This is a genomic window from Derxia gummosa DSM 723, from assembly GCF_000482785.1.
GTDB classification, from domain to species: Bacteria; Pseudomonadota; Gammaproteobacteria; order Burkholderiales; family Burkholderiaceae_E; genus Derxia; species Derxia gummosa.
Map to the genome: position 1 here is coordinate 116,669 of NZ_KI519500.1, position 56,442 is coordinate 173,110.

Below are 56,442 nucleotides of genomic sequence, written 5' to 3' on the forward strand. Positions count from 1 at the left end.
ACACGGTGCGCGACAGCGACGGCCTGGCGCTGTCGTCGCGCAACCGCTACCTGAGCCCGGAGGAGCGCGCCGAGGCGCCGCGCCTGTACCGCGTGCTCAACGACGTGCGCGAGAAGGCCCTCGCGAGCCGCGACGATCCGGCCTCGCTGCCGCGCATCGAAGCCTCGGCGATGCAGCATCTCGCCTGGGCCGGCTGGAAGCCCGACTACGTGGCGATCCGCAAGCGCGGCAACCTGCTGCCGCCCACTCCCGAGGAAAACGCGGCCGGAGAGCCGCTGGTCGTGCTGGCCGCCGCCCGCCTGGGCGCGACGCGCCTGATCGACAACCTCGAAATCTGACCTTCATCAGCGAAGAGGCACGCCCATGCTGCGCACCCTGCTCACCGGCAAGATCCACCGCGCCACCGTCACCCAGTGCGAGCTGCACTACGAAGGCTCCTGCGCGATCGACGACGACCTGCTCGAAGCCTCGGGCATCCGCGAATTCGAGCGCATCGACATCTGGAACATCGACAACGGCGAGCGCTTCAGCACCTACGCGATCCGCGCCGAACGCGGGTCGGGCACGATCAGCATCAACGGCTCGGCGGCGCGCCGCGCCTGCGTGGGCGATCTGGTGATCATCGCGGCGTTCGGGCAGCTCGACGAGGCGGAGCTGGCGGCGGGGTTCGAGCCGAAGCTGGTGTTCGTGGACGAGAACAACCGGATCAAGAACACGCGCGGGCACATCCCGGTTCAGCTGGCGCCGGCGGCCTGAGCCGGCTTGCCGGGCCAGGTGACACGCCTGCTCCGGCTCACCAGATCGTCACCCGCTGCTCCGGCGCCCGCCACAGCCTGTCGCCCGGCTGCACGCCGTAGGCCGCGTAGAACCCAGGCTGGTTCGACAGCGTCGCGTTGCAGCGCAGGTCGGCCGGCGAGTGCGGGTCGGTCTTGAGCCGCCGCAGCGCCTCGGCCTCGCGCACCTTGCCGCGCCACACCTGCGCCCAGCCGGCGTAGAAGCGCTGCTCGCCGGTCATGCCGTCGATGACGGGCGGCTCGATGCCGCCGAGCGCGCGCCGCCAGGCGCGGTAGGCGACCGACAGGCCGGCGTTGTCGGCGATGTTCTCGCCGAGCGTGAGCCGGCCGTCGAGGTGGAAGCCGGGCACCGGCTCGTAGGCGCCGTACTGCTCGACCAGCATCGCGGTGCGTTCCTCGTAGCGCTTGCGGTCCTCGGGCGTCCACCACACGCGCAGATTGCCGTCGCCGTCGTACTGGCTGCCCTGGTCGTCGAAGCCGTGGCTGATCTCGTGGCCGATGACGGCGCCGATGCCGCCGTAGTTGGCGGCGTCGTCGGCATTGGCGTCGAAGAACGGCGGCTGGAGGATCGCCGCCGGAAAGACGATCTCGTTCATGCGCGGGTTGTAGTAGGCGTTGACCGTCTGCGGGTTCATGAACCATTCGTCGCGATCGACCGGCTGGCCGAGCCGGGCGAGCTGGCGCGCGGCCTCGAAGCGCGTCGCGCGCAGCAGGTTGCCGACGAGATCGTCGCGGCGGATGTCGAGCCCGTCGTAGCCGCGCCAGCGCGCCGGATAGCCGATCTTGGGCCGGAAGCTGGCGAGCTTGCGGCGCGCCTCGGCGCGCGTGGCGTCGCCCATCCAGTCGAGGCTGTCGATGCTGCTGGCGTAGGTGGCGAGCAGGTTGGCGACGAGGGCCTCCATGCGCGCCTTCTGCTCGGGCCGGAAGTGGCGCGCGACGTAGAGCTTGCCGAGCGCCTCGCCGAGGTTGGCATCGACCACGCGCACGCCGCGCTTCCAGCGCGCCGCCTGCTCGGGCGTGCCGCTGACGCGCCGGCCGTGGAAGTCGAAGGAAGCATCGGCGAGCGGGCGCGCGAGGTAAGGCGCGAGGCTGTCGAGCGTCTTCCAGCGCAGGTAGTCGCGCCAGTCGGCGAGCGGCACCTCGCCCGCCAGCGCGGCGAAGGCCGCGAGATAGCTCGGCTGGGCGGCATTCACCTCGTTGATGCCCGCCGGCACGCCGGACGCGGCAAGGAAGCCGGCCCAGTCGTGACCGGGCGCGGCGGCGGCGAGCTGGGCGACGGTCATGCGGTTGTAGCCCTTGACCGGATCGCGCCGCTCGACGCGACTCCATTGCGCGCGGGCGAGCTTCGTTTCGAGGGCGAGGATGCGTCGGGCTGCGTCGGTGGCCTGCGGTGTCGGGGCGGCGGCGCCGGGCTTGCCGGCGGCGCGGGCCGCGTCGGCCTCACCACCGCTGGAGGCCGCGCCGGATTTGCCGGCGTCGCCGCCCTGCCCGGCCAGCGTGAACATCCGCGCGATGTGAGCCTCGTAGTCGGCGCGGATCGCCGCGAACTGCGGCGCGTCGGACAGGTAGTAGTCGCGGTCGGGCAGGCCGAGGCCGGTCTGCTGGAGCGCGAGCAGGTAGCGCGTCGAATCGCGCGCGTCCTGGTCCACCGAGAAGGCATACGGCCCGTTGACGCCGGCGAGGCCCAGTTCGCCGATCAGCGCGGGCAGGTCGCGTGGGTCGCGCAGCGCATCGATGCGCGCAAGCAGCGGCGCGAGCGGCGCGGCGCCGAGGCGGTCGATGCGCGCCTCGTCGAGGAAGCTCGCGTACAGGTCGGCGACACGGCGGCTGTCGGCGTCGGCCGTGGCCGGGTCGATGCCGTCGAGGATGGCGTGGAGCTGGTCGAGGCTGCGGTCGGCCAGTTCGTGGAAGCTGCCCCAGGCCGACTTGTCGGCCGGGATCGGCGTGGTGTCGAGCCACTTGCCGTTGATGTGGCGGAACAGATCGTCGGCCGGGCGCACGGCGGGGTCGCGCCAGGCGAGGTCGATGCCGCTGGCGATCGGGCCGGACTTGCCGAGCGTCGAGGGCGGTGTGGCGAGGGCCGCGCCGCCGCCCGCGTCATAGGCCGGCAGGTGGGCACAGCCGGCGGCCATGCAGGCGGACAGGGTGATGCAGCAGGCGGCGGCGAACTTCATGCGGGGGCTCCGGTGCGGTGGCGATCCGGCGCGGGCGGACGCCCGGCGGATCGGCGCAAGCATGCCGTGAAGCGTCAGCGATCGCCCGACAAACGCTATTTGCGCACTTGCGCAAATACAATCGCCCACCGCGACGCTTTCGCCGGGCTTTCCGACTGACCGGGCACCGCGCCGCTTACCCCCATCCCGCCAGGAATCGCCATGAACCGAATCGCCCCGCCCCGCTCCGCGTCCGCCACTCGACCCATTACGCGCCTCATTCCCGGCGCCCGCCTGCGCCCCGCGCTCGCCGCCATCGCCGCGCTGCTCGCGCTCGGCACCGCCCTGCCCGCCGCCGCCGAACCCGACGCCACCGCCCGCGCCGCGATCGAAACCAGCACCCGCGAACGCGTCGCCCCGCTGCCGAAGAAGCTGCTCGACCTGCTCCAGACCACGATCGCCGAGCACGGCGCGGCCGAGGCGGTGAGCGCGTGTTCCGAAAAGGCGCCGGCCGCCGCGCGCAAGGCGAGCGAGGACACGGGCTGGCAGATCCGTCGCGTGAGCCAGCGCAACCGCAATCCCGGCGGCGTGCCGGATGCGTGGGAAGCGAAGGCGCTCGCCGACTTCGACACGGCGGTCGCGGCCGGCGCGGATCCGGCCACGCTGGAGCGCTCGGAATTCGTGACCGAGGGCGGCCGCACCGTCTTCCGCTACGCGAAGGCGCTGGCGACCCAGCCGATGTGCGTCACCTGCCACGGCGCGCCGGACGGCATTCCGTCGGACGTGCGGGCGCGCATCGCGAGCGTCTATCCGGACGACCGCGCGACGGGCTTCGCGCCGGGGCAGATCCGTGGCGCGCTGGTGGTGAAACGGGTGGTGGAGTGAGCCGGACGAGGGCCGTCGCAGCAGTGGTGCCCGGAGTCGGACTCGAACCGACAAGCCTTGCGGCGGGGGATTTTGAATCCCCTGCGTCTACCGATTTCGCCATCCGGGCATGGATGCGGGCCTGCGCTAGACTTGCCGGCCCGTGAAGGAAGGGGCCGGATTATCACCGCGCCCGCCGATTTCGCCAAACAAAGCCGGGTTGTCAGCCTGGCGACTGTCGCATGCCTCAAGACTCGAAGCCCTCCCCGGCCGCCTCTGGCCACCAGCTTTCCGATTTCGAATTCCACCTGCCGCCCGAGCTGATCGCCCAGCATCCGGCGGCCGAGCGCCGGGACAGCCGGCTGCTGCATGTGCCGGCCGGCCCGGCCGCGACGCCCTCGGGCGCCGCCGACGACGCGCCCGCGATCGCCGACACGGCCGCTGCCGGCGCTCCGCCCGCCCCCGACCTGCAAGACCTCCGCTTCCCCGACCTGCGCGGCCTGCTGCGCCCGGGCGATCTGCTCGTCTTCAACGACACGCGCGTGATCAAGGCGCGGCTGTTCGGCCGCAAGCCCACGGGCGGGCGCATCGAGCTGCTGGTCGAGCGCGTGCTCGACAACAACTGCGCCCTCGCCCAGGTGCGCGCCAGCCATGCGCCCGCGCCGGGCAGCCGGCTGCAATTCGGCGACGGCGCCGACACCGCGAGCGCCCAGGTGCTCGACCGCGACGGCCGCTTCTACCTGCTGGAGTTCGACACCGACGTCTGGGCGCTGCTCGACCGCCTCGGCAAGCTGCCGCTGCCGCCCTACATCGAGCACGCCGCCGAACAGGCCGACGACGAGCGCTACCAGACCGTCTATGCCGCAAACCCTGGCGCGGTTGCCGCGCCCACGGCCGGCCTGCATTTCGACGAAGCCATGCTCGCCGCGCTGCGCGAAGACGGCATCCGCCTCGCCTTCGTGACGCTGCACGTGGGCGCCGGCACCTTTCTGCCGGTGCAGGTCGACAACATCGCCGAGCACCGCATGCACAGCGAGCTCTATTCGATCAGCGCCGAGACCGCCGCCGAGATCGCCGTCGCCAAGGCCGAGGGCCGCCGCGTCATCGCCGTGGGCACCACCTCGCTGCGCGCGCTCGAAGCCGCCTCGCAGAAGGGCCCGATCGTGGCCGGCCGCGGCGAGACCGACATCTTCATCACGCCGGGCTACCGCTTCCGCACGGTGGATGCGCTCGTCACCAACTTCCACCTGCCGCGCTCGACGCTGCTGATGCTGGTGTCGGCCTTCGCGGGCTACGAACGCATCCGCGCCGCCTACGCGCATGCCGTGGCGCAGCAGTACCGCTTCTTCAGCTACGGCGACGCGATGTTCCTCGAACGCGCCGACGCGTCCGCCGGCACCGTCGCTTCGGACTGCGCCGCCACCACGTCCGGCGCCGCCGCGACAGCCACCGCCACCCCGGCCGCGACGGCCGCCACTCCCGGAGCCGCCGCATGAGCGCCCTCGACTTCACCCTCCACAAGGGCACGGCCAGCGGCCCGCGCCGCGGCACGCTCAAGCTCAACCACGGCACGATCGAGACGCCGATCTTCATGCCCGTCGGCACCTACGGCAGCGTCAAGGCCGTCGGCCCCGACGAGCTCGAAAACGACATCCAGGCAAAGATCATCCTCGGCAACACCTTCCACCTCTGGCTGCGGCCGGGGCTGGACGTCATCAAGGCCCATGGCGGCCTGCACCGCTTCATGGGCTGGAACCGGCCCATCCTCACCGACAGCGGCGGCTTCCAGGTCTGGAGCCTCGGCGCCCTGCGCAAGATCAGCGAGCAGGGCGTGAAGTTCGCGTCGCCGGTCAATGGCGACAAGCTCTTCATGGGGCCGGAAGAGTCGATGCAGATCCAGCGCGTGCTCAACAGCGACGTGGCGATGATCTTCGACGAATGCACGCCCTATCTCGTCGACGACAAGCCCTGCCCCGAGCAGTACGCGGCCGACTCGATGCGCCTGAGCCTGCGCTGGGCGAAGCGCTCGCGCGACGAGTTCGACCGGCTGGAGAACCCCAACGCGCTGTTCGGCATCGTGCAGGGCGGCATGTTCGAGCACCTGCGCGCCGAATCGGCCGCCGGCCTGCGCGACATCGGCTTCCACGGCTACGCGATCGGCGGCCTCAGCGTTGGCGAGCCGAAGGAAGAGATGCTGCGCATCCTCGACCACACGCCCGGCCTGCTGCCGGTCGAGAAGCCGCGCTACCTCATGGGCGTCGGCACGCCGGAGGATCTGGTGGACGGCGTCGCGCGCGGCATCGACATGTTCGACTGCGTGATGCCGACGCGGAACGCGCGCAACGGCCATCTGTTCACGCGCTTCGGCGACCTGCGGCTGCGCAACGCCCGCTACAAGAACGACATGCGCCCGGTCGATCCGAGCTGCTCCTGCTACACCTGCCGCAACTTCACGCGCGCCTATCTGCACCATCTCGACCGCACCACCGAGATCCTCGGCAGCCGGCTCAACAGCATCCACAACCTGCACTACTACCTCCAGCTGATGCAGGACATGCGCGACGCGATCGACGCCGACGACTTCGAGGGCTTCCGCGCGCGTTTCGCCGCCGACCGCGCGACCGGCGTCGATGCGATGGGCGATCCGGCCACCGGCGCGACATGACGGGACGGCGCAAGTAACAAACGGGAATTCCGCACCGCACAAAAGCACCGGACTGCGGGGGCAAACCCCGCTTATTCGGGCTTTGAAGCGCACCGGCGACCGGTAACTTCCATTCCGTCGCCGAACCACATCCCTCGCCGAAGCCCGCTTCCATTGCGTTCGAGGTGGTTCAACCCCGCAAGCCGCGACCTTGCTTTTCGCCGGATGCGAAACATGAACACCCTCACCCTGGATGTTCTGAGCCCCAGCGCTCAGACCGCCGAGCCGCTCGCGCTCGTCCACATGGCCCGTCAGGCCGTCCTCGAACAGCTCCAAGCCTTTGAAATCGCGCCGGAAGTCGTGCGTCTCGCGAACAGCGACATCGCCGAAAGCCATCTGCTGCGCGACGCCCGCACGCTGATCGCCGAACAAGGCAGCAACATCCTGCGCGGCACCGCCCTCGGCCAGTACACCCTCGCCTGCAAGCTCGCGCGCGGCCTCTTCCATTTCCTGGAAGAACGCCAGCACAGCACCGTGCGCCGCCAGCTCATCCGCGTGATGGGTGCGCGCTTCGCCTACGACGTGGGCCTGCGCGAGGACTGAGCCGGCTGCCCGCCGCGCCGTCATCGGCCGCGCCGGGCATCGCGCGATACCGCCAGCCATGCCTTCGGGCCGTCGCATCGCGCGATGGCCGCCATTGGCGCGCGCGCCGCGCTGTGGTTGACAGTTCCGCTCGGGCTTGGGAATGCTTTCCCGGTCGGGCGGAATCGGCTGCCTGCATTTCCCGCCGCCCTTTCGATTGCCCGACGAATGCCCGCGTCGCCCTGACGCGGGCATTTCCCACAACACCGGCAATCAGAAGGAGCAAACCATGGCAGACCACGACGTCAAGATCGAGCAACTTCCCAGCGGCAAATGGGCGTGCTTTCTCCATATCCCGGGAAAGGACCCGATCAGCCTCGGCAAGGAATTCAAGGATGAGGAACGCGCCGAGAACTGGCTTGGCGTTTCCGAAGCCGTGACCGCGATCGAGATGATGTTGCAGAAGCACAAGCAGTAATCCCGGCCCTCCGGGCATTGGCGTTCGACGCTCGGGAAGCGCAAGAAGAAGAGCACAAGCTTCCACACTCCCCTCTCCCCGCCTCGGCGGCCCGTCCAGGGCAGGCCTCGCAGGCAATACCGCCCGCGCCGACATCTGTCCGGCGATTCGCGGCGAATCGAATTCCCCGTCAATTGCGTTTCAGGTCGGCTGCGTTTCGGGCGGCGGCGTTTCATGTCGCGCGCGTCAGGCCACGCATTCCGCGCCTTGCCGTTTCACGCCGCGCCGATTCCCGCGCGCTTGCAGGCATTGGCCAATTCGGCGTCCATCGTCATGAGATGGGTGTGCAGCCAGCCCGGCAATACCTCGTTGACATAGCCGCGCACGAAGGCGACCCGGCCCTTCACGGCACGCGCGCGCATCTGGTCCATTTCGCCGAGGACGCGGGCGTGATCGCCTTCGTGCTCCTTGCGCGACGAAAGCGCGGTGGCGGTCATCAATTCGGTTTCGCGCGCGAAATGCGATTGCGTGTGCGAATAGAGCGCTTCCATCGCGGCGCCGAGTTCGGCGTCGGCGGCGGATTGGGCGCGGGCCAGCAATTCGACGAATCCTTGGTGGATGGAATCCATTTCGGCTTGGCCGAGGGCGTGGCTGTCCTGCCAGGTGATGGGCGTGGTCATGGTGGCTGCGGGCGGGTTCTTGGAAGGAGGAGCGCCCACGCAACGGCGGGCGGCCAAGAATAGCCCTGCGCCGTGCCGGACAATGGCCGGGCCGCAGCACTGCGCAATCCGCCGGTTTCCCCTGCCGGGCAATCGGCCGGTCCGGCCTGCCGGGCAATCGGCCGGCAGCGTCGTCAGTTCGCCGCGCGCAGCAGGCTCGCGAGAGCGCCGAAGTTGGGCGTGCCGAGACCGGTCGGATAGTCGAAGCCGGAGCCGGCCTTGCACGGCGCGCAACTGCCGTTGGCGCCGGTCTTCACGTCGAGGAAAGCGCTCGCGTAATTGCCGGCCACGGCCGCGATGCCGTAGAGCGCCGCCTGCGGCTTGCCGAGCGTGGCCTTGCCGTCGAGCGCGCGCAAGCCGTTGATGCTGGCGAGCATGCCGGCGACGGCCGGGGTGCCGGCGCTGGTGCCGCCCATCGACAGCCAGCTGCGCGTGCCGCCGTTCGGCGTGTAGCCGACGTAGACGCCGCTGTAGGGATCGGCGACGAGCGCGACATCGGCATCGAGCCGGCGCGGGCCGGCCGGGATCGCGGGCAGTCCGGCGAGCTTCTGGTAGGCCGGCCGCGCGAACACGTTCGACGCCGCGCCACCCGACTTGCTCCAGGCCTTTTCGGTGCGCGGGCCGCTGCCGCTCCAGGCGAGCGTGGTGCCGCCCACGGCGAGGACCGAGGGCGAGGTGGCCGGCCAGTTGGCCTGGCTGCCGTTGTCGCCGGCGGCGGCCACATAGCTCATGCCGGCCCCGTTGAAGACCGTGCCGTCATAGCCCGTGGCCCAGCTGCCCTCGATGCTGCCGAAGCTCATGCTGACCACGCCGGCACCGAAGCGGTTGGCAAGCAGCACGGCGCCATTGAGCGCCGTCACCGCCGCCGACGGCGCCTCGACCAGCACCAGCCGCGCGAGCGGCGCGAGCGCATGCGCCCATTGCACGTCGAGCGCGATTTCCTGCGCCCAGCTGGCGTTGTAGGCCGGCACGGTCGCGCTCATGCCGCCGGCGGCGGTGGCGGTGACGCGGATGAAGCTGCATCCGTCGGCATTGCCGATGGCGGGCAAGGCAGGCGTGGCGCTGGCGGCGACGCTGACCGTCGCGCAATCGGGCAGACCGAAGCGGGTGCTGAAGGCAGCCAGATCGGCGACCACATTCGGATGGTGGTAGGCGGCGACGAGGTAGAGGGTCTGGCCGGCGCCGAGGGCCGCGCGGCCGGCGACGTCGAGCGCGGCGAGGTCGGTGGCGGCGGGCACCATGGGCAGGCCGTAGGCGGCGCGCACCTGGGCCGGCGTGTAGGTGACGGCCGTGGTGGCGACGGCCGCGACGGCGGCGCGACCGGGCAGCGCGGCCAGCCTGGCGCGCGCTGCGTCGAGGGTGAGGTTGCGCGTGTCGATGCCGGCGGCGCCGGCGGGCAGCGCGGTGGCGCGGCCGGAGCGCGTGGCCGACGCGGCGGAGCCGTCGGCGTCGGAATCGGGCGGCTCGACGGTGACGGGGAGCATGTCGAACACCGGCGTCGCGATGACGCTGGCAGCGCCGGCGCTCACCGGGTTGCCGTCGCCACCCGCGCCTCCGCAGGCAGCGAGCGCCAGCGCGACTGCCGCCGGCAGCAGGACGGCGGAGCCGGATCGGGGGAGGCGGTTCATGGCGATCTCCTGCGTTGTTCTTGGTGTGCGCGCGCGCTCGGCAGGACTTGATGACGGCAGGTTTCGCGCCGGCTTGAGGCTGGCATTCCCGCAGGCGCGGGGCGGGCCTAGCGCGCCGGGGCGCGGCTGAAGGCGAGGCTGGCGTAGCGGCCTTCGGCGTCGATGGCGACCAGACGGTGCGGACCGACGGCGTCGACGCGGGCGGCGATGCCGTTGCCGGCCGGCGCGCCAGGGATGACGCGGTCGTCGAGCAGCCAAATGACATTGCCGCGCGCGCCGATCGCGCGCAGCGGCAGCACGACGCTGTCGCTGCCGGGCGCCGGGCGGACGGTGGCACCGGCGTCGAGGCCTTCGATGCGCAGGGCGCGCGCGGGCGCGTCGGGCGCGCAGCCGTCGGCCCAGGGCCAGGCGGCTTCGGGCGCGCGGCGTTCGGGCGCGATCCAGGGGTCGAGCAGCGTGGGCCAGCGCGGGATGTCGAGGCGTTCGGGGGCGGTGGCGGGGAGTCGCGTGGCCGACGCGGCGGCGCAGTCCGGTCGCGTGCGGCGCTGGCGGGCGCGGTCGATCCAGAGGGTTTCGCTCCAGCCGCCGGCGCGCAGCCGGTCGGGCAGCGTGGGCGGCGTGGCGCCGTCGAGCGTCCAGGCGCGGCGGCGCTCGCGGCACAGCGCCGGGTCGGTGAGCGCGACCGACTGGCCGCCGGGCCAGCAGATGTCGGCGGCGACGACGCCGGGCGGTGGGCCGGACGGGCGGGCCGACGTGGCGGCTTCAGGCGTGGCCCGACGGTCACCCGCCTGCGCCCCGCCCACCGCCGCGGCCTCGCCTGCCGGTCGCGGCAGTTCGCGCGGCAGTGCGAGGATCAGATCGCGCACCAGCGGCGCCGAAGTGTTCGCGCCGAAATACCCCGGATTGGGCGTGCCGTCGGGCCGGCCGACCCACACGCCCACCGTCCACGCATCGGTCACGCCCACGGCCCAGGCGTCGCGGAAGCCGAAGCTCGTGCCCGTCTTCCAGGCGATGCCGGCGGTGTCGAGGTTGAAGGGCCGGTCGGGCCGGCCGCCGTTTTCGAGGATCTCGCGCACGATGAAGGCGGCGCCGGGGCTCATCAGCCGCGCCTCGGTCAGGGGCGCGTCGGGCACGAAGCGCGGCCGGCCGGCGATGCCGCCGCGCGCGAAGGCGGTGTAGGCACCGACCAGTTCCTCCAGCGTCGTGCCGCCGCCGCCGAGCACGAGGCTCAGGTTGGGCTCGGCGCCGCCGGGCATGCGCAGGCGCAGCCCGGCGTTGCGCAGCAGACCGGCGAAGCGCGCCGGCCCGAGCCGGTCGAGCAGATCGACCGCCGGCAGGTTGAGCGAGCGTTGCAGCGCCTCGCTCACGCTCACCGGCCCGCTGAACGCGGCCTGGAAGTTGCCCGGCGCATAGCCGCCGAAGTCCTGCGGCGCATCGACGAGCAGACTTTCGGAATGGATCAGCCCCTCGTCCAGCGCGAGCGCGTAGAGGAAGGGCTTGAGCGTGGAGCCGGGCGAGCGCACGGCGCGGACCATGTCCACCTGTGAGGCGCGCGTCTCGTCGCCGAAATCGGCCGAGCCGGCATAGCCGCGCACCGCGAGCGTCGCGTTCTCGACCACCAGCGCGGCGATCGACACATGCGCCGGCAGGCTGCCGAGGCGGTCGAGCAGCACCTGCTCGACCTGGCGCTGGATGCCGGCGTCGAGCGTGGAGCGCAGGACTTCGGCGCCGCTGGCGTCGTGCTCGGGCGCATGCGCGCGCCGCAGCCGCTCGGCCGCGAGCGGCGCGAGCCAGTGGGCGCGGATCGGCTGGGCGATGATCGGCTCCAGCCGCGCGTCGGCCACGGTGGCCGCGTCCCACGCGCCGGTCGAGGCCATGCGCGCGAGCAGCTTGTCGCGGGCGGCGCGGGCGGCGTCGGGATTGCGGTCGGGCCGCAGCCGCGATGGCGCCTGGGGCAGCACCGCGAGCAGCGCCGCCTCGCCCGCGCTCAGCTCGCGCGCCGGCTTGCCGAGATAGGCGCGGCTCGCCATCTCGACGCCCTGCACCATGCCGCCCATCGGCGCGCGGTCGAGGTAGAGCCGCAGGATGTCGCGCTTGGACAGGCGCAGTTCGATCTGCACCGCGCGCAGCGCCTGCTTCAGCTTGGTCGAGAGCGCGCGCCGCGCGGCCGGCTCGGGCGGCTCCAGCAGCCGCGCGACCTGCATCGTGAGCGTCGAGCCGCCCGACACCACGCGGCCGTTGCGCAGCCATTGCCAGCCGGCGCGCGCGAGCGCGAACGGGTTGACGCCGGGGTGATGCCAGAAGGCGCGGTCCTCGTAGCCGACGAGCGCCTGCACGTACAGCGGCGACACGTCGTCGAGCGCGACCGGCACGCGCCAGAAGCCGTCGCGGCTCGGCCAGGTGCGCAGCGGCGTGCCGTCGGCCGCGAGCACGACGAGCGCGCCGTCGGCACCCGCGCGCGGCAGCGGCGGCGGGAACAGCCGGTCGAGCGCGAACAGCAGCAGCGCGGCGCCGGCCGCGATCGCCGCGCGCCGGCGCCAGCGCGAAGGCGGCCGCGCGAGCGCCGGCCCGGGCGATGACGCGGGCGCCGGCACGACGGGCGCATCGGCCGCCTGCGCCTGCGACGCCGCCTCGGGCCTGCCGCCGTCGCTCACCGCCGCGCCGGATCGACCACCGTCACCTCCGCCTCCGGCTTGCCGATGCCGCGCAGCGCGGGCCGGTACATGTCCTCGGCGTAGCTCGCGGGCGCGGCGTAGCGCCCGGGCGTGACGACGCGCAGCACGTAGTAGAGGTCGAGCTTGTCGTAGCCGAGCCGCGCCGCCGCGACGAAGCGGTCGTCGCGGTACTCGACATGGCGGATCGCCTCGTTGGCGAGCGCGCCCGCGATCGGCACGCCCTCGACCGTGTAGGCGGCGGCGCCCTGCCCGTCCACAAGGTTGAGGTTCTCGATCTCCATGCCGGCCGGGATGCGGTCCACCACGAGGCCCTGCGCGACCGGCTGCTTCGCGGTCACGCGCAGGCGCACCAGCACCACCTCGCCGGTGCGGAACTCGCGGCCCGCGACCGGCTTGCCGTCGACGGTCCACCAGCTGCGCTCGATGGCGATGCGCGGCTCGGCGATGACCGGCGCCTTGAGCGGGAAGCCTTCGGTGGCGACTTCGAGCCAGACCGGCGTGTCGCCACGGTTCTTCACCGTCACGCCGCGCCTGGCGACCGGGCCGGTCCAGCCGCGCGACAGCGTGCCGCGCGTGACGCTGCTGTCGGTGGCGCCGTCGGCCTCGATGTCGAGCCTGATTTCCGGCCGGGGCTCGGTCTTGTCGTCCGCCGGGCCGTAACCGGCCGCGCGCGCGGCGAGGAAGATCGCCGCCTGCTCCTGCGTGGAATGCCAGTCGCCGAGCGAGTGGCGCGCGTCGAAGGCATCGACCAGCTCGGCGATCAGGTTGTCACGCTTGTCGGGCAGCGCCTTGTGGCGCACCAGCAGCGCATAGGCGAGCGCCACGTCGCGCTCGCGCGAGCCGTAGTGGGTGAGCCAGTCGTCCCACCAGCCGCTGCTCGCGGGCACGAGGCCCCAGGGCTTGGCGACCGCCTCGTCGAGCGCGACGCGGGCGCGCGCCTCGTCACCCATGAGCCTGAGCGCGAGACCGAGCTGCACCAGCGGCAGCGGCGAGCGGGCGTTGCCGCGCGCCTCGTCATGCAGGCGGCGCAGCGTGGCGAGCGGCGCGCGCGCCTCGCGGGCGAGCACATAGCCCTGATACACGGCGATCTCGAAGCGCTCGTGGGCGTTGCGCAGCAGCTCGCGGTCGGTCCACACGGGGCGGCCACGGTCGTCGGTGCGGAGGTCGGCGGGCAGCTTCACCTGCCGGCCCGGCTGCTGCTGGAACTCGGTCAGTTGCAGGTCGAGCGCGCGCTTGAGCATCGCCTCGGGCGGCGCGAAGCCGGCCTCGCGCGCATCGAGCAGGAAGGCGACGGCATAGGTGCTGAGCCATTCCTCGTAGGGGCTGCTGCTGCCCCAGAGGCCGAAGCCGCCGCGCGCCTGCTGCATGCCACCGAGGCGGGCGAAGGCCGAGTCGAGGCGCTTGCGGCGCTCGTCGAGCGAGGCGGGGTCGAGCGCCCAGGCGCGCGCGGTCGGCTCGTCGATGAAGACGTTGGGATAGGCCGAGCTGACCGTCTGCTCCAGGCAGCCGTAGGGATAGCGCAGCAGGCCGCGCACGGCCGAGCGGGCGTCGATCGGCGGGCGCGCCGAGGCGCTGAGGCCGACGGTGGCGCTGCCGGCCCAGAGGCCGTCGAGCGCGGCGGTGTCGAGCTTCACGCTCGCGCCCGCGTCGATGCGCAGGCGCTTCACGTCGCGCTGGAGCGGCGTGGTCGGGCGCACGTCGAGCGCGGCCTCGCGCTTGAGCGCGAGCTTGCCGGCATTGAGCGTGAGCCGCAGCGCGGCGAGGCCGGCGGCGTCGGTGGCCTCGGCGGTGAAGCGCAGGGTCTGGCGCTCGCCGTTGGCGAGCTTGAGCGTGCGCTCGCCGCCGTTGATGCGCACCGGGCCGTCGGCCGCGAGCCTGAGCGTGACGTCCTGCGGCGCGCCGCTGAGATTGGTTAGGTCGAGCCCGATGCCGGCGGTGTCGCCGGGCGAGATGAAGCGCGGCAGGTTCAGCTCGGCCACGATGGGCGCGGCGACGGTCATCTCGGCCTCGGCGCTGCCGAAGCGGTCGGCGCCGCTCGCCACGACCATGAGCCGCAGCGTGCCGTTGAAGTCGGGCAGGTCGAGCGGGATGCTGGCCTCGCCGTTGGCGTCGATGGCGACCGGGCCGCTGAACAGGTCCACGAGCTTGACCTTCTGCGGCGGGCTGCGCGTGTCGCGCATGCCGCTGTCGCCGCCGAAGCGCTGCTTGGCCAGATTGCCGTCGAGCTTCTCGATGAGCTTGCCGTAGAAGTCGAGCTGGTCGGCGTCGTAGCGGTGCTTGCCGAAGAAGAAGTCGAAGGGGTCGGGCGTGCGGTAGCGCGTGATGTCGAGGATGCCGGTATCGACCGCCGAGACGGTGACGATGACGGGGCGGGTGGCGGCGGGCGCGGCGGCATCGGCGGGCTTGCCATCGGCGCTGCCGGCCGGCTTGGCGGCGTTGACCACGCCCGCGCCATACGGCTTCCCGTCCGCGCCCGCGAGCTTCACCTTGAGGTTCACGCGCGTCTCGGGCAGCACCTTGGCCGGCGCGTCGAGCGTGACCTTGAGCCGGCGGTCCTCGCGCGCGAGCGGCAGCCAGGTCAGGCCGATGGCGCGCGCGGGCGTGACGCGCTCGCCCTGCGAGCCGGGCCGGAAGGCGACGACCGTCAGATACAGGTCGTGCCGCTTCCAGTCGGCCGACACCGGCACGTCGATGGTCGTGCCGCTGGCCTTGACCTTGACGCGGCTGCTCCACAGCACGCGGTCGCCCTCGACGGTGACGAGCGCCTCGCCGTCATGCGGCGGCGTGACCGTCACGCGCGCCTTGCCGCCGTCGGCATAGGGCGCGCCTTCGAGCCTGAGCTGCACGCGGTCGGGCCGGTTGCCGGCGTCGTCGGCGTCGAGCGCGCCCCAGCCGGCGTAGAAGCGGTAGCGGGCGACGAGGCCGTTGTCGGGATCGGCGACCTCCAGACGGTAGCGGCCCCAGGTCACGGGCAGCGCGAGTTTCGCGCGCTTGTCGATCGCGAGGCTGCGCGTCTCGATCAGCTCTTCGTCGGTGTCGTAGCCCGACTGCCAGCCGCCGCTGTCGCTGAAGCGCCAGTACCAGCGCCGGTTCTCGCGCACGAGGCGGATCGCCACCGGCTTGCCGGCCACGGCCTTGCCGTCGCGACCCACGCGCGCCAGCTCGAACTCGGCCAGCTGGCCCTCGGCGGCGATGTCGCGGTCGAACAGCGGGCGGATGCCGACCATCGCGTCGGCCGGCCACCACGCGCGCTCGATCGAGCGCACGACCGGCCGCCCGCCCGTCTCCAGCAGGCTGAAGCTCGCGCGCACGGTCATCGGCGACTTGCGCTCGTCCAGCTCCAGCGGCACCTCGACGCTGCCCTTGCCGGCGGAGTCGAGTTCCTGCTCGGGCAGGTCGGCACGCTTGCGCGCCGCGTCGTCGTCGAAGTCGCCGAAGACGAAGCCCGGCCATTGCTGCGGCAGCGCGACGCGGCGGCGCTCGACCAGCAGGCTGCCGAGCAGGCGGTTGCCGGCGGCCGGCGCGCCGTAGCGGTAGTCGCCCTTCACGTCCACGGTGAAGGCGGCGCCGGGCGCGAGCGATTCGGCGTCGGATTGCAGGTCGAGCTTGAGCCGCTCGGGCAGGAACTCCTCGACCTGGAAGCTCCATTGCGCGTCGGCGCGCTTCGCGCCCGGATCGGTGCGGGCCTCGATCAGCCAGCGGCCGGTCGCGGCGTCGGGCGGCAGGGTGATGCGCTGACGGTAGTAGCCGGTGCCGAGAGTGATCGCGGGGGCGGCTTGCCCGGCTTGCGCGGGCTGTGCGGCCGGCGCGGCGGCGGCGCGCGCCGTCGCCGGGCGCAGCAGTGTCTCGCTCACCTTTTCGCCGTCGGGCCGCTTGAGCCGCAGCGTCACGGGGGTAGCCGCATCGACCGCGCGGCCGTCGGCATCGCGCGCGAGCACCGACACGTCGAAGCCCTCGCCCGGCCGGTACAGGTCGCGCCCCGCGTACACGAACAGCTTGCTGCGCGCCGGCAGATGGCCGCCGGTGTCGAACTCCGACAGATCCAGCGCCGGATCGCGCAGCGCGAGCAGCGAATGCTCCTCGCCGCGCTTGGCGAGCAGGACGGTCGCGGCCGCCGCGCCGCCGTTGAACACCGCATGCCCGTCGCGGTCGGTGCTGGCGCGCGCGAGCGTCTTGCCGTTGGCATCGAGCAGCTGCACGTCCACATTGCGGATCGCCTCGCCCGACTTGAGTGAGGTGGCGAACACGTCGGTCTGCTCGTCGTGGCGGCGCGCATGCAGGCCGATGTCGGTGACGTAGAAGTAGGTCACCTGGTAGTCGTAGCCGAAGCGCCCCGGCACGTTCATGACCGCGAGGTAGATGCCCGGCTCGCGCAGCTCCTTGATGCGCTCGACCGGCAGGAAGCTGGTGTTGCGGCGGTTCTCCCGCTTGTCGGTGGCAAAGCGGCCGAGATACACGCTCGTCGCCATGTCCTTCAGCTCGTCCAGCTCGTAGTACGACACCAGGCCCTTGTAGCGCGTGCGGTTCTGCCAGCCGCCGTAGCGGTAGCCGTCGTCGTCCTCTTCGGCCACGTCGCCTTCGTCGGCGGTGTTCTCGCGCTCGCGCCGGCCCGCGACCATGTCGAGAAAGCGCGGCAGCTGGGCCGGCGCGATGCGCAGGAACTGCACATCCACCTCGGGCGTGTTGATCGTCACGACCGGCAGGCCGCCGCTCTCGCCGGCCGGCAGCACGATGCCCCGGCTCGCGAAGTAGAACGACGGCGGCATGGCCTCGCTCTTCGCGGTGCAGTCGGCCGCCGCGCCGAGCTTGTCGCCGGCGCGCGAGGCGAGGGTCGCGTCGAGCTTCACCGCGTATTCATGGTCGGGCTTGGCGAAGGGCAGCCAGAGCACGCGCGGGTTATCGCCGACGACCCAGCGCGCGGCGATGTCCTTGCCGTCCTCGCTCGCGTGCAGGAGCTTGCCGAAGTCCTGCTTCGGGTCGAGCGGCCGGGTGAAGTCGAGCGCGATCGCGGGCGCGCCGTCGAGCAGGCGCGGCTTGCAGCCGGCCAGCGCGAAGGGCTCGGCATCGCCGATGGTGGCGCTCGCCGGGGTCTTGTCGGCACCGCAGCCGGCGAGCGCGCCGAGCAGTGCAAGCGCTGTCAGCGCGTGGCGGGTGAGGCGTCTGGCAAACGCGATGCGCATTCCTGGTCTCCGCGATGGGCCGTGTGCTCCGGCCGGTCGCGGGCAGTCTAGCCACGGCATGCGGTGCGCGAGGGGCGGACCGATCGGGCCGTCGTTGCGGGCCGACAGCCGCCGACGGCCGGCTCACGGCGGCCGCGTGCCCACCCTCGCCCCGTCGCGCCCGCACAGGGGTGGCGGCTGAAGCCGTCACCCCGCCCGGCTATAATGCGAGGCTTGGCTTAACGCCTTGATTCGTCGAAAAAACTTGGAGTTCGCATGATTTCTGTCGCCTACGCGCAGACCGCTGGCGGGGCCGCCGCCGGGCCCGAAGCCCTGTTGTTCCAGTTCGGGCCCTTCGTCCTGATCTTCGCGGTCATGTACTTCCTCATGATCCGGCCGCAGATGAAGCGCCAGAAGGAAATGAAGACGATGCTCGACGCGCTCCAGAAGGGCGACGAGGTCATCACCATCGGCGGCGTGCTCGGCAAGATCGCCAAGGTCTCCGACCACTACCTCACCATCGAGGTCGCCTCCGCCAAGGACGGCGCCATCGAACTGCTGGTGCAACGCCAGGCAGTGCAGTCCGTTCTCCCCAAGGGCACGATCAAGAGCCTATGAACCGCTACCCGCTCTGGAAGTACCTGCTGATCGCCTTCGCGCTGCTGTTCGGCCTGCTGTATTCGGTGCCGAACTTTTTCGGGCAGAGCCCGGCGGTGCAGGTATCGAGCGGGAAAGCCACCATCAAGGTCGAGCCCGCGCTGCTCGACCGCGTCAACAAGCTGCTGGCCGATGCCGGCCTCCAGCCCGAGGCCACCGTGTACGAGGCGACGCAGACCGGCGGCACCGTCCGCGTCCGCTTCCACGACACCGATACCCAGCTCAAGGCCAAGGACGCGATCCAGAAGGCGCTCGCGCCCGACGCCGATGACGCCGACTACGTGGTCGCGCTCAACCTCGTGACCGACACGCCAGTCTGGATGCAGTCGATCCACGCGCTGCCGATGTACCTCGGCCTCGACCTGCGCGGCGGCGTCCACTTCCTGATGCAGGTCGACACCAAGGCCGCGCTCGCCAAGAAGCTCGAAGCCCTGCAATCCGACCTGCGCCTGCAACTGCGCGAGAAGAACATCCGTCACGCCGGCATCGCCCGCAGCGGCGACGGCGTGACGATCGCCTTCACCACCGACGAGCAGCGCCAGCGCGCCCGCGACCTGCTGCTGGGCAACTTCAAGGACTTCACGATTACCGAGGCCGGCGAAGGCAGCGAACTCAAGCTCGTCGCCACGCTCGGCGAGAAGGCGCTGCGCGCCGCGCAGGACGCCGCCGTCAAGCAGAACATGACGACGCTGCACAACCGCGTGAACGAACTCGGCGTGGCCGAGCCCGTGGTGCAGCAGCAGGGCGCCGACCGCATCGTGGTCGAACTGCCGGGCGTGCAGGACGTGGCCCAGGCCAAGAAGATCCTCGGCCGCACCGCCACGCTCGAAGTGCGCCTCGTCGATGATTCGCCCGAAGCCCAGCAAGCGCTTGCAAGCGGCAGCGTGCCCTTCGGCCTCGAACGCTATGTCGAGCGCGGCGGCCGTCCGCTGCTGCTCAAGAAGGAAGTCGTCCTCACCGGCGACAACCTCCAGGACGCGCAGGCGGGCTTCAGCTCCGAGCAGCAGATTCCGGCCGTGCACCTCACGCTCGACGGCAAGGGCGCCAACATCTTCCGCACCGTCACGCGCGAGAACCTCAAGAAGCGCATGGCGATCGTGCTGATCGAGAAGGGCCGCGGCGAAGTCATCACCGCGCCGGTCATCCAATCCGAAATCTCGGGCGGCCGCGTGCAGATCAGCGGCGCGATGACCACGCAGGAAGCCAACGAACTCGCGCTGCTGCTGCGCTCGGGCTCGCTCGCCGCGCCGATGGAAATCGTGGAAGAACGCACCATCGGCCCGAGCCTCGGCGCCGACAACATCGCCAAGGGCTTCCATTCGGTGCTCTGGGGCTTCGTGGCGATCGCCGTGTTCATGGCGGTGTACTACGCGATGTTCGGCCTGTTCTCGGTCGCGGCGCTGGTCTGCAACCTGATGCTGCTGGTGGCGCTGCTGTCGATCATGCAGGCCACGCTCACCCTGCCCGGCATCGCGGCCATCGCGCTCACGCTCGGCATGGCCATCGACGCCAACGTGCTCATCAACGAGCGCGTGCGCGAGGAGCTGCGTCAGGGCCTGCATCCGCAGCAGGCGATCAAGGCCGGCTACGACAACGCCTGGGCCACCATCCTCGACTCGAACGTGACCACGCTCATCGCCGGCGTCGCGCTGCTGATCTTCGGCTCCGGCCCGATCCGCGGCTTCGCCGTCGTCCACTGCCTGGGCATCCTCACCTCGATGTTCTCGGCCATCCTGGTCAGCCGCGCGCTGGTCAATCTCGTGTACGGACGCCAGCGCAAGCTGCAGACGGTTGCCATCGGCACCCTGTGGAAGTCCGAATCGGGCGCCAAGGCCTGACCCCGCCCGGAGCAGAAAGCACATGGAATTCTTCCGAATCCGGCGCGACATCCCGTTCATGCGCCATGCGCTCGTGTTCAACGCGATCAGCGCCCTCACCTTCGTGCTCGCGGTGGTCTTCATCGCGGTGCGCGGCTTCCATTTCTCGATCGAGTTCACCGGCGGCACGCTGATGGAAGTGAACTATGCGCAGGCGGCCGACATCGCCAAGGTGCGCGAGATCGTCGAGGACCAAGGCTATGCCGATGCCCAGGTCCAGGCCTTCGGCACGCCGAGCGACGTGCTCATCCGCCTGCCGGTGCGCAAGGGCGAGACCAGCGCCCAGCAGAGCGAAACGCTGCTGACGGCGCTCAAGGCCGATCCGGCCGCCGCCGGGCTGGAACTGCGCCGCGTCGAGTTCGTCGGTCCGCAGGTGGGCGAGGAGCTGTTCGAGCAGGGCTCGATGGCGCTGCTGGTCGTGGTGATCGGCATCGTCATCTATCTGGCGCTGCGCTTCGAATGGAAGTTCGCCGTCGCCGCCGTCATCGCCAACCTGCATGACGTGGTGATCATCCTCGGCTTCTTCGCGCTGTTTCAGTGGGAGTTCTCGCTGTCGGTGCTGGCGGCCGTGCTGGCCATCCTCGGCTACTCGGTCAACGAGTCGGTCATCATCGCCGACCGCATCCGCGAGAACTTCCGCAAGATGCGCAAGGCGAGCGTCGACCATGTGATCGACAACGCGATCACCTCGACCATCAGCCGCACGATCATCACCCATGGCCTGACGCAGGTGATGGTGCTGACGATGCTCATCTTCGGCGGCCCGACGCTGCACTACTTCGCGGTGGCGCTGACGATCGGCATCTGCTTTGGCATCTATTCGTCGGTGCTGGTGATGGCGCCGCTCACGCGCTGGCTGGGCGTGTCGCGCGAGGATCTGGTCAAGCCGGTCCGCAAGGATGACGGCGGCACGGTCGTCGAGCCCTGAGCGCCATGCTTCCCTCACGGGCCGGTTCGCCGGCCCGTTTTCATTTGGGCGCCGCGCTCCGGCGCCGTTCACCGGCCCGGTACGTACCGGATCGCTGCCCTCCCCTCTCGACATCGCGTCATCGCCATGAAACTTCGCGTCTGGGATCTGCCGACCCGCGCCTTCCACTGGAGCCTCGCGCTGCTGGTGGGCGCGGCCTTCGTGACCGCCAAGCTCGATGCCTACGACTGGCATTTCCGCATCGGTTATGCGCTGCTCGCGCTCGTGGCCTTCCGGCTGGTGTGGGGCATCGTCGGGCCGAGGTATGCGCGCTTCGCGAGCTTCGTGTCGGCGCCGTCGCGGGCGCTGGCCTATCTGCGCGGCGCGCCGCATCCGGCACCGGGGCACAACCCGGCGGGCGCGTGGTCGGTGCTCGCGCTGCTCGCGCTGGTGGGCGCGCAGGCCGTGACCGGGCTGTTCACGAGCGATGACGTGATGGCCTCCGGCCCGCTTTACGACGCGGTCGCGAGCGGCACGGCCGAGTGGCTCGGCCGGCTGCACCGGCTGAACGAAAAGCTCATCCTTGCCGTGGTGCTGCTGCATCTCGCGGCGGTCACCTTCTACGGCCGCGTGAAGCGCCAGCCCATCCTCGAGGCGATGGTCACGGGCGACGCCGAAGTGGCCGCCGCCGCGCCGCCCGCGCGCGACGACTGGCTCGTGCGCCTCGGTGCGCTGGTCCTGCTGACGGGCTGCGGCCTGGGCGTGTGGTGGCTGGTCGAGATCTGGGCGCCGACGCTCGGCTGAACACGCGGTCGGCCGACGCGACGTCGCCCGATCCGCCGCCCGACCGGGCGGCACGTCACCCCGCGTCCGCCCCCCGCGATCAGCGCACCGCGGGCTCGCCGCCCTGGCGCGACAGCTCGACCCGATCGAGGTCGAAGCCCTGCGTGGCCAGCGTCTCGCGCACATGCGCCCAGGCGGCGGGATCGATCGTCGGCGTGCGCGACAGCACCCACAGATAGTCACGATGCGGCTCGCTCACGATCGCGAGCCGGTAGTCGTCATCGAGCGCGACGATCCAGTAGTCGCCCCAAACGAAGGGCAGGAAGCCGAGCCAGGCCGGCGCGAAGCGCACCTCCAGCTTCGGCGAGTCGGCCGCGCCGATCTGCCGCGCCTCGCCCACGGCCTCGTCGAACGAGCCATCGGCGCGGCGGCAGCGGTTCACCACCGTCACGCGTCCGGGCGCGGCCGCCGAGTAATCGGCGCTCGTGTCGCCGGCGCATTGCTTCTGGAAGCGGTTGGGATACTTCGCGATCTCGTGCCACCGACCGAGATAGCGCGGCAGATCGAGCGAAGGAATGGTGGCGAGCGGCGCGGCCTCGCCGGCCCGCGCGGACGGCAGGGCACCGGCGAGCAGCAGGCCCGCCAGCAGGAGACGGATCGGGAACATGAAAGCGCTTGCAGGATCGGACGCGGCGAAGGCTGCGCCATCCCCATGCAGACCCGCGCGCCCCGCCTCGGGTTCCCGGCGAGGCAGACCCGGTGCGCTGGCCTACTTGCGGTAGGACTCGTGACAGCTCTTGCAGGCCGCGCCCACGGTGTTGAGCTGGCCGCGCAGCGTGCCGATCGAGCCGGCCGACGCGGGCAGCTGCTTCGCCGCCTGCTCGAACTTGTCGGCGAGCTGGCGGAAGTTGTCGGCGTTCCGAATCGGGTCGGACTTGAGATCGCCCACGGTGCCAGGAATGAAGGCTTCCCACGGCAGCGTCGAGAGCGTGGCGATGAGCTGGGCCGAGGACTCTGCCCTGGCGGCGTCGTAGGGCGCGTCGCCCTTGGCCATCGCCGCCAGGCGCTTCATGTGCACGCTCATGATGTTGAACGCGCCTTCGCGGTACTCGACCGCTTCCTTCGGCTTGGCGAAGGCGTCGGCGGCATGGACCGGGAGAGCGGCGCAACCGAGCGCGCACAGCGCCGCGGCGATCAGCGACTTCATGACGAATCCCTTGGAGGTGTTGGAAGGAGCCCCGGATTCTAGGACCCCTTCCCTGCTGCGATACGGCTTACTCGGCCTTCACGCCTTCGACCTGGATGCGCAGGGTCACGTCCATCTTGAAGCCGTAGCCCTTGCCGTAGTCGATGCCGAAGTCGGCGCGGTTAAAGCTGCCGATCGCGTCGGCGCCGCAGGCTTCGCGCTTGAGCATCGGATGCGGCTTGCACAGGAACTGGTTGATCTTGAGCGTCACGGGCTTGGTCACGCCGTGCAGCGTCAGATCACCCTGGACTTCGGTCGGCGCGCCGTTCACGAAGTTGACGAGCTTGCCCTTGTAGGTCGCGGTCGGGAACTTGGCCACGTCGAACATGTCGGGGCCCTTGGCGTGTTCGTTCATCTTGGCGTGGCCGAAGTCGATCGACGACGCGTCGATGGTCACGTCCACCGTGCCGGTGCCGGCTTCCTTGTCGAGCACGACGGTGCCGCTGTTCTTGGTGAACTTGCCGCGCCAGGTCGACAGGCCGCCCATGTGGTCGGCTTCGAAGCTCGGGTAGGTGTGGGCCGGATCGAGGTTGTAGGTGGCCGGGGCGGCGACGGCGGCGGCCGAGGAGAGCGCGAGCGCGGCGGCGATGACGAGCGATTTCATGGTGACTCCTGGTGGGATGAGCGCGGGGGGATGTTGCCGGGCCGGGCGGTCGGCCTCGGGGGTAGCGTCGACGGGAGTCCGGGCGATGGCTCGCCGCGGCCCCCGCCGCCTTGCCGGGCGCGCGCGGCCTTGTCGGCCGGGCGCGCCCCGGCGATCACTTGCCGGCCGGCACGGCCAGCTTGAACTTGATGACGACTTCGTCGGCCACCATGCCGGTGTCCTTCCAGTCGCCTTCGCCGATGTCGTAGGCGAGCCGCTTGATCGGCAGCGCACCGCTGAAGACGTTGGCGCCGGCGGCCGGCGCGACGGTGACGGGCACCGTCAGCGTCTGGGTCTTGCCCTTGATGGTGAGCGTGCCGGTCGCGTCGAACTTGCCGGCGCCGGCCGGCTTGACGGCCGTGGTCACGAAGCTCGCCTTCGGATACTGGGCGGCGTTGAACCACTCCTTCTTGAGCACTTCCTTGTTGTACTCGGGGTCGCCGATGTCGAAGCCGCTGATGTCGATGTCGATGCGCGCCTTGGCCTCGGCCGGCTTGGCCGGGTCGTAGCTCACGTCACCCGTGAACTTGCGGAAGGCGCCGTCCACAGGCACGCCCATCTGCTTGAACGTGGCGCTGACACTGCTCTTGGCCGCATCGACCGGCGTGGCGCCGGCCGGCTGCACGAAGGCGAAGGCGGGGATCGCGAAGGCGAGCGCAACCGCGCCGCGTGCGATGACGGACTTGTTCATGACCAACCTTTCGAGGGATGTCGTTGGCTTGCTGGCACCGGCCGCGACGACGGGCGCGGCGCCTGATCGGGATGCCGGGTCAGCGATTGCCGCCGGGCAGCATGCGACGCAGCACGTCGTCGCGATCGATGAAGTGATGCTTGAGCGCGGCGGCCGCATGGCCGGCCACGACGAAGGCCATCGCCCAGGCGATCAGCTCGTGTGCCTCCTTCAGCACCGGCTTGAGCGCCGGGTCCGGTCCGATGATCACGGGCAGCGGCAGCACGCCCAGGTACACCACCGGAAAGCCCGCCGCGAGGCTGTACAGATAGCCCACGAAGGGCACGGCAAAGATGAAGAAGTACAGCGCCAGATGCCCGCCATGCGCCACCAGCTTCTCCCACGGCTTCATGTGCGCGGGCAGCGCCGGCGGCTCGTTGAACAGGCGCCAGATCAGCCGCAGGCAGGCCAGCCCGAACACGGTCACGCCCAGCCACTTGTGCCAGTTGAAGTACTTGAGCTTGGTGGGCGTGATGCCGGGGATGTCGGTCATCACCAGCGCCAGGCCGAAGGCCAGCACGATCAGCAGCGCGACCAGCCAGTGCAGCAGCTTGGCGATCGCGGTGTAGCCGCGGTTGTCATTCATCGTTTTCTCCGTTGGGGGCGGCGGACTGCGATCCGTCGAAGGCTTCGAGGCTCGCGAGCAGACGCGCGAGCCTGTCGTTCAGATCGGCCAGCTCTTCGCAGCCATGGGCGTCGAAGGCTGACGAGCAATGCGCGAGCTGCTCCGGAAACACGCGCTCGAACAGCGCCTGCCCCTCGGCCGTCAGCTTCACGCGCGTGCTGCGGCCGTCCGATTCATTGGCGCAGCGGCTCACCAGTGCGCGCGCTTCCAGCCGATCGACCACGCCCGTGAGCGTGCCCTTGGTGATGAGCGTGCGCTCGCCCAGTTCGCGGAAGGTCATGCCGTCGGTGTTGCCAAGCGTGGCCAGGATGTCGAACTGCGGCCCCGTGAGGCCCAGCCTGCGAACGTTTGCATTGGAGATGCGCTCGAAGGCCTGGAAGCAGCGCGTGAGCAGCCGCATGGTCGGCAGCGCGCGCTTGTAGTTGACGGGATCGGTCGGGTTCATTTGGTTCGCATTAGAACTAAATTGCCGCAGACTGTCCATCGCTGAAGACCCGCGAGCGTGTAACAAAGGCTCGGTCTTCTGAAACAGGCGTGCGGCGACAGGATGTTGCCGGCCATTCATGAAAAAAGCCGCCGCGCCCCGAAGGACTGCGGCGGCCTTGTCGGCACCGGAGGCAGCGCGGATCAGGCGCGGCGCGCCAACTCCACCGCCTTGCCGATATAGCTGCCCGGCGTCATCGCGAGCAGCGGCTGCTTGGCTTCTTCCGGAATGGCGAGGCCCTGGATGAAGGCGCGCAGCGTCTCGGCCGTGATGGCCTTGCCGCGCGTGAGTTCCTTGAGCTGCTCGTAGGGGTTGGCGACGCCGTAGCGGCGCATCACGGTCTGGATCGGCTCGGCCAGCACTTCCCACGAGGCGTCGAGGTCTTCGGCGAGGCGGGCGGGGTTGGTTTCGAGCTTGTTCAGGCCGCGCAGGCAGCTGTCCCAGGCCAGCACCGAATAGCCGAAGGCCACGCCGATGTTGCGCAGCACAGTCGAGTCGGTCAGGTCGCGCTGCCAGCGCGAGACGGGCAGCTTCTCGGCCAGATGGCGCAGCACCGCGTTGGCGAGGCCGAGGTTGCCCTCGCTGTTCTCGAAGTCGATCGGGTTGACCTTGTGCGGCATCGTGCTGGAGCCGATCTCGCCGGCCTTGAGCTTCTGCTTGAAGTAGCCGAGCGAGATGTAGCCCCAGACGTCGCGGTTCAGGTCGAGCAGGATGGTGTTGGCGCGCGCCACGGCGTCGAACAGCTCGGCCATGTAGTCGTGCGGCTCGATCTGGATCGTGTGCGGGTTGAAGGTGAGGCCGAGCGCGTTCTCGACCACGTTCTTCGAGAAGGCTTCCCAGTCGGTGTCGGGATAGGCGGCGAGGTGGGCGTTGTAGTTGCCGACCGCGCCGTTCATCTTGCCGAGGATCTGCACCGCCTCGATGCGGGCGACGGCGCGCTTCAGTCGCTCGGCGACGTTGGCGAATTCCTTGCCGAGCGTGGTGGGCGAGGCGGTCTGGCCGTGGGTGCGCGACAGCATCGGCGTCTCGGCCTCGGCGTGGGCGATCTCCACCAGTCGCGCGAGCACCTTGTTCAGCGCGGGCAGCACCACCTCGGCGCGCGAGGCGCTGAGCATCAGGCCGTGCGAGGTGTTGTTGATGTCCTCGCTCGTGCAGGCGAAGTGGATGAACTCCGACGCGGCTTCAAGCTCGGCGTCGCCCTTCACCTTTTCCTTCAGGAAGTACTCGACGGCCTTGACGTCGTGGTTGGTGACGGTCTCGATCGCCTTGATGCGCGCAGCGTCGTCGAGCGAGAACTCGCGGCCGATAGTGGCCAGGCGCTCGCGCGCGGCGGCGCTGAAGGGCTTGAGCTCGGGCAGGCCGGCGTCGGACAGCGCCACGAGCCAGGCCAGCTCGACGCGCACCCGCGCGCGCATGAAGCCCGCTTCGGAAAGATGGTCGCGCAGCGGCGCGGTCTTGCCGGCATAGCGGCCGTCGAGCGGCGACAGGGCGAGCAGCGCGTTCGCGGTTTGCGGCTCGATGGCCGTGGAAGCTGCGGAAAAGGAGTCGTTTGCCATGGGTCCGGGTCTTGAAATCAGGCGCGGATTCTACCTTTCGGCGCCTGTGCGCCGGACGTCACCGCTGGCCCGCAATCCCATCAAATCAGGCACTTGCGACGAACGGCGCGGCTATACTCGGGCGAACTTTCTCCGCTTCATCCCAGAACATGAAACTCATCGGGTCCCTCACTTCTCCCTACGTGCGCAAGGTGCGCATCGTCCTCGCCGAGAAGAAGCTCGACTACAAGTTCGAACTCGACAACGTCTGGGGCCCCGACACCCGCATCCTCGACAGCAATCCGCTCGGCAAGATCCCCTGCCTCGTCATGGAAGACGGCAGCACGGTGTTCGATTCGCGCGTCATCGTCGAATACCTCGACGGGCTCAGTCCCAACGCCAAGCTCATCCCGCCCAACGGCCGCTCGCGGCTCGAAGTGCGCGTGCTCGAAGCCCTCGGCGACGGCATCTGCGACGCGGCGGTCGCCATCCGGCTCGAATCGCTGCGCGATCCGGCCAGGCAGGACGAGGCGGTATTCGCGCGCAACCAGGCCAAGCTGGAGCACGGTGTCGCCGCGTTCGCGAAGTCGCTCGGCGACAAGCCGTGGTTTAGCGGCGTCGCGCTCACGCTCGGCGACATCGCGGCGGGCGTCGCGCTCGGCTATCTCGATTTCCGCGTGCCGGGCTTTGACTGGCGCACGCCGCATCCGACGCTCGCTGTCTGGTTCGACAAGTTCGCCAGGCGCCAGAGCTTCATCGACACGACACCGGTCGCCTGACCGGCCGACGGATCGGGCGGCACCCCGACCGCCCGTCATTTCATCGGCACCCCTCGTGTCGATTCCGTATCGGGCTTTCCCTGCAACGCGCGAACTGCCCGCCGCCTTCCCCGCTGTTCCTGCCCATGCGCGCGTCCCGCGCACCGTAACTTGGCTCGCCTGAACCGCCGGTGCGTCACATCCGCGCGCCGCGTCATTCCCCAAGACACGAAGAAGGAGCAGCCGCCGTGCGTCTCGAAACCCTGTTCAAGCAGCCCCATGCGCTGCCGGCCATCCCGAAGGTTGTCCATGAACTGATCGCGAGCTTCGACCAGGAAGACATCCCGGTCGATGCGATCACCGCCAAGCTCGCGGCCGACGCGGCGCTCACCGCCAAGCTGCTGCGCATGGCCAACTCGACGCACTTCCATGTGTCGAAGACGATCGGCACGGTACAGGACGCGGTGCTCATGCTCGGCTTCATGAACGTGCGCACGCTGGTCATCAGTTCGGGCCTCACGGCCGCGAAGAAGCCGTTGCCCGGCATCGACATGCAGCACTTCTGGCGCTACAGCCTGCACACCGCCGTGGTGGCGCGCTGGCTCGCCGGCCCGGCGGGCGTGAACGCCGAGATCGCCTTTACCGCCGGCCTCATGAACGCGATCGGCGAACTGGTCATGCATTCGGGCATGCCGGCCGAGATGCTCGAGGTCGCCAAGCATGCCGACGCGCTCGACGCGCGCCGCCCCGACATCGAACGCACTTCCTTCGGCTACGACCATTCGGCCGTGAGCGCCGAGCTGGCGCGGCAGTGGAAGTTCCCGCACGAGCTGGTCGAGGCGCTGCGCGGCTGCGTCGATCCGCTCGGCGTTACACCGGCCTCGCGGCTCGCGGCGGTCGTCCATATCGCGGCTTGGCGCGCGCGCTGCGACGAGAAGCAGATGTCGCAGGAGGAGATCGACGCCACCTTCCCCGCCACCGTCGCCGAGTCGGTCGGCCTGTCGCCCGATCTGGTGCTGCGTCGGATGCCTGCGCTGGCGACGCTGGCCGAGGGACTGGAAGCGCTGGTCAACTGAAAGCATTTGCATGGCGCCCGGTGGGCGCCTGAGCGAAGGCCGCGGCGGGCAACCGGCGCGGCCTTTCCTGCTGGTGCTGGCGGCCGGCCCACGCCACGCATCGCCACCCGGTCGGCGCGGGAGCAACGACCGATCACGCTTGCGCCGGCTCAGCCGGCCTCATTCACCGGCGCGAAGCTCTCCGCCGTCGCGCGCGGCCACCAGGCGCGATAGACATGCTGGTTCACGCAGCTCGCGTCACCCGAGCCTTCCAGCAGCTCGCCCGGCTCCAGCCAGGGCAGCAGGTGCAGCAGCTGCCTCACCTCGGCTTCCGACACGCGCCGCACCACATGCTGCGGCCCGAGCTGTTCCGGATGCGTGAGCCCTGCCGCCGCGAGCAGCTCGGCCAGCGCCTTGAGCGTATTGCGATGGAAGTTGGCGACGCGTGTCGCCTTGTCCTCCACCACCAGCGCGCGCTGACGCCACGGGTCCTGCGTGGCCACCCCGGTCGGGCAGCGGCCGGTGTGGCAGGTCTGCGCTTGGAGGCAGCCGAGCGCGAACATGAAGCCGCGTGCCGCGTTGACCCAGTCGGCGCCGAGCGCGAGCGTGCGCGCCACGTCGAAGGCCGTCACGATCTTGCCCGCAGCACCGATGCGGATGCGGTCGCGCAGGCCTACGCCGACCAGCGTGTTGTGCACCAGAAGCAGCCCGTCCTGCATCGGCGTGCCGACATGGTCGGTGAACTCGACCGGCGCCGCGCCGGTGCCGCCCTCACCGCCATCCACCACGATGAAGTCCGGCACGATGCCCGTCGCGAGCATCGCCTTCACGATCGCGAACCACTCCCAGGGATGGCCGACGCAGAGCTTGAAGCCCGTCGGCTTGCCGCCTGCAAGCGTTCGCAAGTGGTCGATGAATTGCAGCAGCTCGACCGGCGTCGAAAAGGCCGAATGCGCGGCCGGCGAGTTGCAGTCTTCCCAGGCCGGCACGCCGCGCGCCTCGGCGATTTCGGGCGTCACCTTGGGGCCGGGCAGCACGCCGCCGTGGCCGGGCTTGGCGCCTTGGCTCAGCTTCAGCTCGATCATCTTCACCTGCGGATCGGCCGCGTTCTTCGCGAAGCGCTCGGCGCTGAAACCGCCGTCATCGGCGCGGCAGCCGAAGTAGCCCGAGCCGATTTCCCAGATCAGGTCTCCGCCATGCTCGCGGTGGTGGCGGCTGATGCTGCCCTCGCCCGTGTCATGCGCGAAGCCGCCCATCGCCGCGCCCTTGTTGAGCGCGAGGATGGCGTTGGCCGACAGCGCGCCGAAGCTCATCGCGCTGATGTTGAAGATGCTGAGCGAATACGGCTTATCTCGGCCCGCGCCGACGGCGATGCGGAAGTCGCTGCTGTCGATGTGCGCCGGCGCGATCGAATGCGCGATCCATTCATAGCCGCGCTGGTGCACGTCGAACTGCGTGCCGAAAGGGCGCTTGTCGAGTTCCTGCTTGGCGCGCTGGTACACGATGCTGCGCTGGTTGCGCGAGAACGGCCGTTCCTCGGTGTCGTCCTCGACGAAGTACTGGCGGATCTCCGGCCGGATCTTCTCGAACAGAAAGCGCAGATGCGCGAGCACCGGGTAGTTGCGGCGGATGCTGTGCTTGGTCTGGATGAAGTCCCATAGCCCCACCAGGCTCAGCGCGCCGAAGCCGAGCGCCGCGAGCGGCACCCAATCGCGCCAGCCGAGCAGCAGCAGGCTGATGACAAGCCCGAGCATGGCCATGATCGGAGCGAGATAGCGCAATGGCATAGCGACCTTCTTCTCGTTGATGCGCCGCCTTGCCACGAACGGCGGCCGGCCCTGACGCAGGCCGATTCTCGGTCCCGACACCCGCAGCGCGATGACGCGAGGAGGCCCGCGAACACGGCCCAGATCGGCCTCGTTCACGGGATCGGGACGGTGCTCGTGACGGCCCACGGGGTTTTCCCTCAACCGCTGCGTACGGTGCGTTTCCGTCAGCAATTGGTCAGCACGGCCAAAGAGAGTGCGCGCCATGGGAGCGGCGAAACTCGCCTGTCCCATGCATAAATCCAAAGCGAGGAGTGAGACATGAGTGACCCCGTGGTGGCCAGAATCCAGGCCAACCCGAAGTACCGGGAATTGAAGTCGAAGCGGAACAGCTTCGGCACGATCCTGCTGATCCTGATGCTGGTCGTGTACTACGGCTACATCGCCCTGATCGCGTTCAACAAGGAGTTCCTGGGCACCCCGCTGGGCCAGGGCGTGACCACGATCGGCGTGCCGATCGGCTTCGGCGTCATCATCTTCACCATTGCCATCACCGGCTTCTATGTGCAGCGCGCGAACAAGGAGTTCGACCGCCTGACCGCCGAGATCCTCGCGGAGGAAGTCAAGTGAATCGCACCCTCGTCAGGACTCTCGCGGCGCTCGCCGCCCTCGGCCTCGCGGGCGCGGCCTTCGCGGCCGGCGGCGATGTCGGCCAGGCCGCCAAGCAGGAAACCAACTGGACCGCGATCAGCATGTTCGCGGTGTTCGTCGTCGCGACGCTGTGGATCACGAAGTGGGCCGCCGCCAAGACGCGCTCGGCCGCCGACTTCTACACGGCGGGTGGTGGCATCACCGGCTTCCAGAACGGCCTCGCGATCGCCGGCGACTACATGTCGGCCGCGTCCTTCCTCGGCATTTCGGCCGCGGTCATGGCCAACGGCTATGACGGCCTGATCTACTCGATCGGCTTCCTGGTCGGCTGGCCCGTCATCACCTTCCTGATGGCCGAACGCCTGCGCAACCTCGGCAAGTTCACCTTCGCCGACGTGGCCGGCTACCGCTTCAAGCAGACGCCGATCCGCGCCTTCGCGGCCTCGGGCACGCTCGTCGTCGTGGCCTTCTATCTCATCGCGCAGATGGTCGGCGCTGGCCAGCTCATCAAGCTGCTGTTCGGCCTGGAGTACTGGATGGCGGTCGTCATCGTCGGCGGCCTGATGATGGTGTACGTGCTGTTCGGCGGCATGACCGCCACGACCTGGGTGCAGATCATCAAGGCCTGCCTGCTGCTGGCCGGCGTGACCTTCATGGCCGTCATGGTGCTGGCGCAGTTCGGCTTCAGCCCCGAGGCGCTGTTCGCCAAGGCCGTCGAGGTGAAGACCGCGATCGCCGTCAATGCCGGCAAGACGCCCGAAGAAGCCGCCATTGCCGGCGGCGCGATCATGAAGCCGGGCGGCTTCGTGAAGGATCCGATCTCGGCCATCAGCTTCGGCATGGCGCTCATGTTCGGCACCGCCGGCCTGCCCCACATCCTCATGCGCTTCTTCACCGTTCCGGACGCGAAGGAAGCCCGCAAGTCGGTGTTCTGGGCCACGACCTGGATCGGCTACTTCTACGTGCTGATCTTCTTCATCGGCTTCGGCGCGATCACCCTGGTGCTCACGAACCCGGACATGGCCGATACCGCCAAAGGCATCATCAAGGGCGGCGCGGGCACGGCCAACATGGCGGCGGTTCTCGTGGCCAAGACGGTCGGCGGCAACGTGTTCTTCGGCTTCATCTCGGCCGTGGCCTTCGCGACCATCCTGGCGGTGGTGGCCGGCCTGACGCTGTCGGGCGCCTCGGCGGTTTCGCATGACCTCTACGCCACCGTCTTCAAGGGCGGCAAGGCCGACAGCGCGTCGGAACTCAAGGTGTCGCGCATCACCACCGTCGCGCTCGGCGTGCTCGCCGTGCTGCTCGGCATCGCGTTCGAGAAGGAAAACATCGCCTTCATGGTGTCGCTGGCCTTCGCGATCGCCGCCTCGGCCAACTTCCCCGTGCTCTTCATGAGCGTGCTGTGGAAGGACTGCACGACGCGCGGCGCCGTCATCGGCGGCTTCCTGGGCCTGATCGCCTCGGTGGGCCTGACGGTCGTGTCGCCGTCGGTGTGGGAAGCCACGCTCGGCAACCCGAAGGGCTCGGCTTGGTTCCCCTACACCTCGCCGGCGCTGTTCTCGATGACCATCGGCTTCCTCGGCATCTGGATCTTCTCGCTGCTCGACCGCAGCGCCCAGGCCACCAAGGAACGCGCCGACTTCGAAGCCCAGCAGGTACGTTCGGAAACCGGCCTCGGTGCCTCGGGTGCCTCGGGTCACTGATCCGCGCGCCCTCCCCGGCCGGCACCCTCGCGGCGCCGGCAACAAAAAAGCCCGGCGTGCCGGGCTTTTCTTCGTTCTGCCACCGGACGGGATGTCGGGCCGGGGCGACCTGGCATTGCAAGGCTTTGCATCGTGGCGTCGATTGCCTTGCGCGATGCGGCCCAAACGACGAGGCAGGTGGCGTTCAGTGCTCGCGCGCGAGCGGGCCGAGGGCCAGCTTTTCCATCTGCACGAGCTTGCGCTCGAACTCGCGCCAGCCAAGCATCGACCGGGCGATCACGCCGGCACGCACGCTCGCGGCGTACTGGGCGCGCATCGCGTCGAAGGGCGCGGACAGCGCGGTACTCAGGCAGGCGCGCGCGGCGTCGGCGGCGTCCTGCATGTGATCGATGGTGGGCTCGGCGGTCAGGGCGAGGGTCTTCTCGCACAGATCGGCCTGCTGCTCGAAGTTCGAACGTGCGGCGCTGACGGGCCAGTTGGCGAGGCTCGCGGTGTATTCGACGAGGGGAGTGAAAGGTGAGGAGTTGGTGCTCATGGCGCTCTCTACGGGTTTTCCCGAAGGCTAGCATGCTGCACCGCATGGTCATTCCATTTAGAAGGGGTGCCTTTCCGTCCTGCGGGATTGGTTACACCAATTTTCCAGACTGTCAGGCTGGTCGGCCGAGATCGACCGTCTGTCGTTCGGCTTGCGCGGCGAATGGCGGCAGGCATGTTGTCGACACCGGAAACGGCGGCTTCGTCTGCCCATCGCGGCGCAAGCCGCCACCGACGTTCAGCGTGCCAGCAGCTCGCGCAGCTTGATGAAAGCCAGCCCCGCCATGATCGCGTCGTTGACCGCGTTATGCGCCGGCCACATCGGCAAATCCAGTTCGTTCATGAGGGTGGCAAAGCGCAGATCGATGTGCGTGCCTTCCTGCTGGTAGGGCGCGAGCTGACGGTGCCGGTACTCGTAGAACATGCCCGACACCTCGATCTTCTTCTGCGGCAGCGGCACGCCGAGCGTCGGCCACATGAGCCGGTTGATCATCGCCACATCGAATTCGAGGTAGTAGCCCACGAGCGGCCGGCTGCCGATGAAGCGAAGAAGCCGATGCAATGCCTCTTCAGGCTCCAGCCCGCCCGCCACGTCGCGCTGGCGCAGGCCATGCACCCGCACGCTCTCCGACGTGAGCCGCGCCTTGCTCGGCTTGACAATCAGTTCCAGCCGCTCGCTCGTCATGACGCGGTTGCCGACGATGCGCACCGCGCCGATGGAAATGATCTCGTCCTTGCGGGTGTCGAGGCCGGTGGTCTCGCAATCGACCGACACCCATTCGCCCTCGGGCGGCGCGTCGTACATGAAGCGGAAGCGCTCGTCGGCAAGGTGATAGAGCAGCCATTCGCGCTTGAGGCGCGACCACAGGCCGGCGGGCGTGAAGCCGGCACTCATAGCAGCCACTCCACGCGCTGCGGGCGCTGCGAGCGCTGCGGGCAGGGATGATGAAGATGGATTTCGCCCCCCATCACAGCGCATCCAGCCGGAAGCGATGGCTCAGCATGCCCCGGAAGCGCTTGACCACGCCGAGCGCATCCTTGAGCAGGTCGCGGTCGAGATTGGACAGCTTGTCGATCTCCACGCCGCCCGCCTTCGCGCGACCGCGATCGAGCGCCGCGAGCCCGAGCTTGAGCTTGAGGCCCATGAAGAAATGCAGGCTGTCGATGAGGTCGGTGCCCATGTCCTCGGCCAGCTTGCCGGCCGCCACCAGCGCCTCGATGCGATCGACCGTGCCCGTCACCTCCAGCCGCGCGTCGAGCGCGAGCGCGCGGATGCCGTGCACCAGCGGGAAGGTGCCGGCCTTCTTGATGTCCATCTGGTCGGCGGCGGAGTCGAGCGAGAACAGCCGGTTCCACCAGCCGCTGCTGTCGGCGAAGGCGTTGATCGCGGCGGCGAAGCGCGCGAGCAGCGCGTCGTTGTCGTTCACGAGCTTGAACACCTCGCCGCGCACCTGCTCCAGCAGCTCGGCGTCGCCGCAGACGGGATGCGCGTCGAGAAAGATCGCGAGCGCCATCAGCGTCTCGGCGGTCGGCATCAGCAGCCAGCGCCGCACGGTCTGGCCGAACTCGGCGGCGGGCATGCGCCATTCGGGGTTGTTGACCATGATCCGGCCGGGGCACTCCGGATAGCCGAAGTCCTTCAGCGCATCGCTGAGCTGCTGGCACAGCGCGGGCAGATCGTGCGGGCAGTCGTAGCCGTCGCGCAGGATCAGGCCGTTGTCCTGGTCGGTCTTGAGCAGCTGCTCGCCGCGCCCTTCGCTGCCCATCACGAACAGGCAGGCGTTCTCGACCAGATCGGCCGGCGCGATCAGCGTCCAGGCGCGCTCGAACAGCTTGGCGTTGAGTTCCTGCACGAGCTTGGCGATCAGGCTCACCTTGGTGCCGACGCGGAACAGCAGCGCGATGAGCCGCGTGATCTGCTCGGCCGGCGCCTTGAGCGCGGCGAGGTCGGGCGCCTCGTTGATCTGGCGCGTGATGAGCGTCGAATGGTTCGACAGATAGCTCATCAGGTCGAGCTGTTCGAGGATGCCGGTGATCTCGTCGCCGTCCTTCACCACGACGCGGCGCACGCGGTGGCGGATCATCGTCGCAAGCACGTCGAACAGATAGTCGGCCGGGCGCGCGGTGACCAGCTTGAAGTTGGCGAGGTCGCGCACCGGCAGCTGGTCGAGCGGGCGGCCGTCGAGGATGGCGCGTTGCAGGCCAGTGTTGGTGAAGATGCCGATGCGATGCGGGTTCGTGCTTTCGTCGCGCACCAGCACGTTGGCCGTGCGGTGCTGGTCGAAGAAGCGCACCACGCTCACGATGTCGGCGCCGGCGTCGATGAAGCGCGCCGGCCGCAGCCGCAGCTCGCTCACGCGCGCGGTCGTGAGCGACTGCATCTCGTGCTGGCTGTGGCGCTCGGTGAGCGCGCTCAGCTTCTTCGACAGGTCGGCGAACAGCAGCGCGCCGAAGGTAGCGTTGCTCGCGATCAGCTCGGTCACGGCGGCGCGCGCGAGCTGGTAGGCCAGCACCTCCTCGGCCGCGACGAAGCGGCTGCCGGCCTTGCCGGCGATGAGGCCGCGCCCGTCGAAGCAGTCGTCGGCGCCGTAGGTGGCGACCAGTTCCTCGCCGTCGGTCTCGTTGACGAAGCCCTTGATGATGACGAACAGATGGGTCGGCTCGGCGCCCGGTTCGAGGATCGCCTCGCCCTCGCGGAAGTAGGCGATGTCGATGCTGTCGCGCACCAGCCGGCGCTCGTCGGCGGTCAGGCAGTCGAAGGGCGAGATGCTGAAGTTGAAGGCGTTGGGCAAGGCGGGCTCGGCGGCGGGCGTGGGAGCTTTCATCGTGGGCGTTCTGGCTCACGTGGAGCTTGCCGGGGCGCAAGCTACGCCAACGTATGGGCCGGCCCCGCTGCCGTGGCGCAACGGGTCGGAGTGATACGGATGGAGGGATTGCGCGGTGCGTGAGCCGCGTCAGGGCAGTTCGTCGCCGGGCTCGGGCGCCGCGTCGGGGCTGGTGGCAAGCCAGTCGTCGAAGGCGGCCAGCTCGCCGCGCGCCTGGCGCTCGCGGAAGTAGGCCTCGGTCTTGAGCGCCGACACCTTCTCGGCGATGGCGGTGACGAAGAACTGGTTCATCGACACCTGTTCTTCCTCGGCGACCTTGCGCGCATAGGCGAACAGCGATTCGGGGACGCGGAGGGCGTAGTTGGCCATGGCTTCACTCCTGTTGCAGTTGACGCAGGAAGGCACCGGGCGTCAGCACCGGCAGACGGAAATCGGCCGCCGCGCCGAAATCGCCGACATTGAGCGTGACGAGCGCATCGGCCCGCCCGTTGAGCGCCGTCTCCAGCACCATCTCGTCGGCCGGATCGCGCAGTTGCGGTCGCCACAGATAGTGCAGATGTATTGGCTCGACGAGCAGGCAGAACGCATCCAGGAAGGCTGTCGTCAGCGACGCATCGCGTTCGCTCGCTGCCAGCTGCTCCGGACGAAGGAGGACAGCTTCGTATTCGAGCATCAGCGGAACCGAGGCCAACGCCACGAAGCGCCGGTCGCGCAAGGCCTTCAGCACCACGAACGACGCACCCGCGCGACTGCGGCTGGCCGCGACCAGCACATTGGTATCGAGCACGACGCGCGCTAACTTCATATTGCCGATGATATGAACAGCAACGGCAAAGTCAACCGCAGACGCCAGCGCCTCTCCCGTTCAGGCCTGCGCGCCCGCGATGACCCCGCCCCCCAAACAAACCTCCCCCTCGTAAACCACCGCCGACTGCCCCGGCGTCACCGCCCATTGCGCCTCGGGGAATTCCAGCGCGAATTCCCCGCCCTGCCCCGCCGGCGAAAACACGCAGCCCGAATCCGCCTGCCGATACCGCGTCTTCGCCGCCAGCCTTTCCCACGTCTCGGGCGCCGGCGCCTCGCCCGCGACCCAGCTCGGCTGATCCGCCACCAGCCTGTGCGACAGCAGCAGCGGATGGTCATGCCCTTGCACCACCACCAGCTCGTTGCGCGCGAGGTCCTTGGCCGCGACGAACCACGGCTCGCTCGTGCCCTCCTCGGTCTGGTAGCCCTTGAGCCCGCCGATGTTCAGCCCCTTGCGCTGGCCGAGCGTGTAGAAGCTCAGCCCCACGTGATCGCCCAGCTTGCGGCCCTCGGGCGTCACCATCGCGCCCGGCGCATAGCTCAGATAGCGGTTGAGGAAGTCGCGGAACGGCCGCTCGCCGATGAAGCAGATGCCGGTCGAATCCTTCTTCTTCGCATTCGGCAGGCCGATGCGCGCGGCGATCTCGCGCACCTCGGTCTTGCGAATCTCGCCGAGCGGAAACAGCGTCCTGCTCAGCTGCGCTTGGTTCAGCCGGTGCAGGAAATAGCTCTGGTCCTTGGTGTGATCGACCGCCTTGAGCAGCTGATGCCTCCCGCTCGCCGCGTCGAAGCGCACGCGCGCGTAATGGCCGGTCGCGATCTGCTCGGCGCCCATGCGCATCGCGTGATCCAGAAATGCCTTGAACTTGATCTCGGCATTGCAGAGCACGTCGGGGTTGGGCGTGCGGCCCGCCTGGTACTCGCGCAGGAATTCGGCGAAGACGCGGTCCTTGTACTCGGCCGCGAAATTCACGGCCTCGATGTCGATGCCGATCACGTCGGCCACGCTCACCGCGTCGAGCAGGTCCTGGCGCGTCGAGCAGTACTCGCTGTCATCGTCGTCTTCCCAGTTCTTCATGAACAGGCCGATCACCTCGTAGCCCTGTTCCTTCAGCAGCCAGGCGGTCACCGACGAATCCACGCCGCCCGACATGCCCACCACCACGCGACCGCGGCTCATGACCGCCACACCGATTCATGGGTGTAGATCGCGTCGAGCGGCAGCGATGCGCGCTTCAGGCTGTCTTCAAGGCAGCGCACGATCAGCGGCGAGCGCAGCCGGCCTTCGGCTTCGGCGGCCTTCACCTCGTCGAGCGTGAGCCAGACGGTGCGCAGGATGCCGTCATCGAGCCGGCGGTCGGCATGGAAGGCGCCGAGTTCGCCGGTGAAGGCGAAGCGCAGCCAGGTCACTTCCTCGCCGCCGCGCGCGCCGATGCTCATGTAGGTGCCGAGCAGGCCGGTCGGCACGAAGTCGTGCGCCGTCTCTTCCAGCGCCTCGCGCACCACGGCCTCGGTCAGGCTCTCGCCGCGCTCAAGATGGCCGGCGGGGTTGTTGAGGCGGATGCCGTCGGAGGTTTCCTCCTCGACGAGCAGGAAGCGGTCGTCGCGCCGGATCACGGCGGCGACGGTGACATTGGGTTTCCAGACGGACATGGCTGCTTGGGAAATCGGTAAGACGGAGGCGGGTTTGCGTATGTGACGCAAGCCGGTGCAAGCGTCGGATTCTAGCGACGCCCCTGCTAGGGACTTTCTCGGACGGTCACGATGAACAATTTGTCGCTACCATCCCCCGAACCACGGCTCGACTGGCCGGCAGTTCGCGTCACCCGATCCCGGTGGCGCAATCCGGGCGACGCAATCTGTATCGCGCTCCGGGCCACGAACTGCCCGCGCCGCCGAGCCTCTCTCATTGGTCAGCCCCGACCCGACCGGCCTAGCCGGACGCGAACGCCAGAAGGCCTCGCGTGCTCCAGGTGGCTCTCGACCCTCGCTCCCCGCTCGTCCCATCCTCCCCAACGCATCGAGGAGATCCATGCGCATCGGCATCCCTTTGGAAAGCCGTGTCGGCGAGACGCGCATTGCCGCGACCGCCGAGACCGTCAAGAAATACATCGCCGCCGGGCATGAAGTGATCGTGCAGGCGGGTGCCGGCGATCGCGCCGCCCAGCCCGACGCCGCCTTCACCGCCGTCGGCGCCCGCATCGGCACTGCCGCCGACGCCTTCGGCGCCGATCTCGTGCTCAAGGTGCGATCGCCCTCGCCCGAGGAGATCGCGCTGATGAAACCGGGCACCGCGCTCGTCGGCATGCTCGAACCCTTCAACGCCGACGGCATCGCGGCGCTGGCCGCGGCCGGCATCACAGCCTTCGCGCTCGAAGCCGCGCCGCGCACGACGCGCGCGCAAAGCCTCGACGTGCTGTCGTCGCAGGCCAACATCGCCGGCTACAAGGCCGTGCTGCTCGCGGCCGGCGTGTACGGCCGGATGATGCCGATGTTCATGACCGCCGCCGGCACGGTGAAGGCCGCGCGCGTGCTGGTGCTCGGCGCCGGCGTCGCGGGCCTGCAAGCGATTGCAACCGCCAAGCGCCTCGGCGCCGTGGTGGAGGCGAGCGACGTGCGCCCGGCCGTGAAGGAGCAGATCGAATCGCTCGGCGCCAAGTTCGTCGACGTGCCCTACGAGACCGACGAGGAGCGCGAGATCGCCCAGGGCGTCGGCGGCTATGCCCGGCCGATGCCCGCGAGCTGGATGACGCGCCAGGCCGCCGCCGTGGCCGAGCGCCTGAAGGCGAGCGACATCGCGATCACGACCGCGCTCATCCCCGGCCGCAAGGCGCCGACGCTCATCACCGAGTCGATGGTGCAGGCGATGCGGCCCGGCTCGGTGGTGCTCGACATGGCCGTCGAACAGGGCGGCAACTGCGAGATCAGCGAGCTGAACCAGGTGGTGGTGAAGCACGGCGTGAGCATCGTCGGCATTCCCAACCTTGCCGCGACCGTGCCGGCCGATGCGTCGTCGCTGTACGCGCGCAACGTGGCCGACTTCCTCAAGCTCGTCATCACCAAGGAAGGCACGCTGCACATCAACCGCGAGGACGACATCGTCGCGGCCTGCCTCGTGGCGGCCGACGGACAGGTGCAGCGCAAGGGCTGATCGCGCGCCGGTGCTGCAAGCCTTTGCAGCGGCCGCGCCAACTACACAAGGAGACGGCCATGGAAGCCATCGACCACACCATCATCAACCTCATCATCCTCGTGCTCGCGGTGTACGTGGGCTACCACGTCGTCTGGGATGTGACCCCGGCGCTGCACACGCCGCTCATGGCGGTCACCAACGCGATCTCGGCCATCATCATCGTGGGCGCGATGCTCGCGGCGGCGCTCACCGAGACGGGCCTCGGCAAGGCCATGGGCACGATCGCGGTCGCGCTCGCGGCCGTGAACGTGTTCGGCGGCTTCCTGGTCACGCGCCGGATGCTGGAGATGTTCAAGAAGAAGGCGCCGAAGGCCGGCGCCGAGAAGCACTGACGGAGGCGGCAACATGACACTGAGCCTCAATACCGTCGTCCTGCTCTACCTCGTCGCGTCGATCTGCTTCATCCAGGCGCTCAAGGGGCTGTCGCATCCGGCCAGCTCGCGTCAGGGCAATGTGTTCGGCATGGCGGGCATGACGATCGCCGTGCTGACCACGATCGCGCTGATCTTCAAGCTCGCGCCCGAGACGGCCGCCGGCGGCCTCGGCTATGTGCTCGCGGGCCTCGTGCTCGGCGGCGGCGCGGGCGCCGTGATGGCCAAGCGCGTCGAGATGACGAAGATGCCCGAGCTGGTGGCCTTCATGCACTCGATGATCGGCCTCGCGGCCGTGTGCATCGCGGTCGCCTGCGTGGCCGAGCCGTGGGCGTTCAACATCGTCGCGAAGGGCGAGCCGATTCCCTACGGCAACCGGATCGAGCTGTTCATCGGCACCTTCGTGGGCGCGATCACCTTCAGTGGTTCGGTCATCGCCTTCGGAAAGCTGTCCGGCAAATACAAGTTCAGGCTGTTCCAGGGTGCGCCCGTCGTGTTCAAGGGTCAGCACATGCTGAACCTCGCGCTGGCGCTGGGCATGCTCGGCTGCGGCATCGGCTTCTTCATCACGCAGAGCTGGACGCCCTTCGTGCTGATGACGCTGATCGCCTTCGCGCTCGGCGTGCTGATCATCATCCCGATCGGCGGCGCCGACATGCCGGTGGTGGTGAGCATGCTCAACAGCTATTCGGGCTGGGCGGCGGCGGGCATCGGCTTCAGCCTCAACAACAGCATGCTGATCATCGCGGGCTCGCTCGTGGGCAGCTCGGGCGCGATCCTCAGCTACATCATGTGCAAGGCGATGAACCGGTCGTTCTTCAACGTGCTGCTGGGCGGCTTCGGCAATGCGCCGTCGGCGGCGGCGGGCGGCGGCAGCGCCGAGCAGCGCCCGGTGCGCAGCGGTTCGCCCGACGACGCGGCCTTCCTGCTGAGCCAGGCCGAGACCGTGATCATCGTGCCGGGCTACGGTCTGGCCGTGGCGCGCGCCCAGCATCCGCTCAAGGAGCTGACCGACAAGCTCATCGAGCGCGGCGTGACGGTGAAGTACGCGATCCATCCGGTCGCGGGCCGCATGCCGGGCCACATGAACGTGCTGCTGGCCGAGGCCGAGGTGCCCTACGACCAGGTGTTCGAAATGGAGGACGTGAACAGCGAGTTCGGCGATACCGACGTGGTGCTGGTGCTCGGCGCGAACGACGTCGTGAACCCGGCCGCGAAGGATCCGAAGTCGCCGATCGCGGGCATGCCCATTCTCGAGGCCTACAAGGCGCGCCAGATCATCGTGAACAAGCGGTCGATGGCGAGCGGCTACGCCGGCCTCGACAACGAGCTGTTCTACATGGACCGCACGATGATGGTCTTCGGCGATGCGAAGAAGGTGGTGGAGGACATGGTGAAGGCGGTTGAGTAAGGCTGTGGGCGGCGCGTGACATCCGCGCCGCCAGCCCGCCGACGGACCTGACGCGGAAGGCATCGCGTCGCGGTCCGGCCGATGCGGCACTTCCCCTTCAGGCGATGGCCGGGCACAGTCCCGGCCATTTTCATTTGCACGCAAGGAGCACCGGATGAGCCGCATCGCCATCGTCGCGGCCATGCGCGAGGAGCTGCACGGCTTCCTCGACGACATGGGCCGCAGCGCCGTGAAGGAGACCCGCGCGGGACGCGAGTTCTTTGTCGGCGAGATCGCCGGGCATGAGGTGGTGGCCGTGCTGTCGGGCATCGGCAAGGTGGCAGCGGCGATCACCGCGACCATGCTGCTCGATCGCTACGGCGTGGGCGCGGTGGTGTTCACCGGCGTGGCCGGCGGCGTGGGCGACGGCGTGCGCGTGGGCGACATCGTGATCGCCGACGCGCTCGTCCAGCACGACATGGATGCGCGTCCGCTGTTCCCGCGCTTCGAGGTCCCGCTGACGGGCAAGGCGCTGTTTGCCGCCGATGCGCGGCTCGCGACGCTCGCGCGCGACAGCGCCCGTCAGGTGATCGCGAACGATCTCGCCACCGAGGTGGGCGCCGACGCGCTGGCCGAATTCGGGCTCGACGCGCCGCGCGTGCATGACGGCCTGATCGCCTCGGGCGACCAGTTCATCGCCGACGCGGGCAAGGCCGCACAACTGCGCGCCGACCTGCCCGGCCTGCTCGCGGTCGAAATGGAAGGTGCATCCGTGGCACAGGTTTGCGCCGACCACGGCATGCCGCTCGCGGTGATGCGCACCATCTCCGACCGCGCCGATGTGCATGCGGCCTTCGATTTCGGCCGCTTCGTCGAGCAGGTGGCGAGCCGCTATTCGCACGCTTTCGTGCGCCGGTTGCTCGACGCGCTCGACTGAGAGCGCAAAGGCACGAAATGCAAAGGCGCGCCGTCGAGATGACCGGCGCGCCTTGCATGACGGCAGGACTCCTGCCCGGATCGTCCGGGCGCTTCAGTCGTCAGCGCGTGATGACCACCGGCGTATGCGTCAGGTGCATCACCTTCTGCGAGGTGCTGCCGAGCAGCAGGCTGCCGATCGCACCGTGACCGCGACTGCCCATGAAGATGAGCTTGGCGCCGGTTTCCTGGGCGACACGTGCGATGAGATCGGCCGGATCGCCGATCTCGCGCCGCTCGACGTACCTGAGGTCGGCGGCGTCGAGCCTGGCGCGCGCATCCTTGAGCGCCTGTTCCTGGGCTTCGGTGTAGTAGTCCTGGAGCACGTCGTCGCTGAGGACGACACCCATGCCGGTCATGACGGGCATCGGAACCGTGACATTCAGCAGCACGATATCGGGCGCAGACTTGAGGTCGCGCGACATCGCGATGAGCGTTTCAAGAGAACGCGTCGAGGTTTCGGAACCGTCGATGGCTGCAAGCACACGGTCGATCATGTTGAATTCTCCCTTGATCGAAATCCGGTCGCTGGCGCATATGCCGCTTCAGTACCAACCGGACTCCGGTTTCATTCTGCGCGCCGCCCCGGTCGGCTGCTTGACGAGCGTCAATGGCGCCGGAGGCCTTCGACAAGGCCGGATCCGACGCGCGGTCATGGCATTCGACGGGCACTACTCGCCCGGTCATTCAGGTTGATGACGTTCAGGAAGGTCGTCATGAGAGTCACGAGCAAGATCAAGGATGGGCTGCGCACCGCGATGGGGGTGCGTGTCGAGCGTTCGCTGCCACCGGCGGGCGCGATGCCGGCTCATGGCGCCCATATCGCGCGCGCCGACGTGCGCATCCGTGTCACGGCGGAAATGACGCCCGACCTATGGGAATGGCTGACCGTACGCGGCTGGCGCGAGATCGACCTGTCGTCAGACCGCCGCCGTTATCGCGTGGGCAAGCCGTCGGCGACGGAGGAACTTGCCTTCTGCAGCAACGACAGCCAGCGGTCGCGCGTCGAGCAGCATGTGATGGACGCTGCCGAGTTCTCGTACCTCGAACTCGCGCGCAAGCCACAGCGCTGACGCTTCCGGGCGGCCGGCCGCCCGCCCTGCATCAACGCGCCGACTGCTGCCGACGCATCGCCGGCACGAGCGCGAGGGCAGTACGTGCCTGGTGCACCTCGAACAGCACGGTCAGGAACAGCAGTTCCGCCGCCACACCGACAAAGGCACCGAACCCCGCCATCGCCCAGAACGGCCACATCGGCCCGAAATGTGCGCCGCGCTCCATGCTGCGACGCAGGCCACGCAGACGGTACTGACCGAACAGCGCCAGCATGAAGGCCACCAGCCAGGGCGTGCCGCCATGCATGCCGAGCGCCGCGCCGTCTACCAGCGGCAGGCCGGCGAGCCGCCAGCAGGCGATGCCGACCGCGACCAGCAGCACGAGTCGCAGTGTTGCCTGGGCGTTGAGCAGCGCCCGGTCGGCTGACTTCATGCCCCATCCCTCAACCACCACGCCTGCCATCATCATCTTCATCTCACGATTGCAGCCAAATCGAAGACCCGCAGGCCTGAGCGCATCCTGACGGACGCACGCAGGATTGTCAGGCATGACGAGCGAATGACTGACAGGGAACAAACGCGCATTCCCCGCTGTGACCATCCGGCACTGTCATCGTTTCGCCATTTCCGTCAATTTGCGGCACCGCAGCAAGCATCGTTCCCCGAACGGACTGCATCGCCTGACCGCCGGCCCGGCCCGCCAATCGCGGCACGGGAACCACGATGCCGTGACGGCGGTCGACCACAGATTGGACGCATTCCACGAAACCATGGCCGAAAGACTCTCTCGAATCGTGACCCGCAGCGGCGATGCAGGCCTGACCGGCCTGGCCGACGGCAGCCGCGTGCCCAAGGACGCGGCACGCATCAACGCGCTCGGCGACATCGACGAATGCGGTAGCGCCATTGGCCTGCTGACATGCGAGCTGGAAGGCGAAGCGCGCTTCAACATGCTTGCCGCCGAACTGGTACGTGTGCAGCACGATCTGTTCGATCTCGGTGGCGAGCTGTCGCTGCCCGGGCATCCGGTCATCACCGAGGCGCAGGTGGCGCGGCTGGAGCAATGGATTGCGCGCGACAACGCAACGCTGCCCCCCCTGCGCAATTTCGTGCTCGCCGGCGGCACGCGCGCGGCGGCAGTGGCGCATCTCGCGCGTACGGTGGCGCGCCGGGCCGAGCGCGCGATCGTGCATCTCGGGCATGCGGAAGCGGTGTCGGAACCGGTGCGCCAGTACGTGAACCGGCTGTCGGACTGGCTGTTCATCGTCGCGCGCCGGCTCAACCGCGAATGCGGGCGCGCCGACGTGCTGTGGCAGCAGCGCGGCCCTGACGGCGGTTAGCCAGCGTCGCACTGCGCCGTCCGCGCCCGCCAATGCTGACCGCGCGCTAGTTGCTGCGCATCGTTTCCATGTAGGCGACGAGCTTGGCACCGGTCTGGCGCAGGCGCTGCGACAGCATGCGGTTGAGCTTGAGCAGGATGCGCGAGGCCAGTTCCGGCTCGCGATCCACCAGCTCCTCGAAATGCCGCCCGTGCAGCACGGCGAAGGTGGCGTCTTCCAGCAGCTGGCAGGAGGCGAAACGCGGCTCGCCGTCGAGCATCGACATCTCGCCGAGCGTCTCGCCGGGCCGCACGATGGCGATACGCTTGGTCATGCCCCAGCGATCGCGCTTCACCACCTCGACCGAACCGCTGATGACCAGCAGCATGAAATCGCCCGGCTCGCCCTCGCCGATGACACAAGTGCCCGCGCCGGCCGTCCACAGGTCCATGAAGCCCGCGAGACGGCGTACCTCTTCCAGCGTACGGTCCTGCAGCATCGGCGAGCGGTGGACGAGTACGTGAATCTGCTCGGCATAGCGCGAGGCCGAGCCTTCGTAACGGCAGCCGAGGTAGCGCAGGCGATCCTGGTAGGTGGTGAGCGAGGTCACGGGGCAGTCCGGGCGACCGGCCGCGCATCAGCGCCGCCCGGTCTGGTTGATCGAGACGGCTGCCTCGCGGCGACCGCGCTTCGAGTGTAGGAGCGCCGCTCAGTCCACTTCAAGCTGATCGCGCGCCGCGACCGAGGCCGCGAGGCCGTCGAGCAGCGCGGCGGAGTCGTCCCAGCCGATGCAGGCATCGGTGATCGACTGGCCGTAGCACAGCTCCTTGCCCGCCACGAGATCCTGGCGACCGGCGACGAGATGGCTCTCGACCATCACGCCGAACACGCGGTCCTCGCCGCCGGCGATCTGGCCGCCCACGTCCTTGGCCACGAGGATCTGGTTCTCGTGCTTCTTGCTGGAATTGGCGTGCGAGAAGTCGATCATCACGCGGCCCGGCAGGCTGGCCTTCTCAAGTTCCTTGCAGGCGGCGTCGACGCTCGCCGCATCGAAGTTGGTGGTCTTGCCGCCGCGCAGGATGACGTGGCAGTCGCCGTTGCCCGCCGTCGCGACGATGGCCGAATGGCCGCCCTTCGTGACCGACAGGAAATGGTGCGGATGCGCCGCCGCCTTGATCGCATCGACCGCGATCTTGATGTTGCCGTCCGTGCCGTTCTTGAAGCCGACCGGGCAGCTCAGCCCCGAGGCCAGCTCGCGGTGCACCTGGCTTTCGGTGGTGCGCGCGCCGATCGCGCCCCAGGAGATGAGGTCGGCGATGTACTGCGGCGAGATCATGTCGAGGAATTCGCTGCCGGCCGGCAGGCCCAGCTCCGCGATCTCCAGCAGCAGCTGGCGCGCGCGGCGCAGGCCGTCGTTGATCTTGAAGCTGTTGTCCATGTGCGGATCGTTGATCAGCCCCTTCCAGCCAACCGTGGTGCGCGGCTTCTCGAAGTACACGCGCATGACGATTTCCAGCGTGTCCTTGTACTTCTCGCGCAGCGGCGCGAGGCGGCGCGCGTAGTCAAGCGCGGCGGCCGGATCGTGGATCGAGCACGGCCCGATGATGACCAGCAGGCGGCGGTCCGTGCCCTGCAGGATGTTGTGGATCGCGCGACGGGCGCCGTAGACGGTGGCCGCCGCCTTTTCCGAGCAGGGGAACTCGCGGATCAGATGGGCGGGCGGGGTGAGTTCAAGGATTTCCTTGATGCGGACGTCGTCGGTGCTGTGGGTCATGGCGCTTTCCTTCGGTGGGCTGTGCGGTGCCGGTGCGATTCCGAGGCGGCAAAAAAAAACCGCCGGGGCTTGGGCCGGCGGTTTTTCGGGATTCGCGGGTTGCGCGTCAGTTCCTTCCCTTCGCCGGCAGCGATGGAAACCAGAAAAAGAAGGAAAAGTAGTAGGCGCGGTTCATGGCGATCTCAGGCGGGGGATAAGACCATCGAGCGCAGCCCGGCACAAGCCGGGCAATTCCACATCAAGAAATTTATCGACCGATTGTCGGCAGAAGCGCCGCATTCGCGTGCGATGAACGCGCGCGTACGGCCGATTTGCGCGCGCAATGGTGGGCTTGCGCCGCCTCGCGCACCGAGCCGGCGGGCCGACCGCGACGCCTTGCGGCATGCGGCCCGCCCGACCGGCGTCAGACCGTGCCGCCCACCGTCAGTCCATCGATGCGCAGCGTCGGCTGGCCGACGCCCACGGGCACGCTCTGGCCGTCCTTGCCGCACACGCCCACGCCGGCATCGAGCGCCATGTCGTTGCCGATCATGCTCACGCGCGTGAGCGCGTCGGGGCCGTTGCCGATGAGGGTCGCGCCTTTGACCGGGTAGAGGATCTTGCCGTTCTCGACCCAGTAGGCCTCGCTCGCCGAGAACACGAACTTGCCGTTGGTGATGTCCACCTGGCCGCCGCCGAAGTTCACCGCGTACAGGCCGCGGTCGATGCTGGCGACGATTTCCTGCGGATCGCGGTCGCCGCCGAGCATGTAGGTGTTGGTCATGCGCGGCATCGGCAGGTGGGCAAAGGATTCGCGGCGCGCGTTGCCGGTCACGCCCATCTTCATGAGGCGGGCGTTGAGCGTGTCCTGGATGTAGCCCTTGAGCACGCCGTCCTCGATGAGGGTGGTGCACTGCGTCGGGTTGCCCTCGTCGTCGATGTTGAGCGAGCCGCGCCGGTTGGCCAGCGTGCCGTCGTCCACCACGGTCACGCCCTTGGCCGCGACGCGCTCGCCGACCCGGCCCGAGAAGGCGCTCGATCCCTTGCGGTTGAAGTCGCCTTCGAGGCCGTGGCCGACCGCCTCGTGCAGCAGTACGCCGGGCCAGCCGGGGCCGAGCACGACGGTCATCTCGCCGGCGGGCGCGGGGCGCGATTCGAGATTGGTGAGCGCCTGGGCCACGGCGACGCTCGCGTACTGCTCGATGCGCTCGGGCGTGAAGTAGGCGAAGTCGTAGCGACCGCCACCGCCGCTGCTGCCGGTCTCGCGGCGGCCGTCCTGCTCGGCCACGACGGTGATCGACATGCGCACGAGCGGGCGCACGTCGGCAGCGATGAGCGGGCCCTGGGCGTCATGGCGGGCGACGAGCACCACGTCGTACTCGCCGGCGAGGCTGGCCATGACCTGCACGATGCGCGGGTCCTTGGCGCGGGCGATCTTCTCGATGCGCTCCAGCAGCGCGACCTTGTCTTCCGACGGCAGCGAGGCGAGCGGGTCGAACGTGCCGTACAGATCGCGCCGGCCGAGGCCGCCGAAGTTGCGGCCGGCGATCTTCGTCTTCGCCGACTGGCCGGCGCGCGCGATCGAGCGCGTGGCCTTGGCGGCGCGGTCGAGCGCGGCGAGCGAGATCTCGTCGGAGTAGGCGAAGGCCGTGCGGTCACCCACGACCGAGCGCACGCCAACGCCCTGGTCGATGTTGAAGCTGCCCGCCTTGACGATGCCTTCCTCCAGCGTCCAGCCCTCGGCGCGCGTGTACTCGAAGTAGAGATCGGCGTAATCGACGCGGTGGTCGAACATCGTGCCGAGCACGCCGATGAGCTTGCCTTCGTCGAGGCCGAAGGGGTCGAGCAGGGTCGCGCGGGCGATGTTCATCTGCCCGAAGGCGCTGTCGTCGAGTTTCATCCTGTCCTCCGCGGGCACCGGGCCCGCTGGCTGGGCGCGCCGGGCGCGCCTACAAATGATTCATTTCCCACCGGGATGGCGGCGCGATTCAAGGATCGCGCCAGCCGGCGTCGCCCGGTCCGCCGAATTGCATGGCCGCTTGCGGCATCGGACCGCGCGGCGAGGGGCGGGTTCGACCCGCTGCCGCGCGGAACCTGCCGCGCCATCACATCCGCCGGTGCCGCAGCGCAGGCAGATTGCCGCGCGTCGCCTCGATCAGCTTGAGGTCGATCGCGCCGATCGCAATGCCCTCGCCCTCCGGCTTGACCGAGACGATGTTGCCCCACGGGTCGATCAGCATCGAATGTCCCCAGGTGCGGCGGCCGTTCTCATGCTTGCCGCCCTGGGCCGAGGCCAGCACGTAGCACTGGTTCTCGACCGCGCGGGCGCGCAGCAGCACCTCCCAGTGCGCGCTGCCCGTCGTGTGGGTGAAGGCCGCCGGCAGCACGATGAGGCCCACGTCGCCCATCGCGCGGAAGAGTTCGGGAAAGCGCAGGTCGTAGCAGATCGACAGGCCCACGCGGCCGAAAGGCGCGTCGAACACCGCCGGCTGCGGCTCGCCCGCGACGATGGTGCGCGACTCGTCATAGCTCTCCTCGCCCTTGCGGAAGCCGAAGAGATGGATCTTGTCGTAGCGGGCGGCGACCGCGCCGTCGGGTCCGTAGACGAGCGTGGTGTTGAGCACCTTGGCCGGATCGTCGGCCGCGAGCGGCACGGTGCCGCCGACGAGCCAGATGCCGTGCTTCGCGGCCGTCTCGCTCAGGAAGCGCTGGATCGGGCCGGCGGGCGCGGCGGCGTCGAAGGGCTCGCGCACGCGCACCTTGTCGTCGTCGCTCGCGCCCATGAGGCAGAAGTATTCGGGCAGCGCGACGAGCTTGGCGCCCTGCGCGGCGGCCTCGGCCACGAGGCGGCCGGCGGCGGCGAGATTGGCTTCGACATGGGTGCCCGACACGGTCTGGCAGGCGGCGACGAGGAAGGGCGCGGAGTCGGTCATCGGCAGTGGCGGCGCGAGGCCGGAAGCAGGGCCGGCAGGGCGGCGGCGCCGACAATCGTGCGGCGGCGCTGAGATGCCGGCGGTTGGGCAGCGGCGCGGTCCACAGGCCGGGTTGCCCCGGCGGCGGTCGCCCGAGGGGCCGCGCCTAGAATGTCCGGCCCAATCTAGCACAGGGCTTCGGGCGTTCCGGCGCCCTCGCCCGCCTCCGGAAATACGCCGATGCCGCCCGTTCCCGTACCGGTTTCCGCCGCCGATCTCCCCCGTCTCGCGCCCGCGCGTGCCGCCGATCCGGCCGCGCCGCTCGCGCCGCAGTTCAGCGATTACGCGCGGCGGATGCTCGTCGCCGATCCTGGCCGGGCGCGCTGGCTGGCGGCGGACGCGGCGCTGCCGTCGGAGGTGACGGCCGATGGCGCCGGCATCGACGCCCTCGCCGACGCCGCCATCTCCGCCGACGCGGCCGGCTGCGAGGCGGTCGATCCGCCCGCGCCGCTGGCTGCCGAGCGCCGCGCGGTGCAACGCGAGAGCGAACCGTCGTCGGCGGGCTGGGCCGGATCGCCGGCCGCGCTCGAACGCCTGCGCGCCGAGCTGGCCGCGCGGCTCGACGCGCTGCTCGCCGAGGACGGCATTGCGCCGGCGACTCCGGGCGCGAGCACGACGGACGGCGGCGCATCGGCCCATGCATCAGCCGGCACACCCGCCCGCTCCGACCCCGCCACCCTCGAACCCAGACTCCGCCGCGCCCTGCGCCGCCTGCGCGCCGAGACGATGCTGCGCGCGATGGAAGCTGACCTCGCCGGCCGCTGGACGCTCGCCGACGTGACCGCCGCGATGACCGCCCTCGCCGAGCTGGCCATCCGCCGCGCCGCCGACCTCGCCTACGACCGCCTCGCCGCCGTGCACGGCACGCCGCGCGCGGCCGACGGCGGCGACGCGCCCGAGCCCTTCATCGTCATCGGCATGGGCAAGCTCGGCGGCGGCGAGCTGAACGTGTCGTCGGACATCGACCTGATCTTCATGTACCGCGAGCGCGGCGAGACGCGCGGCGGCCCGAAGCCCATCGGCAACCATGAATTCTTCGTGCAGCTCGGCCGGCGCGTGATGGCCACGATCGCCGAGGTGGACGGCGACGGCTATGTCTTCCGCGTGGACATGCGCCTGCGCCCCAACGGCGACGCCGGCCCGCTCGCCACCAGCTACGCGATGCTGGAGGAGTACCTGCACGTGCAGGGCCGCGAATGGGAGCGCTACGCCTGGATCAAGGCCCGCATCGTCGGCGCGAGCTGCGGCAGCGCGCCCGCGCCCGCCATCGCCGACCTCGAACGCGAGCTGGAGCCGCTGCGCCGGCCCTTCGTGTTCCGCAAGTACCTCGACTTCGGCGCCATCGGCGCGATGCGCGAGCTGCACCGCCAGATCCGCGCCGAGGGCGCCGCGCGCGCCGCGCGCCGTCCGGCGCTCGCGCTCGACGTCAAGCTCGGGCGCGGCGGCATCCGCGAGATCGAGTTCATCGCCCAGGTGTTCCAGCTTATCCGCGGCGGGCGCGAGCCGCGCCTGCAATGCAGGCCGACCTGCTTCGTGCTCGACCAGCTCGCCCGCCTCGGCCTCATGCCGCGCGAGACGGTCGATGCGCTCATCGCCGCCTATGACTGGCTGCGCGCCGCCGAGCACCGCGTGCAGTACATCGACGACGCCCAGACCCATCACCTGCCCGTGTCCGACGAAGGCCGCGCCCGCATCGCCGCGATGATGGGCGCGCCCGACGCCGCCACGCTGCTCGCCGATTACGAGCGGCTGCGCGAGTTCGTCGCGGGCGTGTTCGACTCGGTGTTCGTGACCGACCGCGAAGGTGGCGGCAACGGCGGGCGCGACACCGGGCGCAACGGCGGGTCGGCCGGCGCTGGCGCGACCGGCGGCCACCGGAGCAACGGCGGCAACGGCGGCAACGGCGGCAACAGCGGCAACAGCGGCAACAGCGGCAACAGCGGCAACGGCAAGCCGACCCTAGCGGGCCAACCCGGCACCGACACCGACGACGCCCACCCCGCCCCGGCGCGCGACTGGTTCACCGCCCTCGCCGCCGCCTCGGCGGCCGGCCCCGCCCCCGACGCCGCCGACCTCGCCCGCGACGCCGCCCTCGCCGCGCTCGCCGCCCACGGCCTGCGCGACGCCGACGGCATCGCCGACCGCCTCGTCGCCCTCGCGCGCTCGCCGCGCCTGCGCGCCCTGCCCGACGCCAGCCGCGAGCGCCTGCTGCCGCTGCTCGACCGCATCCTCGCCATCGCCGCCGGCCATGCCGAGCCGGCCGCCCTCGTCGCCCGCTTCGCCGACCTGCTCGACGCCATCGCCCGCCGCAGCGCCTACCTCGTGCTGCTGGCCGAATACCCCGCCGCGCTCGACCGCGTCGCCGCCGTGCTCGCTGCCTCGCCCTGGGCCGCCGGCTATCTGCGCGCCCGCCCGCTGCTGCTCGACGAACTGCTGGCCGACCGCGCCGCCGCCCAGCCCGACTGGGCCGCCGAACGCGAAGCGCTGCACGCCCGCCTCGCCGCCACCGTCCTGCCCGACGGCAAGCCCGACATCGAGCACCGCATGGACGTGCTGCGCGAGACCCAGCACCTCTGGACCTTCCGCCTGCTGGCCGAAGACCTCGCCGGTCGCCTCACCGTCGAGAAGCTCGCCGACGCGCTCAGCGATCTGGCCGACCTCATCGTCGGTGCCGCGCTGCGCTTCTGCTGGCAGCAGGTGCGCGAAGCCGCGTCGCTCGCGCTGCCCGACGAACCCGGCTTTGCCGTCATCGCCTACGGCAAGCTCGGCGGGCGCGAGATCGGCTACATGAGCGACCTTGACCTGATCTTCCTGTTCCGCGAGCCGGAGGACGCCGCCTTCGCCGAGCGCGCCCAGGAGATCTACGGCCGCTTCGCCCAGCGCCTGCTCAACTGGCTCACCGCCCACACCGCCGCCGGCCGGCTCTACGACGTGGACATGCGCCTGCGGCCCAACGGCAACGCCGGCCTGCTGGTGTCGAGCTGGGCCGCCTTCGAGCGCTACCAGACCGGCGGCGGCGGCAACACGGCCTGGGTGTGGGAGCACCAGGCGCTGACGCGGGCGCGCTTCTGCGCCGGCGACGCCGAACTGGGCGCGCGCTTCGAGGCGCTGCGCCGCCGCGTGCTGCAAACCGAGCGCGACGTGCCCGCGACGCTGGCCGAGATCGCCGCGATGCGCGTGCGCATGCACGAAGGCCATGCCAACAAGACCGCGCTGTTCGACCTCAAGCACGATCGCGGCGGCATGGTGGACATCGAGTTCATGGTGCAGGCGCTGGTGCTCGTGCATTCGCACCGCTTTCCCGAACTGGCCGACGACGCCGGCAACATCGCGCTGCTGGCGCGCGCCGGCGCCCACGGGCTGCTGCCGGCCGACCTCGCCGCCCGGGCCGGCGACGCTTACCGGCGCTTCCGCGCCGAACAGCACCGCCAGCGCCTCGCCGTCGAGACCGCCGCCGGCCCGAGCCGCGTGCCGCCCGAAGGCTTCGCCGCCGAGCGCGACGCGGTGACACGCGCCTGGGACATCGTCTTCGCCGACGCCGCGCCGGCCACCGGCCTCGGCCCCGGCACCCGACTGCCCGAATGACGCGGCCCGCGACGGCGCCGCGCGGCGCTCCGCCCGGGCGCCGCGAGCCGACCTCGCCCGCCTCCGCCCCCGACCTCCTCCGCACACAACACCCTTGAAGATCACCCTCCTCCAGGCCCGCAGCGACGGGCAGATCGACCTGACGCCGGCCACGACCGGCAACGGCCGCGCCAACACCGCCATCGCCGCCATCGCTGGCGGCCTGCATGCGCTCGCCTTCGAGGCCGAGCCGCTGTGGTGGCTGCAACTGCTCGCGCTCGCGCTGCTGGTGTGGCGCGCCGGCCGGGCGCCGGGCGCGTGGGCGGCGGCGCGGCTCAGCTTCGTGTTCGGACTCGGCTGGTTCGGCGTGGGCGTGAACTGGGTGTTCATCTCGATGCACCACTACGGCGGCATGCATCCGGCGCTCGCGGGCGCGGCGACGGCGCTGTTCTGCGGCTACTTGGCGCTGTTCCCGGCACTGGCGACGGGCGTGTGGGGCGCGCTCATGGGACGCGGCGCGGCGCGCGGCGGCTTCGCGGCGGTGCTGGTGTTCGCGGCGCTCTGGGGCGCGAGCGAATGGCTGCGCGGCACGCTGTTCACCGGCTTTCCGTGGATCGCGAGCGGGCTCGCGCATGTGGACGGGCCGCTCGCCGGCTGGATGCCGCTGGTCGGGCAGACGACGGTGAACGCGATCGCGGGCTTCGTGGCGGCGGCGCTGGTGTCGCTGCTCGAAGGCGCGGATGCGCGGCTGGGGCGCGGCGGGCTGGGGCGACTGGGCAGGCGCGGCGGACCGGCCGGCGCGCTCGGCGGCTTCGGCCAGGGCGGGCCGGGCGCCAGCGCGCGCGGGGCCGCCGGTTTCGCGGGTGCGTGGAAGGGCGGGCGCATGCGGGTCGGCGACTCGGAGGTGATCGACGTCGGCGGGCCGGGCGATGGCGCGGGCGGCTTCGGCGGCGCGGGCGGCGGCGGTGCCGGCGGCCCGTTCGGATCAGGCGCGGGCGGCGGCGCGCGCCATGCCATCGCGCCGCTCCTCGCCTTCGCGCTGCTCGGCGGCGGCGCCGTCCTCGGCGGCCACGCTTGGACCGCGCCGCACGGCGAGCCGATGCGCGTGCGCCTGCTCCAGGGCAACGTGCCGCAGGACATGAAGTTCCAGCCCGAGCAGCTCGCCGCCCAGCTCGCCACCTACGCCCGGCTCGCCGGCGTGGAGCAGGTGCGCGTCGGCCCGCCGCCCCAGCTCATCGTCATGCCCGAGACGGCGATCCCCGTGCTCATGCCCGAGCTGCCGACCGACTGGACCGAGGCCATCCAGGGCCTCGCCGCGCGCGACGACCTCACGGTGCTGACCGGCGTGCCGCTGGCGGAGCTGACTTCGCCCGACGCGCGCCGCATCAGCTACTTCAACAGCGTGATCGCGCTCGACGGCCAGACGCGCTGGCAGCTCAACCCGTCGCGCGGCGGCCAGCGCTACGACAAGCACCACCTCGTGCCCTTCAGCGAGTTCATCCCCTTCGGCTTCAAGTGGTTCGTCGATGCGATGGTGATGCCGCTCGACGACTTCACGCGCGGCGCCCTGGCCCAGCCGCCCATCGTCGTGCGCGACCAGCGCATCGGCCCGAACGTCTGCTACGAGGACCTGTTCGGCGACGAGATCGCGGCGCGCTTCAACCAGCCCGGCCAGCCCGACGCGACCGTGCTGCTCAACGTGAGCAACCTCGCCTGGTTCGACGACTCGGCCGCGCTGCCCCAGCACCTGCTCGCCTCGCGCGCCCGCTCGCTCGAAACCGGCCGGCCGATGCTGCGCGCGACCAACACCGGCATGACCGCGATCGTCGGGCCGGATGGCCGCGTGCAGGCCGCGCTGCCGCCGCTGAAGGAAGGCGTGCTCGACGGGACGGTGCAGGGGATGACGGGGCTGACGCCGTATGCGCGGCATGGCGATCTGGCGTTGCTCGGGGTCGTGGCGCTGGGGGTGATCGCGGTGCGGGTGCGGCGGCGGGCGGGCTGAGGCTGCTGCGTTTTTTCAGGGACGGCGGCTGGCCGGGTCTGATCCGGACGGGCGCCGACGCAAGCGGCCGCCGCTGAACGCGGCGGCTTCCCTTCGCTCCCTTCGGTAGCCCGACGGTCGGGCTGGCAACTCAGCTCGCTGCGCGAGCTTCAGACAGCCAGCCCTGAGCCGCTACGCGGCTCACCGTCGTCTACCTCGTGCGCTCGGCGCCCGCAACGGCGCCCGTCCGGACCAGACCCGGTCAGCCGCCTTGTAAAGGTGCAGGGCGTGCTGGCTCGGCTCCTCGTACCGCCGACTCGCCAGACCGCACTCGCTGTCCCGAGCCCACGGGCCGCTCGCGGCCCGCATCAGCCTCACCTCAAGCGCGGCGGCGCGGGGCGGGGGCCTGGCGGAGATTCCGCGCCGCCGAGCCGACGAGGTAGACGCGGGAGAACGGCCGCAGGCCGTTCAGGCTTGCCTGTCTGAAGCCGGCGCAGCCGGCTGAGTTGGCAAGCCGGCCCGCGGGCTACCGAAGGAGGCGAAGGGCAGCCGGCCCGTCCAGGGCCGGCCGGCGCGGTTTCTCCGCCAGGCCCCCGCCCCGCGCCGCC

General features: G+C 70.0%; 49 protein-coding genes and 1 tRNA gene (1 of these 50 running past the window's edge). 23 read left to right on the forward strand and 27 right to left on the reverse strand.

Features of this window, described 5'->3' with window-relative positions; translation table 11 throughout:
* Together panC and panD are read left to right on the forward strand one after the other, a co-directional pair.
* A protein-coding gene (gene panC, locus H566_RS0121610; protein ID WP_028313075.1) for a pantoate--beta-alanine ligase crosses the window boundary here: on the forward strand, positions 1-338 show its 3' end. The gene continues 511 nt to the left of window position 1, outside the view; the window shows 338 of its 849 coding nt (coding positions 512-849); its start codon lies beyond the left edge, outside the window; its stop codon occupies positions 336-338.
* A gap of 25 nt (positions 339-363) precedes the next feature.
* Positions 364-756: an aspartate 1-decarboxylase gene (panD, locus tag H566_RS0121615; protein ID WP_028313076.1), complete on the forward strand. Its 393-nt coding sequence runs from the start codon at positions 364-366 to the stop codon at positions 754-756.
* Positions 757-793: 37 nt separating this feature from the next.
* Here panD and H566_RS0121620 read toward each other — a convergent pair whose 3' ends face one another.
* On the reverse strand, positions 794-2,968 hold the full coding sequence (locus H566_RS0121620) for a M13 family metallopeptidase (protein ID WP_156924543.1): 2,175 nt from the start codon (positions 2,966-2,968) through the stop codon (positions 794-796).
* A gap of 201 nt (positions 2,969-3,169) precedes the next feature.
* On the opposite strand from H566_RS0121620, the gene H566_RS0121625 reads away from it, so the two are divergent.
* Complete coding sequence (locus H566_RS0121625; RefSeq protein ID WP_051379135.1) at positions 3,170-3,832, forward strand: Tll0287-like domain-containing protein; 663 nt, start codon at positions 3,170-3,172, stop codon at positions 3,830-3,832.
* A gap of 24 nt (positions 3,833-3,856) precedes the next feature.
* On the opposite strand, the gene H566_RS0121630 is transcribed toward H566_RS0121625, so the two are convergent.
* Positions 3,857-3,941, reverse strand: a tRNA-Leu gene (locus tag H566_RS0121630).
* A gap of 112 nt (positions 3,942-4,053) precedes the next feature.
* On the opposite strand from H566_RS0121630, the gene queA reads away from it, so the two are divergent.
* The 4 genes from queA to H566_RS0121650 all read left to right on the forward strand — a co-directional run bounded on the left by queA (position 4,054) and on the right by H566_RS0121650 (position 7,515).
* A complete protein-coding gene (gene queA, locus H566_RS26970; protein WP_084545392.1) occupies positions 4,054-5,307 on the forward strand; it encodes a tRNA preQ1(34) S-adenosylmethionine ribosyltransferase-isomerase QueA in 1,254 nt (417 codons plus the stop codon).
* Entirely contained in the window at positions 5,304-6,476 is a 1,173-nt protein-coding gene (tgt, locus tag H566_RS0121640) for a tRNA guanosine(34) transglycosylase Tgt (protein ID WP_028313079.1), read from the forward strand. The genes queA and tgt overlap by 4 nt, the downstream gene beginning before the upstream one ends.
* Positions 6,477-6,689: 213 nt before the next feature.
* On the forward strand, positions 6,690-7,058 hold the full coding sequence (locus tag H566_RS0121645; RefSeq protein ID WP_028313080.1) for a hypothetical protein: 369 nt from the start codon (positions 6,690-6,692) through the stop codon (positions 7,056-7,058).
* Between the two features lie 268 nt (positions 7,059-7,326).
* Positions 7,327-7,515, forward strand: a complete 189-nt coding sequence (locus tag H566_RS0121650) for a PHD finger domain-containing protein (protein ID WP_028313081.1) — start codon at positions 7,327-7,329, stop codon at positions 7,513-7,515.
* 254 nt (positions 7,516-7,769) lie between these two features.
* Here the strand turns inward: H566_RS0121650 and H566_RS0121655 are convergent, their stop codons facing one another.
* From H566_RS0121655 to H566_RS0121670, 4 genes are all read right to left on the reverse strand, one after another.
* The gene (locus H566_RS0121655; RefSeq protein ID WP_156924544.1) at positions 7,770-8,306 is read right to left on the reverse strand and encodes a bacteriohemerythrin; all 537 of its coding nucleotides are present in this window, start codon (positions 8,304-8,306) and stop codon (positions 7,770-7,772) included.
* A 41-nt stretch (positions 8,307-8,347) separates the two neighbouring features.
* Positions 8,348-9,841 carry a S53 family peptidase gene (locus H566_RS26975; RefSeq protein WP_051379136.1) on the reverse strand — a complete coding sequence of 498 codons (1,494 nt, stop codon included), beginning with the start codon at positions 9,839-9,841 and terminating at the stop codon, positions 8,348-8,350.
* Positions 9,842-9,948: 107 nt separating this feature from the next.
* Complete coding sequence (gene pbpC, locus H566_RS0121665) at positions 9,949-12,435, reverse strand: penicillin-binding protein 1C (RefSeq protein ID WP_028313083.1); 2,487 nt, start codon at positions 12,433-12,435, stop codon at positions 9,949-9,951.
* A 56-nt stretch (positions 12,436-12,491) separates the two neighbouring features.
* Positions 12,492-17,696 carry an alpha-2-macroglobulin family protein gene (locus H566_RS0121670; protein WP_051379137.1) on the reverse strand — a complete coding sequence of 1,735 codons (5,205 nt, stop codon included), beginning with the start codon at positions 17,694-17,696 and terminating at the stop codon, positions 12,492-12,494.
* 255 nt (positions 17,697-17,951) lie between these two features.
* Between H566_RS0121670 and yajC the strand changes: the two genes are divergently transcribed.
* The 4 genes from yajC (at position 17,952) to H566_RS0121690 (ending at position 21,920) form a co-directional block, all read left to right on the forward strand.
* On the forward strand, positions 17,952-18,293 hold the full coding sequence (gene yajC, locus H566_RS0121675; RefSeq protein ID WP_028313085.1) for a preprotein translocase subunit YajC: 342 nt from the start codon (positions 17,952-17,954) through the stop codon (positions 18,291-18,293).
* Positions 18,290-20,170 carry a protein translocase subunit SecD gene (secD, locus tag H566_RS0121680; protein ID WP_028313086.1) on the forward strand — a complete coding sequence of 627 codons (1,881 nt, stop codon included), beginning with the start codon at positions 18,290-18,292 and terminating at the stop codon, positions 20,168-20,170. The genes yajC and secD overlap by 4 nt, the downstream gene beginning before the upstream one ends.
* Positions 20,171-20,192: 22 nt before the next feature.
* The gene (secF, locus tag H566_RS0121685; protein ID WP_028313087.1) at positions 20,193-21,137 is read left to right on the forward strand and encodes a protein translocase subunit SecF; all 945 of its coding nucleotides are present in this window, start codon (positions 20,193-20,195) and stop codon (positions 21,135-21,137) included.
* A gap of 126 nt (positions 21,138-21,263) precedes the next feature.
* Positions 21,264-21,920, forward strand: coding sequence for a cytochrome b/b6 domain-containing protein (locus H566_RS0121690; RefSeq protein WP_034412758.1), 657 nt, complete (start codon positions 21,264-21,266; stop codon positions 21,918-21,920).
* A gap of 79 nt (positions 21,921-21,999) precedes the next feature.
* Here H566_RS0121690 and H566_RS26980 read toward each other — a convergent pair whose 3' ends face one another.
* The 7 genes from H566_RS26980 to purB all read right to left on the reverse strand — a co-directional run bounded on the left by H566_RS26980 (position 22,000) and on the right by purB (position 27,183).
* Entirely contained in the window at positions 22,000-22,566 is a 567-nt protein-coding gene (locus H566_RS26980) for a lipocalin family protein (RefSeq protein ID WP_034412760.1), read from the reverse strand.
* Positions 22,567-22,668: 102 nt separating this feature from the next.
* Positions 22,669-23,106: a c-type cytochrome gene (locus tag H566_RS0121700; protein WP_028313089.1), complete on the reverse strand. Its 438-nt coding sequence runs from the start codon at positions 23,104-23,106 to the stop codon at positions 22,669-22,671.
* Positions 23,107-23,173: 67 nt separating this feature from the next.
* Positions 23,174-23,749 carry a YceI family protein gene (locus H566_RS0121705; protein ID WP_028313090.1) on the reverse strand — a complete coding sequence of 192 codons (576 nt, stop codon included), beginning with the start codon at positions 23,747-23,749 and terminating at the stop codon, positions 23,174-23,176.
* Between the two features lie 154 nt (positions 23,750-23,903).
* A complete protein-coding gene (locus tag H566_RS0121710) occupies positions 23,904-24,479 on the reverse strand; it encodes a YceI family protein (protein WP_028313091.1) in 576 nt (191 codons plus the stop codon).
* 79 nt (positions 24,480-24,558) lie between these two features.
* On the reverse strand, positions 24,559-25,104 hold the full coding sequence (locus tag H566_RS0121715; RefSeq protein WP_028313092.1) for a cytochrome b: 546 nt from the start codon (positions 25,102-25,104) through the stop codon (positions 24,559-24,561).
* Complete coding sequence (locus H566_RS26985; protein WP_051379138.1) at positions 25,097-25,588, reverse strand: MarR family winged helix-turn-helix transcriptional regulator; 492 nt, start codon at positions 25,586-25,588, stop codon at positions 25,097-25,099. The genes H566_RS0121715 and H566_RS26985 overlap by 8 nt, the downstream gene beginning before the upstream one ends.
* 182 nt (positions 25,589-25,770) lie before the next feature.
* The gene (gene purB / locus H566_RS0121725; protein ID WP_051379139.1) at positions 25,771-27,183 is read right to left on the reverse strand and encodes an adenylosuccinate lyase; all 1,413 of its coding nucleotides are present in this window, start codon (positions 27,181-27,183) and stop codon (positions 25,771-25,773) included.
* Between the two features lie 149 nt (positions 27,184-27,332).
* On the opposite strand from purB, the gene H566_RS0121730 reads away from it, so the two are divergent.
* Together H566_RS0121730 and H566_RS0121735 are read left to right on the forward strand one after the other, a co-directional pair.
* On the forward strand, positions 27,333-27,941 hold the full coding sequence (locus H566_RS0121730) for a glutathione S-transferase N-terminal domain-containing protein (RefSeq protein ID WP_028313094.1): 609 nt from the start codon (positions 27,333-27,335) through the stop codon (positions 27,939-27,941).
* A 227-nt stretch (positions 27,942-28,168) separates the two neighbouring features.
* The gene (locus H566_RS0121735) at positions 28,169-28,996 is read left to right on the forward strand and encodes an HDOD domain-containing protein (RefSeq protein WP_028313095.1); all 828 of its coding nucleotides are present in this window, start codon (positions 28,169-28,171) and stop codon (positions 28,994-28,996) included.
* 149 nt (positions 28,997-29,145) lie between these two features.
* On the opposite strand, the gene H566_RS0121740 is transcribed toward H566_RS0121735, so the two are convergent.
* A complete protein-coding gene (locus H566_RS0121740; protein WP_425387967.1) occupies positions 29,146-30,729 on the reverse strand; it encodes an FMN-binding glutamate synthase family protein in 1,584 nt (527 codons plus the stop codon).
* Between the two features lie 333 nt (positions 30,730-31,062).
* Between H566_RS0121740 and H566_RS0121745 the strand changes: the two genes are divergently transcribed.
* Together H566_RS0121745 and H566_RS0121750 are read left to right on the forward strand one after the other, a co-directional pair.
* Positions 31,063-31,371: a DUF485 domain-containing protein gene (locus H566_RS0121745; RefSeq protein ID WP_028313097.1), complete on the forward strand. Its 309-nt coding sequence runs from the start codon at positions 31,063-31,065 to the stop codon at positions 31,369-31,371.
* Positions 31,368-33,098 (forward strand): cation acetate symporter, encoded by a 1,731-nt coding sequence (locus H566_RS0121750; protein WP_028313098.1) that lies wholly within the window; start codon positions 31,368-31,370, stop codon positions 33,096-33,098. Before H566_RS0121745 ends, H566_RS0121750 begins: the two co-directional genes overlap by 4 nt.
* Before the next feature lie 184 nt (positions 33,099-33,282).
* Here H566_RS0121750 and H566_RS26990 read toward each other — a convergent pair whose 3' ends face one another.
* The 7 genes from H566_RS26990 to H566_RS0121785 all read right to left on the reverse strand — a co-directional run bounded on the left by H566_RS26990 (position 33,283) and on the right by H566_RS0121785 (position 38,914).
* Positions 33,283-33,633, reverse strand: coding sequence for a hypothetical protein (locus H566_RS26990; RefSeq protein ID WP_034412763.1), 351 nt, complete (start codon positions 33,631-33,633; stop codon positions 33,283-33,285).
* Positions 33,634-33,870: 237 nt separating this feature from the next.
* Positions 33,871-34,527: a 3'-5' exonuclease gene (locus tag H566_RS0121760; protein WP_028313099.1), complete on the reverse strand. Its 657-nt coding sequence runs from the start codon at positions 34,525-34,527 to the stop codon at positions 33,871-33,873.
* Between the two features lie 73 nt (positions 34,528-34,600).
* Positions 34,601-36,424, reverse strand: coding sequence for a DUF294 nucleotidyltransferase-like domain-containing protein (locus H566_RS0121765; RefSeq protein WP_028313100.1), 1,824 nt, complete (start codon positions 36,422-36,424; stop codon positions 34,601-34,603).
* 162 nt (positions 36,425-36,586) lie between these two features.
* Positions 36,587-36,826, reverse strand: a complete 240-nt coding sequence (locus H566_RS0121770) for a hypothetical protein (protein WP_028313101.1) — start codon at positions 36,824-36,826, stop codon at positions 36,587-36,589.
* Between the two features lie 4 nt (positions 36,827-36,830).
* Positions 36,831-37,244, reverse strand: coding sequence for a putative toxin-antitoxin system toxin component, PIN family (locus tag H566_RS0121775; protein ID WP_245591436.1), 414 nt, complete (start codon positions 37,242-37,244; stop codon positions 36,831-36,833).
* 78 nt (positions 37,245-37,322) lie between these two features.
* Positions 37,323-38,441 carry a tRNA 2-thiouridine(34) synthase MnmA gene (gene mnmA, locus H566_RS0121780; RefSeq protein ID WP_028313103.1) on the reverse strand — a complete coding sequence of 373 codons (1,119 nt, stop codon included), beginning with the start codon at positions 38,439-38,441 and terminating at the stop codon, positions 37,323-37,325.
* The gene (locus H566_RS0121785) at positions 38,438-38,914 is read right to left on the reverse strand and encodes an NUDIX hydrolase (RefSeq protein WP_034412766.1); all 477 of its coding nucleotides are present in this window, start codon (positions 38,912-38,914) and stop codon (positions 38,438-38,440) included. The genes mnmA and H566_RS0121785 overlap by 4 nt, the downstream gene beginning before the upstream one ends.
* A 379-nt stretch (positions 38,915-39,293) precedes the next feature.
* Between H566_RS0121785 and H566_RS0121790 the strand changes: the two genes are divergently transcribed.
* From H566_RS0121790 to H566_RS0121805, 4 genes are all read left to right on the forward strand, one after another.
* Complete coding sequence (locus H566_RS0121790) at positions 39,294-40,412, forward strand: Re/Si-specific NAD(P)(+) transhydrogenase subunit alpha (protein ID WP_028313105.1); 1,119 nt, start codon at positions 39,294-39,296, stop codon at positions 40,410-40,412.
* Between the two features lie 59 nt (positions 40,413-40,471).
* Positions 40,472-40,786, forward strand: coding sequence for an NAD(P) transhydrogenase subunit alpha part 2 (locus tag H566_RS0121795; protein WP_028313106.1), 315 nt, complete (start codon positions 40,472-40,474; stop codon positions 40,784-40,786).
* A gap of 13 nt (positions 40,787-40,799) precedes the next feature.
* Complete coding sequence (locus H566_RS0121800) at positions 40,800-42,236, forward strand: NAD(P)(+) transhydrogenase (Re/Si-specific) subunit beta (RefSeq protein ID WP_034412768.1); 1,437 nt, start codon at positions 40,800-40,802, stop codon at positions 42,234-42,236.
* A 154-nt stretch (positions 42,237-42,390) separates the two neighbouring features.
* Positions 42,391-43,152, forward strand: coding sequence for a 5'-methylthioadenosine/adenosylhomocysteine nucleosidase (locus H566_RS0121805; protein ID WP_028313108.1), 762 nt, complete (start codon positions 42,391-42,393; stop codon positions 43,150-43,152).
* A 100-nt stretch (positions 43,153-43,252) separates the two neighbouring features.
* Here H566_RS0121805 and H566_RS0121810 read toward each other — a convergent pair whose 3' ends face one another.
* Positions 43,253-43,687, reverse strand: coding sequence for a universal stress protein (locus H566_RS0121810; RefSeq protein WP_028313109.1), 435 nt, complete (start codon positions 43,685-43,687; stop codon positions 43,253-43,255).
* 219 nt (positions 43,688-43,906) lie between these two features.
* On the opposite strand from H566_RS0121810, the gene H566_RS0121815 reads away from it, so the two are divergent.
* Positions 43,907-44,263, forward strand: coding sequence for a hypothetical protein (locus H566_RS0121815; RefSeq protein ID WP_156924545.1), 357 nt, complete (start codon positions 43,907-43,909; stop codon positions 44,261-44,263).
* Between the two features lie 31 nt (positions 44,264-44,294).
* Here H566_RS0121815 and H566_RS0121820 read toward each other — a convergent pair whose 3' ends face one another.
* Positions 44,295-44,678: a hypothetical protein gene (locus tag H566_RS0121820; protein ID WP_156924546.1), complete on the reverse strand. Its 384-nt coding sequence runs from the start codon at positions 44,676-44,678 to the stop codon at positions 44,295-44,297.
* Between the two features lie 337 nt (positions 44,679-45,015).
* Here H566_RS0121820 and H566_RS0121825 point away from each other — a divergent pair, with 337 nt between their 5' ends.
* A complete protein-coding gene (locus tag H566_RS0121825; protein WP_028313112.1) occupies positions 45,016-45,585 on the forward strand; it encodes a cob(I)yrinic acid a,c-diamide adenosyltransferase in 570 nt (189 codons plus the stop codon).
* A gap of 46 nt (positions 45,586-45,631) precedes the next feature.
* On the opposite strand, the gene H566_RS26995 is transcribed toward H566_RS0121825, so the two are convergent.
* The 4 genes from H566_RS26995 to H566_RS0121845 form a co-directional block, all read right to left on the reverse strand.
* Positions 45,632-46,174 carry a cyclic nucleotide-binding domain-containing protein gene (locus H566_RS26995; protein ID WP_051379140.1) on the reverse strand — a complete coding sequence of 181 codons (543 nt, stop codon included), beginning with the start codon at positions 46,172-46,174 and terminating at the stop codon, positions 45,632-45,634.
* A 99-nt stretch (positions 46,175-46,273) separates the two neighbouring features.
* The gene (gene aroG / locus H566_RS0121835) at positions 46,274-47,338 is read right to left on the reverse strand and encodes a 3-deoxy-7-phosphoheptulonate synthase AroG (RefSeq protein WP_028313113.1); all 1,065 of its coding nucleotides are present in this window, start codon (positions 47,336-47,338) and stop codon (positions 46,274-46,276) included.
* 403 nt (positions 47,339-47,741) lie between these two features.
* Positions 47,742-49,217 carry a metalloprotease TldD gene (gene tldD, locus H566_RS0121840; RefSeq protein WP_028313114.1) on the reverse strand — a complete coding sequence of 492 codons (1,476 nt, stop codon included), beginning with the start codon at positions 49,215-49,217 and terminating at the stop codon, positions 47,742-47,744.
* A 205-nt stretch (positions 49,218-49,422) separates the two neighbouring features.
* Positions 49,423-50,250 carry a carbon-nitrogen hydrolase family protein gene (locus H566_RS0121845; protein WP_028313115.1) on the reverse strand — a complete coding sequence of 276 codons (828 nt, stop codon included), beginning with the start codon at positions 50,248-50,250 and terminating at the stop codon, positions 49,423-49,425.
* A 219-nt stretch (positions 50,251-50,469) separates the two neighbouring features.
* On the opposite strand from H566_RS0121845, the gene glnE reads away from it, so the two are divergent.
* Both glnE and lnt read left to right on the forward strand, forming a co-directional pair.
* Entirely contained in the window at positions 50,470-53,874 is a 3,405-nt protein-coding gene (gene glnE / locus H566_RS27000; protein ID WP_051379141.1) for a bifunctional [glutamate--ammonia ligase]-adenylyl-L-tyrosine phosphorylase/[glutamate--ammonia-ligase] adenylyltransferase, read from the forward strand.
* Between the two features lie 94 nt (positions 53,875-53,968).
* The gene (gene lnt, locus H566_RS0121855; RefSeq protein ID WP_051379142.1) at positions 53,969-55,855 is read left to right on the forward strand and encodes an apolipoprotein N-acyltransferase; all 1,887 of its coding nucleotides are present in this window, start codon (positions 53,969-53,971) and stop codon (positions 55,853-55,855) included.
* Positions 55,856-56,442: the final 587 nt, after the last annotated feature.

Excerpts from the sequence above, each read along its gene's own strand:
- aroG (WP_028313113.1), bottom strand. The coding sequence starts at position 47,338 with ATGACCCACAGCACCGACGACGTCCGCATCAAGGAAATCCTTGAACTC.
- H566_RS0121795 (WP_028313106.1), top strand. The coding sequence starts at position 40,472 with ATGGAAGCCATCGACCACACCATCATCAACCTCATCATCCTCGTGCTC.
- H566_RS0121810 (WP_028313109.1), bottom strand. The coding sequence starts at position 43,687 with ATGATCGACCGTGTGCTTGCAGCCATCGACGGTTCCGAAACCTCGACG.
- H566_RS0121800 (WP_034412768.1), top strand. The coding sequence starts at position 40,800 with ATGACACTGAGCCTCAATACCGTCGTCCTGCTCTACCTCGTCGCGTCG.
- H566_RS0121715 (WP_028313092.1), bottom strand. The coding sequence starts at position 25,104 with ATGAATGACAACCGCGGCTACACCGCGATCGCCAAGCTGCTGCACTGG.
- H566_RS0121820 (WP_156924546.1), bottom strand. The coding sequence starts at position 44,678 with ATGAAGTCAGCCGACCGGGCGCTGCTCAACGCCCAGGCAACACTGCGA.
- H566_RS0121705 (WP_028313090.1), bottom strand. The coding sequence starts at position 23,749 with ATGAAATCGCTCGTCATCGCCGCCGCGCTCGCGCTCTCCTCGGCCGCC.
- purB (WP_051379139.1), bottom strand. The coding sequence starts at position 27,183 with ATGGCAAACGACTCCTTTTCCGCAGCTTCCACGGCCATCGAGCCGCAA.
- H566_RS0121730 (WP_028313094.1), top strand. The coding sequence starts at position 27,333 with ATGAAACTCATCGGGTCCCTCACTTCTCCCTACGTGCGCAAGGTGCGC.
- queA (WP_084545392.1), top strand. The coding sequence starts at position 4,054 with ATGCCTCAAGACTCGAAGCCCTCCCCGGCCGCCTCTGGCCACCAGCTT.
- secF (WP_028313087.1), top strand. The coding sequence starts at position 20,193 with ATGGAATTCTTCCGAATCCGGCGCGACATCCCGTTCATGCGCCATGCG.
- H566_RS0121740 (WP_425387967.1), bottom strand. The coding sequence starts at position 30,729 with ATGCTCGGGCTTGTCATCAGCCTGCTGCTGCTCGGCTGGCGCGATTGG.
- H566_RS0121700 (WP_028313089.1), bottom strand. The coding sequence starts at position 23,106 with ATGAAGTCGCTGATCGCCGCGGCGCTGTGCGCGCTCGGTTGCGCCGCT.
- H566_RS0121790 (WP_028313105.1), top strand. The coding sequence starts at position 39,294 with ATGCGCATCGGCATCCCTTTGGAAAGCCGTGTCGGCGAGACGCGCATT.
- H566_RS26990 (WP_034412763.1), bottom strand. The coding sequence starts at position 33,633 with ATGAGCACCAACTCCTCACCTTTCACTCCCCTCGTCGAATACACCGCG.
- tgt (WP_028313079.1), top strand. The coding sequence starts at position 5,304 with ATGAGCGCCCTCGACTTCACCCTCCACAAGGGCACGGCCAGCGGCCCG.
- H566_RS0121825 (WP_028313112.1), top strand. The coding sequence starts at position 45,016 with ATGGCCGAAAGACTCTCTCGAATCGTGACCCGCAGCGGCGATGCAGGC.
- H566_RS0121645 (WP_028313080.1), top strand. The coding sequence starts at position 6,690 with ATGAACACCCTCACCCTGGATGTTCTGAGCCCCAGCGCTCAGACCGCC.
- mnmA (WP_028313103.1), bottom strand. The coding sequence starts at position 38,441 with ATGAGCCGCGGTCGCGTGGTGGTGGGCATGTCGGGCGGCGTGGATTCG.
- H566_RS0121710 (WP_028313091.1), bottom strand. The coding sequence starts at position 24,479 with ATGAACAAGTCCGTCATCGCACGCGGCGCGGTTGCGCTCGCCTTCGCG.
- tldD (WP_028313114.1), bottom strand. The coding sequence starts at position 49,217 with ATGAAACTCGACGACAGCGCCTTCGGGCAGATGAACATCGCCCGCGCG.
- secD (WP_028313086.1), top strand. The coding sequence starts at position 18,290 with ATGAACCGCTACCCGCTCTGGAAGTACCTGCTGATCGCCTTCGCGCTG.
- H566_RS0121805 (WP_028313108.1), top strand. The coding sequence starts at position 42,391 with ATGAGCCGCATCGCCATCGTCGCGGCCATGCGCGAGGAGCTGCACGGC.
- H566_RS0121785 (WP_034412766.1), bottom strand. The coding sequence starts at position 38,914 with ATGTCCGTCTGGAAACCCAATGTCACCGTCGCCGCCGTGATCCGGCGC.
- H566_RS0121770 (WP_028313101.1), bottom strand. The coding sequence starts at position 36,826 with ATGGCCAACTACGCCCTCCGCGTCCCCGAATCGCTGTTCGCCTATGCG.
- H566_RS0121625 (WP_051379135.1), top strand. The coding sequence starts at position 3,170 with ATGAACCGAATCGCCCCGCCCCGCTCCGCGTCCGCCACTCGACCCATT.
- panD (WP_028313076.1), top strand. The coding sequence starts at position 364 with ATGCTGCGCACCCTGCTCACCGGCAAGATCCACCGCGCCACCGTCACC.
- H566_RS0121760 (WP_028313099.1), bottom strand. The coding sequence starts at position 34,527 with ATGAGTGCCGGCTTCACGCCCGCCGGCCTGTGGTCGCGCCTCAAGCGC.
- H566_RS0121690 (WP_034412758.1), top strand. The coding sequence starts at position 21,264 with ATGAAACTTCGCGTCTGGGATCTGCCGACCCGCGCCTTCCACTGGAGC.
- glnE (WP_051379141.1), top strand. The coding sequence starts at position 50,470 with ATGCCGCCCGTTCCCGTACCGGTTTCCGCCGCCGATCTCCCCCGTCTC.
- H566_RS26985 (WP_051379138.1), bottom strand. The coding sequence starts at position 25,588 with ATGAACCCGACCGATCCCGTCAACTACAAGCGCGCGCTGCCGACCATG.
- yajC (WP_028313085.1), top strand. The coding sequence starts at position 17,952 with ATGATTTCTGTCGCCTACGCGCAGACCGCTGGCGGGGCCGCCGCCGGG.
- H566_RS0121670 (WP_051379137.1), bottom strand. The coding sequence starts at position 17,696 with ATGCGCATCGCGTTTGCCAGACGCCTCACCCGCCACGCGCTGACAGCG.
- H566_RS0121815 (WP_156924545.1), top strand. The coding sequence starts at position 43,907 with ATGAGAGTCACGAGCAAGATCAAGGATGGGCTGCGCACCGCGATGGGG.
- H566_RS0121745 (WP_028313097.1), top strand. The coding sequence starts at position 31,063 with ATGAGTGACCCCGTGGTGGCCAGAATCCAGGCCAACCCGAAGTACCGG.
- H566_RS0121650 (WP_028313081.1), top strand. The coding sequence starts at position 7,327 with ATGGCAGACCACGACGTCAAGATCGAGCAACTTCCCAGCGGCAAATGG.
- H566_RS26980 (WP_034412760.1), bottom strand. The coding sequence starts at position 22,566 with ATGTTCCCGATCCGTCTCCTGCTGGCGGGCCTGCTGCTCGCCGGTGCC.
- H566_RS0121620 (WP_156924543.1), bottom strand. The coding sequence starts at position 2,968 with ATGAAGTTCGCCGCCGCCTGCTGCATCACCCTGTCCGCCTGCATGGCC.
- H566_RS26975 (WP_051379136.1), bottom strand. The coding sequence starts at position 9,841 with ATGAACCGCCTCCCCCGATCCGGCTCCGCCGTCCTGCTGCCGGCGGCA.
- H566_RS0121845 (WP_028313115.1), bottom strand. The coding sequence starts at position 50,250 with ATGACCGACTCCGCGCCCTTCCTCGTCGCCGCCTGCCAGACCGTGTCG.